The organism is Paenibacillus sp. 203, from assembly GCF_037027525.1.
Taxonomy (GTDB): domain Bacteria; phylum Bacillota; class Bacilli; order Paenibacillales; family Paenibacillaceae; genus Paenibacillus; species Paenibacillus polymyxa_B.
Window position 1 is genome coordinate 346,030 of sequence record NZ_JAXCHD010000001.1, and the last position, 57,671, is coordinate 403,700.

Genomic DNA, 57,671 nt, shown 5'->3' on the forward strand with positions numbered 1-57,671 from the left:
AGCAACACCAACGAGCTTTGGTATACAAATCTTTGTGGCATGCCGGTCCTTGGGTGCTTGCCATAGGGATCATTCTGGTAGGTGCCAATCTGCGCGCCTCGATTACCTCGGTAGGACCTCTTATCGGTTTGATTAAGGATTCTTTGCATATTTCGAATACACTGAGTGGCCTATTAACGACATTGCCGTTGCTGGCTTTTGCCCTGTTGTCGCCTTTTGTAGCCAAACTGTCGCGCCGCTTCGGGTCATCTCTTATTATTTTTGCAGCCTTGCTGCTGTTGACCGCAGGTATTGTGGTGCGCTCAACGCTGGGGGTGACCGCATTATTTGTCGGGACTGCCATGCTGGGACTGGCTATAGCCGTGTGTAATGTGTTGCTGCCCAGTCTGATCAAAGAGGAGTTTCCTCGCAACAGCGGACTGATGACCGGCGTATACTCAGTATCCATGAATGTGGTTGCTGCAACAGCATCCGGGCTGAGCATACCGCTGGCTCTGAACGGAGGTATGGGCTGGCGCGGTGCTTTGGGAATATGGGCAATTGTGGGTGTCGTAGGTATTTTACTCTGGGTGCCCCAACTCCTTAAGGCCCGCAAAACAGCCAATAAAGCGGCAGTGTCTGCCCGAACTGTGAATGTGTATACATCGTCTTTGGCTTGGAAGGTGACGCTGTTTATGGGGCTGCAATCTGCCCTGTTCTATGTTCCTGCCGCTTGGTTTCCCGAAATGATGAGCGGACAGGGGATGGATTCAGAGACTGCGGGATGGATGCTGTCCGTGCTGCAGTTTTCACAAATGCCATTTACTTTTATTGTGCCTATTTGGGCAGCGCGGGTGAAGGATCAGCGGATATTGGTTCTGATTATGGCTGCGCTGTATTTTATCGGTCTGGGTGGATTTCTGCTTGGGGCTACACAGTGGAGTGTGATTTGGGTCATTTGTATCGGTATAGCGGGTGGTTTTGCTTTCCCGTTAGTGATGATGTTCTTTAATTTGCGGACGCGGACACCGCAGCAGGCAGCAGAGCTGTCTGGTATGGCACAATCCTTTGGTTATTTGCTAGCAGCAACAGGACCGACGCTGTTCGGTTATCTGCATGATGCGACGCAAGGCTGGACAATCCCGCTGCTGCTGCTCTTGTGTCTGAGTGTGTTGCTTATGTTTATAGGGCTAGGTGCAGCTAAGAAACGATATATCGGAGGCGAGGTGGATGATCAGGCTACAATTTGATGCAGATGGCTACAGTGTGGTCTGTAATGCAGATCGTGTTATGTTGTTGGCTAAAGAATTTGCGCTGTTGCGCTTTCTGTATGATAACCGGAATCAGGTGTTCACCCGGGAACAACTGCTGGATCGCGTGTGGCCGCTGGAGTATCCGGTGGAGCGTACGGTGGATGATCATATCTATAGATTGCGCAAAAAACTTAAGTCATGGGATGGGCTCCGTATTCATACGGTTAGAGGGTATGGCTACAGCTTGACCTTGACTGACGTGCAGCCACAGAATCATCCGTCCTTGCTCGATCAGGAGGTGCAGGACGCCGTACATGGACTTTTCCGGAAATACCAGCTGTTGGGGCAGGGGAATTCCATCGTAGCGCTGGCTGCCCAGCAGGAGCAGATGGGTTTTCAAATGTCTGCCTTTTATCAAATGTATACCCGTTTTGTACAGGCGGATGTGTCCTGGTTCTTGGAGCGGGAGGATTTTGCCCCTGTAGACCGATTGTATTGGATGTTGCTGCTATTTACGGGCACAGCAGGGGTAACGGATGAGGGGATTACTCTATGTGAGTGTGCGCTTTCCAGCAGGCTGCTGTCCAGTGAACAGGAACGAGAATTACGCATTCTCAACATCTTGGAGGCTTATGTGGAAAATGGAGAACCTGAACGCGCACAGGAAGGTCTACCACTAACCTTGAGAGTCATGGAACGGGATAATCTCGATAAATTTGTGATGCCAGTTGCGCTGATGGAGATGTACATGCATCTGGTTTCCGATCATATGGAAAAGGCTGCGGAACTGTCTGATCGTCTGGAAGGCATGCTGTCGGAGGCTCCATATTTACGCGAACTGGGCCGTTATCGCATGATGCGCGGACTTATGCTTTTGCGTACTGGAGATGTGAACAACGCCGAGCGGCTTATGGATGAAGGGCTGGATACCCTTGATATGGCTAAACAGGAATTGCTAAAAATCAAAGCGGTCTGCCAAATCCGCGGTTTTTTGAAGCTCTGCGGTTCTTATCCCACGCTGGAAGAGAAATATGCGGCTCAATATGATCGGCTTGACCGGGACAACAGTTTAACACTGCATCGTCAGGCGCTAAGGCACTGGTTGGAGCAAACACTTTCTGTTGTCTGATGTTTTTAGCTGTCTGATTTTCCTCTGATATAGACCCGCTAGAATGTTCTTATTGCTAAAAGAAGCTGAAAATGAGAGCAGGGTGAGTAGATAATGAAGGAAAAGAAAGAACTGCAATCCACGCCTAGCATTTGGCGCAATGGCCGTTTTCGGCGGATGTTTGCGGCGCACACGGCTGCCTCCTTTGGCGATTGGTTTGATGCTATCGCCATTCAGGTGCTTGTTGCCTATCGCTGGGAAGCCGACCCTATGATGATTGCGCTGATTCCGGTAGTGATGGCCCTACCGGGTCTGCTGCTGGGTTCCATCGCGGGCACGTTAGCCGACCGGGTACACAAGGCTCGGCTGATGATCGTCTGCGATGCAGCTATCGCCTTATTGACGCTGGCGATCCTCGCCGTCCCGGGCCCGGCGTGGCTGCTGCCTTTGCTCGGTCTGCGCGCGGCGGCTGGCGTATTCCAAATGCCTTCACAGCAAGGCTTGACCCGCACGGTAGTCGCCAGCGACGACCTGTTTCGGGCGACCTCACTGAATGGGCTGGTCAATCAGGCCTCCAAAGTGGCGGGGCCATTACTGGGCGCTATGACCTTGACTGTGTTGTCCCCTCAGGCATGCATTATTCTCAATGCATTGCTGCGTCTCTGTTCCGGCCTGTTGCTGTGGCCGCTCCGCGGAATCGGTCCGGCGCTGGCCAGCGCAGACCAACAAGCTGTTGCAGCCGGGCAGCAAGGAAAGGCGGCTGCCCATACAGCGCCTAAGGCCGATGAAGCCAAAATGCGGGAGGAGCATGTCCGCGCATCTCGGTTTTTCAACCAATGGCGCGAGGGCTGGGCGTTCTTATGGCGCAGTCGAATGCTTTTGCATACGCTTATATTCGGACTTTTCGGCTTAATCGCCATTCTCATGATCGACTACCAGTTCCCTACATTGCTGCGAGTGCTCGCTCCGGGTAATGAATCACTGCTTGGCTGGCTGGTTTCAGCCATTGGTGCTGGCGCCGTCGGCTGCATGCTTGTGCTTAATCGCTTGAATCGCATAAGCGCAGGCTGGGGGCTCGGTGGTGGATATGTGCTGGTTGGCGGAGCTATTGCTGCTTTAGGCTGGGCACAACCCGGAACAGGATTGCCCGTACTGCTTATGATCGGGGCCGTGCTGGGCTTGGGCAACGGCCTGTACATTATCACCCAGAATTATATATTACAAGCCAAAACCCCTGCTGATATGGTGGGGCGCGTCTTTGGTATCCAAAGTACCGTGATTGGAGCAATCATGGTCGTTTCCCCGCTTGCAGGGGGAGTATTGATCCGAATAGCAGGGGCGGGAACGGCTTTTGTCTGGATCGGGATGACTGTTGGAATCTTGGGTTTGGCAGGCCTGCTGCTTCAATCCGTAATTTGGCGCGAGTCCCTCGCTGATTCTAGCCTGCCTACGGAGCAAAATGCAGACCTTGCGTAGTCGAACTTGCACAATAATTTGCTTTGATTTTCGTCATTTATATTTTTAGCATGGGAGAGATCATGATGACTCAACAAACTTCAGCCTCAGAGCCTGTGGCACGGTTACTTGAAGGATCACAGGTGTACTTGCGTCCCGTTAACGTAGAGGACACCGAGCTATACTATAATACATTGTTCCATCAGGATGTGCGGAGGCTGACAGGCACACAACGCAGCTTTACCAAGGATCAAATTGCCCGTTATATTGAAGCTAAAGGACAGGACACCTCAAGCCTGTTGCTGTTGATTGCGCTTCGCGAAGATGATCGTGTCATTGGGGATATAGCCCTGCAGGATATGGACAGCCTGAACCGCAGTGCCAACATCCGTATTGCGATCAATGAGCAGGGAAATCAGGGGAAAGGCTACGGCACCGAAGCGCTTGTACTCATTCTGGGTTACGGATTCGGTATCTGTAATCTGCATCGGATTGAGCTGAATGTGTTTGATTTTAATGAACGTGCCATTCGTTGCTATGAAAAAGTAGGCTTTCAGCGCGAAGGTGTGCAGCGGGATGCTTTATTCTACAATTATGAATACCATGATTCGATTCTGATGAGTATGCTGGACCACGAATACCGCGACCGCTATGTGAAAAAAGCAGAAAATTGATTCAACACGTTTACACGGGTTTGCAGAAGAGATAAAATTGCTCGTTTGCGCAAGTATGACCGACAACATTAAAAGAATATATGAATTTACCGGAGGAGCCTGTCACCAAGGCTCCTTCATGTTTTTTTTAGGGGAAGCTGTGCTTTATTTCAGGTTTCCCTTTTTATTTTATGCAATTTATACTATATCTTCTGCTGATTCTACTGTTCACAAAAGTCGTGGGTCATGTGTCTGTCAAGCTCGGTCAACCAGCGGTGTTGGGAAAGCTGATCGCAGGAATTGTCCCGGGTCCAGCCGTATTAGGATGGGTTCGGAATGACTCGCTGATTCATAATATGTCTGAAATCGGCGTGCTGCTAGCGGTAGTAATGAGTATATTCGGTATGGGTGGAGAAACTTCGTTGGGACTTCTTGTTGGCAAAAAGCTAGCTTTCTTCGTCGTAGCTATTCTGGGGAGGACTCGGGGCGCGGCTGACGGGCTTCGATAACCGTTCTGCCCTTGCGATCGGCTCCGGGATGATATCTCGCGGCGAGGTCGCACTTATTATCGCAGCTACCGGTCTACAGTCGGGTCTGTTGGCACAGCAATATTTTACATCGGTGATCATTGCCATCATTCTGACGACCTTGGCTTCGCCTCCGATTCTCAAGCTGTGTTTTAGCGATAAGAGGGAGACTTCCGCTCACGATACAGAAAAGAAGGTCAGCACGGACAAGTCATAGCGAGAGTATCAACAGGTCATAACAAAAAGACCCTTCGGGTTCAATTTCTCATAGCGTGCAGCATGAGAGAATGGGCGAAGGGTCTTTTTATGCTAAATGTGCTGCGAGAACACAGTAATTAGGACTCGGATACGACAGTGAAACGTTGGTTCAGATGTTGTGGTTTTTCGATTTCGTCCACTACGGCAACCGCATAATCTTCGTAGCTGACATAGCTTGCACCTTTGGAATTAACCAACAGCGTGTCTTTTCCCACTTGGTAAGAGCCTGTGCGTTTACCCAAAGCAAATTCCGCAGAAGGACTAATGAAAGTCCAGTTCAGGTTGCTGGTACCACGCAAAATTTCCAGGTTTTTTCCTTGGTTATTTGCTGTTGGATATACGAAATCAGGGAAGCTGGGAGCATCTTTTACCAAAAATGTTTGGGATTCGTCAGTGAACAAGCTGCCTGCACCACCTACAACAATTAGGCGAGTACCGGATACATTACGCAGGCCTTCAATTAGTACGTTACCTGCATCGACATGCAGATGCTCTTGTCCGAGTGGAGCGGCAAATGCATTAACGACTACGTCAAAGCCTTTCAGATCATCTGTTTTCAGACCAAAAACGTCTTTTTGTACTACAGTAGCACGATTTTCTGTAACTTTAGCCGAGTCACGGACGATGGCGGTTACTTCATGCCCTCTGTCTAATGCTTCTTTTACGATGTTACTTCCTGCTTTACCGGTTGCACCAATAACTGCAATTTTCATAATAGATAGCCTCCTATAAATATGATGTGGATGATTCATTCGTTTGATCGTAAGTGTACCCAGTGCATTTACGAACTTTAATATGTAACTATTATAGTTACAACACAAAATAAAAGTCAAGCTCTTCTATTGGGCAAACTAAAGTCCTCCGATTGGAAAGAGAGGAACTCGTTTAAATATATAAGGTGAAACTGAATGAGCAAACTTAAGCCATATTGGATATATGTAGACCACAGATAAGAAGGGAAGAGTGAATCGATATGAGTAAAAAAGTACAGCTTGAACCCGCAGCACAGAAATTTGCAGACGATAATGCCAAACCTCCGTTTCTATATGGTTTGGGTCCTGAAAAAGGACGTGAAACGGTCAATGAGGTTCAATCCGGTCCAGCAGACAAACCTGCCGCAGATGTAGAAGATCTAACTATTCCAGGTGGGCCTGGCGGTGAGGTAAAGGTCAGAATTGTTCGTCCACAACAAGTGACAAGCGATCTGCCGGTCATTGTATATATTCACGGAGCAGGCTGGGTATTCGGTAATACTCACACGCATGATCGTCTGATTCGTGAATTGGCAGTCGGCTCACAGGCAGCCGTTGTATTCCCGGAATACAGCTTGGCACCTGAAGCTAAATATCCGACGGCGATTGAGGAAATTTACGCGGTCGTTCAATGGGTGGCACAGCATGGGCGCGAGCATGGACTGAAGCCCGATACGCTGACGATAGCCGGAGACAGTGTCGGCGGCAACATGACCGCGGCCGTAACGCTGCTGGCCAAAGAACGCAGTGGTCCTGCCATCCGGCAGCAGTTGTTATTTTATCCGGTGACGGACGCTTCCTTTGACACGGAATCCTATCAGGAGTTCGCCACAGGATATTTCCTGAGCCGCGAAGGAATGCAATGGTTTTGGGATCAATATACGACAGATCCCAATGAACGAGCGCAGATTACGGCGTCCCCGTTACGTGCCACCATAGAACAGCTCAACGGGCTACCGCGTGCGCTGGTCATTACAGGCGAGGCCGATGTGCTACGTGATGAAGGTGAGGCCTATGCGAATAAGCTGCGTGAAGCAGGGGTAGAGGTAACCGCTGCACGCTTTCAGGGCATCATCCACGACTTTGTGATGCTGAACCCATTGTCGGAAACCGCGGCCAAGCGCGGTGCGATCACGCTCGCTACCTCATGGCTGCGCCAAGGGTTTGAGGGCTAGTACACTATAGAGCATTTTAAGGGTGCCGTCGTGTGATTTGATCCAGTTCCTTTGAACGATTAGGCTGTCTTCTTCCTGCTGACATCTATTGCAGGGAAGGCAGCCTTTATACATATCTACAATGAAACCGCTTCACGTTCGTCGAACAGAGTGATAATATAAAATTTGAACGAGTTTGACCGACATTCAGCCTAAGGGGGATATCCATGCCATTTCAGGGACAACGCATTTTACCTGCAGCTAAGCATATGAAGCAGCTGGAGGGTATTTTGGACAGTTCTTATGAGTATGCTGTTTTTCTGGATACGCATGTAGCGCAGCTGCGCAACCTGTACCAGATGGCTAGAAGTCGCAGCAAGCAAATGCTCCTACATGCCGACCTGGTGCAAGGTTTGAAGAATGACGAATATGCGGCTGAATATTTGTGTCAGGAAATTAAGCCATTTGGGATCATTTCGACCCGGTCCGGGGTGATCGCAACCGCTAAAAAGAAGGGGATTCTTGCTGTACAGCGGGTGTTCCTGCTCGATACGATTGCGCTGGAAAAAAGCTACGCGCTGGTGGAAAAAACACGACCTGATTATATTGAGGTACTGCCCGGTGTTGTTCCGCCGATGATTAAGGAGGTCAGCGAACGCACGGGCATTCCTATTTTGGCGGGCGGACTTATTCGCACCCCAGAGGATGTGGAAGCGGCGTTGGCTGCGGGAGCTACAGCAGTTACGACCTCCAATAAACAACTGTTCGAGCATTATAAGCAATAGCCTTTATTTGAATCAAGTGGGCAACAATACATAAATATGCAAGGAGGCTGGGAAGTGATGGAGCAATACATTCTTGCCTTGGATCAGGGCACAACCAGTTCGCGGGCCATCTTGTTTGATCGGCAGGGAAAAGTGGTATACAAGGCACAACGGGAGTTCCCACAGTATTTTCCCCAGCCGGGGTGGGTAGAGCAAAACGCAAATGAGATATGGAGCTCTATTTTGGCCGTCATCGCCTCCTGCTTATCGGAATCAGGGGTGAAAGCCAGCCAAATTGCCGGGATTGGTATTACCAATCAACGGGAAACCGTAGTGGTGTGGGATAAACATACGGGTCTGCCTGTATATCATGCGCTGGTATGGCAGTCACGGCAAACAGCCGGGATCTGCGAGGAATTGAAAAGCCGTGGATTTGATCATATTTTTCATAGCAAAACGGGACTACTCATTGATCCCTACTTTTCTGGCACCAAGGTCAAATGGATACTCGACAACGTCGAAGGGGCACGAGCTCAAGCAGAGCGCGGGGATTTGCTGTTGGGTACGATTGATACCTGGCTAATCTGGAGATTGTCCGGTGGTAAAGCACATGTAACGGACTACTCCAATGCGGCCCGTACACTCATGTACAACATTTATGAGCTACAATGGGATGAGGAGCTGCTGGATATTCTCGGCGTTCCCGCGTCTATGTTGCCAGAGGTGAAATCATCCTCTGAGATATATGCGCATACGGTGGATTATCACTTTTTTGGACAGGAAATCCCTATTGCCGGAGCGGCGGGTGATCAGCAAGCAGCTCTGTTCGGTCAGGGTTGCTTTGACAAGGGCATGATTAAAAATACTTACGGTACGGGATGCTTTATGTTGATGAATACCGGAGATGAACCCTGTGAATCGGAGCATGGACTGATTACAACCATTGCATGGGGGCTGAACGGTCAGGTGAAGTATGCGCTGGAGGGCAGCATTTTTGTAGCCGGATCTGCTATTCAGTGGCTGCGTGATGGGTTGCGTATGTTCCGCGAAGCCAAAGATAGTGAAGCGTATGCGGCGCGTGTGAACTCGACGGAAGGGGTATATTTTGTCCCGGCCTTTGTGGGTCTGGGCAGCCCGTATTGGGACAGTGACGTGCGCGGTGCGACATTTGGTTTGACGCGGGGAACGACCAAGGAGCACTTTATACGAGCGGTACTGGAATCGCTGGCCTACCAGACTAAAGATGTCCTAACTGCCATGGCGAGCGACTCGGGTGTACCTGTGCGTTCATTGCGTGTAGATGGGGGTGCAGTGATGAACGAGTTCCTGATGCAGTTCCAGAGCGATATTCTCGATCTACCTGTAGAACGACCTGCTGTGAACGAGACAACTGCACTCGGTGCGGCGTATTTAGCGGGACTGGCAGTTGGGTTTTGGAGCAGTCTGGATGAAGTCCGGGGATATGCTCAGAGTGATCAAACCTTTACTCCGTCCATGAGTGAAGACGTGCGGGCTAGGCTTTATGGTGGTTGGAAAAAGGCAGTTCATGCCGCAATGGCGTTCAAGTAGGGATGGTTTTACGATAGAAGGCAGCCATGTGGCAACAGGCAGATTTCCCTTTTCATAGCGTATCGTGTGTGCTACGATATAGATAAGTTAATACTCGTCAGGAGACTTGGAGAGACCATGAACCGCTCGGCATCCGCCGCAGCGATGTTCGTGGTCTTTTTTTGTACCTTATGATGATTCGGTTGGCAGTTTGCATCGTGAATATATACAAAGCTGGAGGGATACATGATGGTAGAACAGGGATTTGCTGCGCAGGAGAGAACCGCTGTTTTGGAACGTATGGGAGATGAGCATTTTGATATTTTAATTATTGGCGGCGGCATTACAGGGGCGGGGATTGCGCTGGATGCGGCGGATCGTGGTTTGAAGACAGCACTGGTGGAGATGCAGGATTTTGCAGCAGGTACGTCCAGCCGCTCGACCAAGCTAGTGCATGGGGGTCTTCGTTATTTGAAGCAGTTTGAAGTTAAGATGGTAGCCGAGGTTGGGAAGGAGCGGGCCATCGTATTCGAAAATGGCCCACATGTGACCATACCGGAGCGTATGCTGCTTCCTTTTCACAAGGGCGGCACGTTTAACGCATTTACCACCTCTGTCGGGCTACTAGTATATGATTTCCTTGCTGGCGTTAAGCGTAGTGAGCGCCGTCGTATGCTCGACATCCAGGCTACGCTAGAGCGCGAGCCTTTGCTGAAGCGTGATGGACTGAAGGGGAGCGGCAGCTATGTGGAGTACCGCACAGATGACGCTCGCCTGACGATTGAAGTCATGAAGGAAGCTGTTACACGAGGGGCGCTGGCGGTGAACTATGCCAAGGCTGACAAGCTGCTGTATGACGAAGGACGAATAAGCGGTGCAGGCGTAACGGACCGGTTAACGGGAAAGCCATACGAAATTCGAGCTTCGCTGGTTATTAATGCGGCCGGACCATGGGTAGATACGTTACGGGAAATGGATCGCTCCAAAGAGGGCAAGGTGCTACGCCTGACGAAAGGTGTTCACCTGGTGTTCGATGCTGAGCGCTTTCCACTCAAACAGGCAGTGTACTTCGATACGCCGGATGGACGCATGGTATTTGCCATCCCACGTGATGGAAAAACCTATGCAGGTACGACCGACACGGTGTATGAAGGGGATACGGCGCACCCTCGGATGACCGCCGAAGATCGGGCCTATGTGCTTCAAGCGATCAACGGAATGTTCCCAGATGTGAAATTGACTGTTACGGATGTAGAATCCAGTTGGGCTGGGGTACGGCCGCTCATTTATGAAGACGGTAAAAGTCCTTCGGAAATTTCACGCAAGGACGAAATTTGGGAATCCCGTTCAGGTCTGATCACGATTGCAGGCGGCAAGCTGACGGGCTACCGGAAAATGTCCGAACTCGTCGTGGATCGTGCGGTACGGGAGCTGGGACGCTTGCACGGGCAAAGCTTCCGGGCATGCCGCACCAGACATATCCCGATTTCGGGTGGCGGCGTAGGCGGCTCGGCGGGCTGGGACGTGTACGTAGGTAAGCAAACCGCAGCAGGTGTTGCGCTCGGTTTGTCGTCGGATATAGCTAGAGCATGGGCTACCCGCTATGGCTCCAACACAGAGCGGCTGTTTGCCATAGCGGTACGGAGCATGAAGGAGGCTACCGAGCAGGAAGCGGCGCTCCCTGTGGAAGTGCGTGTCCCGCTCCTGTATGCGATGGAACAGGAAATGACGGTGACACCGTCTGATTTTTTCATACGCCGAACCGGGGCGCTGTTCTTCCAAATTGACGAGGTGAAGCGCTGGAAACAGCCCGCCATTGCATTAATGTCCGAACATGCAGGCTGGAGCGCTGCGCAAGCACGACAATATACGGCTGAGCTGGATGCTTACCTGTATGAAGCTGTAACGCCTGTAGAGGCAGAGGCAGAGAAGAAATCTGGCGTCGTTAAGGCAATCTGAGTGCAGTGAAGGGTGCGTTTTCTTGAGCGTCTCCTTGCTTTAGAGAAGGATATTCGTCGGTACTTCAGATGGACGCTCCGCGAACGGACCGTTGTTCCAATAGCTGTTGCGCCCGCTTCGCGGCATAGACCGAAAGCAAAGAAGCAGCGATTCTCCAATAACAAGAGAATCGCTGCTTCTTTGTATACATATTGCTTACAGCATCAAGTGGAACAGGAACGGGGCGGCTGCCAAGGTAAAGAGAGCGGCGAGCACCATCGAGATGCTGGATATCGTCCCCGTCAGCGAACTGAACTCGAAGGCTTTGGAAGTGCCAGTACCATGAGCACCGGTACCGAGCAGCACCCCACGTGAGACTTCATTTTCAATACGGAACAGTTTTACAATCATCGGACCGATAATAAGACCGCTCAAACCGGTCAGAATAACGAATACAGCTGTGACCGTCGGATTGCCGCCAATCGTTTGCGATACATTCATCGCAATGGGTGTCGTAATGGAGCGAGGAATCAGGCTGCTCAGCAGCGAAGAATTCAGGTGCATCCACTTGGCAAGCGCCATGGAGGACAACACGGCTACAACAGACCCAGACAGCACGCTAAGCACGATTTGAGTCGCGTGTTTTTTTAACACAGGGAAATATCGGTACAAAGGGACAGCAAATGCAATCGTAGCTGGCTGTAGCAGCATGGACAGCAAGTGGGCGCCCGAATTATAAGAACGGTAGTTCACACCCGTCAGCGTCAAAATCAAAATGATAACAATAGGTGTAATGAGCAATGGAGACAAATACACTTTGGGCAGTGTGCGGTACATGCGTTTGGCCATCCAGTAAATAGCAAGTGTCAATACAATACATAGAAGACCGGTCATGATGATTTATGCTCCTTTCGTTTACCAAGCAGACTGGCGACCATACCTGTGCAGGCCATCACCAGAAAGGTGCCGAGCAACACGACCAGCATGATGCTCATACCATCGTGTTCCAGCATCGGCCAATAATTCATAACGCCGACAGCGGAGGGGATAAAGAATAATAGCAGCTCGGCCAGCAACCAGTTTGCGCCAACTTCAATCCAGCTTAGCCGGACCAAGCCGGTTTGCAGCAGAATAAAAAGGAGCAGCATACCAATGATACTACCGGGTACAGGCAGGTGGAGCCAGGAGACTACCGCGTTCAGGATGAGCGAAAAGGCCATCAGGACGGCGATCTGGAGGACACCGCGTATGAAGCTTTTCATATATAATGGCTCCTATCTTTGAGATCGGTTATTTTCAAACTGTAATGAAATTTTACATCACAAGCTTTCATGAGTAAAATGCATATAAAGAATGTGATCTATTCCGTTTGTCTATGAGAGAAGGTGTAGGTTTGGATATCCGACATTTACAATATTTTTTGGAAGTCGCGCGGTTGCGTAGCTTTACAAAGGCAGCCCAGAGCATGTTTATTACCCAGCCGACGATCAGTAAGACGATTAAAAGTCTGGAAGATGAACTGGGGGTCGCTTTGTTCGACCGAATTGGCAAAAGAATCGAATTGACGGATGCGGGCAAGGTAATTGAGCTTCAAGCACAAGCGATTGTAAAGTCCTTTCAGAGCCTGTCCTCGGAGCTGAGTGATTTGATGAACCTGAAAAAAGGACATATCCGTATTGGCCTGCCCCCTATGGTCGGATCGAGCTTTTTTCCGCGTGTCATTGGAGAATTTCATAAGGCATATCCTGATGTGACCATTCAATTATTTGAGGACGGGGCGAAGAAAGTGGAACAGGACGTAGAAGCCGGAGCATTGGATATCGGGGTGATTGTGCTGCCTGCGGTTGGAGATATGTTTGAGACATTTCTGTTTGTGGAGGAAAAGCTGAATTTGCTCGTTCATCCTACGCATGCATTGGCAGAGTGCAAGGAGGTACCGTTATCTGCGCTGGCGGAGGAGGCATTTGTACTGTTCCGTGAGGATTTTACGCTGCATGACCGTATTATTGCGGAATGTGTACGGGCTGGCTTTCAGCCGCGTGTAGTCTACGAGAGCTCACAATGGGATCTGATTAGCGAAATGGTTGCTGCAAATCTGGGGGTAGCTCTGTTGCCGGAGGCCATTTGCCGAGATCTGGATTCTGAGCGCTTGCGTGTTCTTCCATTGGTGAATCCCGTCATTCCTTGGCATTTGGGGATGATCTGGCGGAACGATCGCTATCTGTCCTTTGCCGCCAGAGAATGGATATCGTTCACACAGCAATTGTTGCGGACGGAATATGGCGGGAAGTAGTCAGTCCGCGAGAAGGTGAGTACGATGCAGATGTGTACCGAAGGAGGACAAATACTGTTTACATCATAAAAAAGCTGCCCTGAGGGGCAGCGATGTAGCTTGCTTCTATGAGTGTGTTTGGTTTATTGCACGCTTGGTGTGAAGGTACTTGTCCATAATACGGTCAAGTCTGGAGGATTTGTCCAATACACGTTCATCTTTTAATCCGTGTAAGTCAGCCATGCGATTCAGTTCACGGCGTTCTTTTTCCATGAGTTTTTCCAATTGTTCGAGGTTCACAAAGCCCACCCCCCATGTCGATTGTAAGGCATGTCTCCACTAGCGGCAGAAGTTTTTTTTGATAACGATGTTATTTCCATTTTACCACTTTTTATTAACAATAATCCAGCTTTCCTGACATTTAGCGACTAATATCTATGGTTTTGCCAGTTTCACCTGATTGCGTCCTGAACGCTTAGCTTCATATAATGCCTCATCTGACTTTTCCAGTAAGTGCCTCGATGCAATGACAGGTGAACTGCCTGCTCCGATGGATACGGTTAGAGAGATCGAGGTTCCGTCATTCAAAAGAAAACGTTCATTTTCCACAGCTTTCCGAATTTTTTCGGCAAAGCTTGCTGCTTTCTGACTATCACAATTTCCAATCAGAATGGCAAATTCCTCTCCGCCCTTACGGGAGGGGTACGCCCTCGTTGTAGATTCCCGGGTTAACAGCATTCCCAATTGGCTTAAGACGGTATCTCCGTTCAAATGACCATACGTATCATTAATATTCTTAAAGTGGTCAATATCCAGCATCACGAGTCCGAAGGGTTGTTTTGTAGTCTTGGAAGTATGAAAGACCTCTTCAAATAGCGCATCGAAAGCACGTGGACTGTAGAGTCCGGTTAAATGATCCCGATTTGCAGCTTCTTCCAGCAGATGAACAGCCCGTTCTGTTTTTTTAATATAGGACATCATAAAATAAGTGAACAGGCCGCCAAGCAACTTAACAGTTGTGATGATTATAATAGATTCATTATCAGGAGGGTTAACTACAAAGAAAGTAGATAACAGCGACACTACAGCAGCTCCAAGTACGGCCGACATCCACTTGCGGAGTGTTAGGCTTTTTTCTCGAATAAAGATAAGTGAAATGCCCAGTGTCATGAAACAATTGACGGTAGCAGTCAGAGAAACATCTGTCCAACCACCTGTGATGTAAATACGGTACAGGCTTATGATCAAGGTGGTCAGCAGACCGGATACCGATCCTCCCATATAAACAGATATGATAATCGCCAATTGGCGCAGATCGACCACAAAGTGCCCACGGACCCATAAACCGGTCATCATTAACAGAATGCCAAACAGACCCAGCATTAAACCGTTCATTACCCGATAAATGAATATATGTTTTTTTAGGTAACGTTCATATTTCCGGAAAAATAAATTTCCAAAGAATAAGAAGCTTGTTAATAACGCAAAATTGTTAATTAATTCTTTTAACATATCCCTATCCTTTATGCTGTAATGAGAGTTGTAGTATCGTGGGGAATAAAGCAAAAGGCCTCGTTTCTATATTTCGGTAAAAAGTAGGCATGAGTGAATACCAATTGAATACAAACGATTCTTATGTCCCTTACGTTTCGTCTATCTACGTGGTACAGTGAAAGGACTATGACCGGAACGGGTGATCGTATGAAGGAACCAATTCACATATCGGTGCGTCCACTTGTGGAATATGTGCATCGGAGCGGCAGCATTCATAGCGGCTTTCGATCGAATAGCAGTATGCTCGAAGGAACTCGCGTGCATCAGGTTATCCAGAAAGGTTACAAGGAGCATGACCGCAAAGAAGTACATTTACGTACAGAAATTCCGTATAAGGACGAATTGTTTATCATTGAAGGACGCTGTGACGGACTGATTGAGCTGGATGGCGTATGGACGGTCGATGAAATTAAATCGACCTCTTTGCCCCTCGAAGATATTCAGGGTGACGGCCAACCTGTACACTGGGCACAAGCATTTCTGTATGCCTATATGATTGCTCGTGAGGAACAACATCATTCGTTGCAGGTCCAGCTTACTTACGTACAGGCACACAGTGAAGACATTCGCCGATTCAGACGAGAACTATCCTTTACTGAGCTAGAAGCTTTCGCACAGGAGATGATTGCTGGTTATGCACCGTATGCATTCCTGCTGAGAGCACATGCGGAAAAGCGGGATGCCAGCATTGCTATGTTGAACTTTCCCTTTGACACGTATCGTTCGGGTCAGCGAACGCTCGCGGGTTCGGTGTACAAGACGATTACCGAAGGGGTTAACCTGTTTGCCAAAGCACCTACAGGTATTGGTAAAACGGTATCCACCTTGTTTCCTGCGATTAAGGCGATCGGCGAAGGATTGGTGAGACGAGTATATTATGTGACGGCTCGTACCACCACTCGGGCAGCAGCCGAAGAAGCTTATGCCAGAATGCAGGCCCAAGGGCTGCACATGCATGTGGTGACTTTGACTGCGAAGGATAAAATTTGCTTCAAGGATGAAAATGATTGTGATGCTGGATCATGCAGCATGTGCGAGGGTTATTACGACCGGATCAACGGTGCGGTTTCCGATATTTTGGCGAATGAGACGTTAATGACCCGGGCGGTGATTGAACATTATGCGCGCAAGCACAACGTATGTCCCTTTGAATTTTCGCTGGATGTGGCGTATGCCTCGGATGGTATAATCAGTGATTATAATTATGTTTTCGATCCGCGAATTTCTTTGAAAAGATTGCTGGAGGAGCACAAGCGAAAAGGTGTCGTACTGGTGGATGAGGCGCATAATCTGGTAGAACGCGGCCGAGACATGTTTTCGGCGGAAATTTTGAAATCTTCTTTTCTGGAACTGAAACGAGAATTTAAGTTGCTAAGCCCAGAAATTGCTGTGGCTGCGAGTGCAGTGAACGCACATATGATTACGCTACGCAAGCAATATGCAGATACAGGAAAAGCAGTAGAGACAGCAGCACCGCAAGAGGTGCTGGAGCTGTTGGTGCCTTTTGTGGAAGCAGCTGAACGTGAACTGGTAACGGGGGGCAGCACAAGCCATGCAAGCGGTGAGGGTACAGCTTATGCATTGCTTCTAGATACGTATTTTACCGCTCAGAATATGCTGCGAATTGCAGCTTTATATGATGAGCGGTACGTTACTTATGTGGAAGCAGGACGCAGTGAAGTGAGGGTCAAGCTGTTCTGCCTCGATCCTTCTCACTTGTTGGGACAAGCTACTAAGGGCTACCGCTCAGCCATTTATTTTTCCGCGACGTTGACACCGCTTGCTTATTACCGGGACATGCTCGGAGCAAACGAGGAAGATTATACATTACAGGTTCCTTCCCCCTTCCATCAGGAGCAGTGGGATGTACGTCTGCTGCCGCTCTCCATCCGTTATCGGGATCGTGAGCGTTCCAAAGGGGCGATTGCGGATATGCTGGCTGCATTGGTTGTGGAACGGAAAGGAAATATCCTTGTATTTTTCCCGTCCTATCCATATCTGCGTGAGGTGTATGAGGAATTCATGCTTCGGGACGTGTCCGCAAATACGTTGGTACAAAGTCCGGGGATGACCGAACCAGAGCGGGATCAATTTCTAGAGGCCTTCCAGCCTGGGCAAGAGCACACCTTGCTTGGCTTTGCCGTATTGGGTGGTGTGTTTGCTGAAGGTGTCGATTTACCTGGGGATCGCTTAAATGGGGTAGTGGTCGTCGGCGTCGGCTTGCCGCAAATTGGAGCAGAGCGGGATGTGCTGCGGGATTATTTTTTGGAACAGGGACGGAATGGTTTCAACTATGCGTATGTATATCCGGGAATGAACAAGGTTCTTCAGGCAGGTGGCAGACTTATTCGCACGGAGCACGACGAAGGATTGCTGGTCCTGGTAGATGATCGTTTTGCCAAGGAACCATATGCTTCTTTGCTGCCTGACGAATGGAAAAGCTACCGTCTGACGGAACAAGCGGGATTAAGGAAGGAATGGATAGACTATGAATTTTAATTTTCATAATGACTCCATACGCGGGGTGCTGCGTAGCTTTGGGCATGAAGATGCCGAAGTGGATAATATAGAGACTTTTGTGACATTTGCGCGCTTGGCTAATGGTATTTTCAGAGAAATGGATACGGATTTTAGCAAGTTGGGGGCTTCTCAGGGTCGGATTATTGTTCTTAGCCTGTTGCATTGCCATTCGCCGCATCGCATGACACCATCAGAGTTGGCGGAAAAAGCTGATGTGACGCGTGGAACCATGACGGGGCTGATCGACGGATTAGAGCGAGATGGCATGATTGAACGTGTGGCTCATGAGAGTGACGGACGGATGGTGACTGTCGGATTAAAAAAGGCAGGACGAGAGCTGTTGAGTAAGATAGTCCCTTATTATACGAAGTTGATTCGGTCGTGTATGTCTGAGTTTACGCCACAGGACCATAAGATGATGAAGGGTTTACTGGGAAAAATGAAGGGCGGTTTTGAACGGTCTTTGCCGAAATGCTGAGTTCCTAATATAGGGAATAAGGAATAGGAGAGAGAACATGTTCTTTTATACAGATGAGGTCTACGAAGCCCGTGATTTTGGCTCAATGGATGCCAGAGAAGGCGAGTGGAGAAATTGTGAGTTTACCCGATGTCGCTTTCGGGGGGTGGAGATGAATGAGTCCCTCGTGGAAGGCTGTACTTTTGTGGACTGTGATTTTACCGGAGCCATCCTGAATGCATCTCACTACAAGGAGTCGGCTTTTACCAATTGTTTGTTCACCAGCGCCAATCTGTTTGTAGTCCGGTTTGATAACTGCAAGCTGGTAGGTTCAGATTTTGCGGGGGCGAATATGGATGGTATCACAATTACGGGCGGAGACTGGTCTTATACGAATTTGCGTCATGCAGATTTAAGAAAACAAGATTTGCGAAAAATACGATTCAAGGAAGCCGACTTATCCGAATGCAATTTGGAAAAAGCAGATTTGCGGGAGGCGGATCTTACCCGGGTAAGACTGCACAAAGCCCATCTTCAAGGAACAGACCTGCGCGGTGCGAAGATGGTTGGCGTGAATTTTAAAGATTTGGACATCACCGGAGCCAAGTTGGATATCGAGCAGGCAGTAGCGATGGCCCGCTCCTATGGAGCCAAGGTGGAAGGCTAAAAAGCATGGGATACAGGACCCGTCTCGATCTGCGGTACCCCATGCGAAACTTAATCTTTAGGGGGTGCCGGCAGTAGTGGAATCGCTGCTTCCGGGTCCCGGTTTGGCAAATGATCCACTCCCACAGGCTCTAGAGGCTGCTGTGGAACTGTCCAGTTGCGTGCGGTATCCGCGGCAGTTCGCTGCTCCAGCAAGCGTTTGGCTACTTCGTAACATTGATCGACATGCCGATTGCCAATGGTTCGCATGGCAGTAAAGCCAATTGCCGCGGCTAGCCCTTGCCCCAGAAGGGGGACAAACTTGCTAACCTGCTTGGTAGCGATACGAATGCCCATTTTTTGCAAAATCTGCACGATAACTTCAAGGGTGATGAGTCGCCCGATCAGCTTGCTGCCAATTGAGGTGATAAAACCATACACCATGGATTTTGTTTCTGCGTCCAGACCTTCCAGCTGCTTCTCAGATAATCCGAATTTTCCATTAATGGCTGGCAGTAGCTGCATCAAAATGCCAACATCAGCAAGAACGTCAGCCCCTGGAACTGGAACTAATACCGCTCCACCCGAAGCCGCAGCCCTTTTCGTCACCATGGATTTACACTCTCTACGGATCTGCTCCAACTCTTCTATTGTTCGGGCTGTCATATGCATCTCTCCTTCATACGCTTCCGATTAGGACCCATGATTCTACCCTGTTATTACACACATTTCTACCTATCTTAAGCATGGAGTAAGCAAAAAATCCCTGATTCACGCACTATCCCACATTTACTCCTGTGAAGCGATCAGGCATAATGAAGGGTGGTTGCCGATAAGAAGAAGCCTGTTTTACGGGGATAAAGGAAGGAAGAGACAGATGAGTCAGACAAACGTTTATTTTAATCATGATGGTGGAGTGGATGATTTAGTATCCCTGTTTATGTTGCTTCAGATGGAGCAGGTTCATTTGACCGGAGTATCGGTGATTCCAGCAGATGGTTACCTGGAGCCTGCGACGGATGCCAGCCGTAAAATTATTGATCGTTTTGGACAAAATAAAGGGCCTGTGGAAGTCGCCAAGTCTAATTCACGCGGTAAAAATCCGTTTCCTGCCGCTTGGCGTTTACATTCCTTCTATGTGGATGCATTACCGGTACTGAATGAATCGGGGCGAATGGAAGCACCGCTTTCATCCCTGCCAGCTCATCAGCATCTGATCGAAAAGGTACGCGGAGCTGAAGGTAAGACGCTGTTGCTATTCACTGGACCGCTAACCGATCTGGCGCGGGCGCTGGATGAAGCACCGGATATTGAAGCAAAGATTGAAAAGCTGGTATGGATGGGCGGCACCTTTGAAAAAGGGAATGTGGAGGAGCCGGAGCATGACGGCACAGCAGAGTGGAATGTGTTCTGGGACCCAGAAGCGGCATATCGGGTGTGGCAAAGCGGCATCACGATTGATCTGGTAGCGCTGGAAAGCACAAGCAAAGTGCCATTAACTCCAGCAGTACGCAATCGTTGGGCTGCCGAGCGCCGATATGAAGGCGTGGATTTCTTGGGTAATTGCTATGCAGGATGTCCGCCGCTCGTCTATAGCGAAACGAACTCAACCTACTACTTGTGGGATGTACTGACCACTGCATCCGTAGGACGCCCGGACATTGTCAAGAAAAAGACGGTGCATTGCAGCGTTATCGCAGAAGGCCCGAGTCAGGGCAGAACGGTGGAACAGGCAGAGGGACGCCCTGTGAACCTGGTATACGATACAGATCCAGAAGCCTTTTTTACGTATATGGCGGATTTGGCCAAGCTGGCTGCTCCCAAACGTTACTAAGTCTGACTATGCACAAACGTGCGGCATAGGGTGATAATATTGCCTAGGGACACGTACTCATAACATAAAGCCCGTGACGTTATGCGTCACGGGCTTCTATTACATGATGTGTCCTATAATTATCACAAGCTAGTTTCTATTTCATGCTGACTCCTGATATGTTTTCAGAGTGAACTGGAGCGTTATTTCTGTCCCGCTACCAGGTTCACTGATCCCAGTCATTTTACCATTCATTCGTTTTAATAGATGTTTGGTAATCAGCCAACCCAATCCTGGATTGCCATATGAGGGAGAGTTCCCACGGTCATGCTCAAGCCACAATTTCAGTTTGTTAGGAGATATACCGATCCCAGTATCCTTCACCTTTAATTCCAGTTCAACCTCAGGTGCATCGGTCACGGATTGGGCGGTTGCAGATAAGATGACAGCTCCTGTGCTTGTAAACTTCACTGCATTATCTACCAAATTAATCAGCATACGGCGAATTTTAGCTTCATCCCCGATAAAAATAGGCGAGCTGGTGAGATTCCAGTCGAGCTTTAACTCTAGATTCCGCTGCGCGGCTACTTCTGCATACAGGCTCAACACATTTTCCATCATCGTTCTCAGATCAAATGGATCTTCAATATCATCAATCTGTCTGGATTCCATATGGCTGTAATCCAAAATATTACTCAATAACGTCATGAGCGAGCGACTGCTCGACTCCATGATGCTCATATATTGCTGTTGTTCCTCGGTTAACTCCGTCGTCAGCATGAGATCGGTGGCTCCCCATATTTCGGTCAGCGAAAACCGAATTTTATTACTCAGGGAAGATATCAAATCCAGCTTGCTCATGGAAGATATTTCAGCATCGATCTTGCCTTTCTCCAGTTCAACTACATAACCCAGAAATACGGCCATAGCCTGTAGTGCCTTCAGTTCTGATTCTGTCAAATGTACAGATGGCGCGTTCAAGATACAAATGGTTCCGTAAGCCTGACCATTTTTCATGCGAATAGGGATTCCTGTAAATGAGTGGTTTCCCATGGTTTTAGTCGCATCTAAATCACGTGTTTGTGGATGAGTAGACGTTTCCGAAATGGTGAGGTAATCCGCAGAATGGTTCAGCACCAGACTGCAATAGCTAAGCTCAAAAGGAAGCTCCTCTCCATTACGAACCAGCACCTCTTCCCGGTTAAATGAATCTACAATTACATTTGTAACCCCATCATTAGCGGCAATAAAAATGGTATTAACATGTAAAATATCACTCAACACATCAATGACATGCGCGGTAGCCTCTTGAATACTATTATAAAAACCTGTAGGTGAAGTAGTCATATGTCTCCAATCTTGATGCAAAGTGGTGGTTAACAAAACTCTAATAGTTTGTGTATCCCATTCCTAGTCCTCTGAAAGTATTGCTGGAGCGTATTATTAATTATACATGATTATTTCGTTATAAACCTGAGTCTTCTACTTCGATTTACCTATTCGCTTGCACAAACCTTCATTTTTTAGGTCTAATCCTGGCCTTTCTTGGATAATTTTTGCATATATTATTACACATTCACGAAAAAATGTGATTATTTTCATTCTGTTTTCATACATTCATATGTAATCTCATGATATGAAAATTGTGTAATAAAATAGGAGGATAGAACCAGTAATATCATGTAAATATTCTATATAATAGGTTCAGAGGTGGGATTATGAATAGACAGGAAGCCCTACAACACTTCCATAAGACCTATGCGGAAGATGTACTGAATGAGAAATTACATCAGGCAGCGTCTTTATATGAGCATAGAAAAGAGGAACTCATTTTTTCTTTTATTCAATCCTTTCAATCAATCTGCCTGCAAGCCCATTCTGCAGAAGTGGCCAAGACAAGGATCGGATACATTACTTATTCTATGAGGCGCACGTATCTGATGGATCGTAACTATAACTATGTCGTCGAAGCCTATGATAAAAATTGGTTCTTTGATCCTCAACCTTGTTATGGAATCTATGATGCAGGCTGGGCATTCAGCTTTTTAGCAGAATTGGAGGATGAATTGAATCAGCTTCGAAAACCCTATATGAATAAGATTTTTCAGCCTGATGTGGAGCGATTTGTACTCCAGGCTGCAAGGGAATTTCATCAATATATTCTGAAATTAGCGAAAGATGCTATTCAGCAGGCTGTACACTTACCTGAATTCAAGGCGTTGAAATGTGAGAATGATTTGGAAGTAAGAATAGGGGAGTATAAAGGAATCAGTGAGGTGGTGTATTCAACAGCTTATGGAGTACTACATGATTCAACAGGATAATCGTATTACGGAGTATATGTATCCAGTAGAGACAAATCGCAGGCAGTTGTTAGAATGGGCAGAAAGCCCATCATGTGCCGATGAAGAATCTATTTTACAATTTTATGTATCAGGTGATGCGGACTATATTGATTTTATAGAGCATCCGGTATCCATCGTTTCGGAACAACTAAAGGAAATCTTGGATATATATCAAGCCGGATTAAGCTGGAAGTTGGTTGTTTTTGCCGATATGCAGCGAATGCAGCAAACAAGGTATTGGCTGGCAAATCCGCCTAGCCTGATGTGTTTATCACCACGTAGTGAATATCATAGGGACGGTACACTGAAGAAAATCCTTCTAGATGAATATAAAGTAGAGAATCATAAAATATTCAAGGTTCAGGATGCCAATCATCATATCATTGTAGATCTTGATGTGGCTGAATGTATTTTGAAGTTCAATCTGGCAGGCTTGAAATTACAAAAGGTCGATACAGAGGGGCCATCTATACAAAGGAGAGTCCAAGAATGAGTGAGAGCTATGTAGTGGATGGGGCACAGATACATTGTAGCTATGGAAGTCATACGGGAAGATTTAGTGTTTCAGCTAACAGGGGGATTAGTATTGGCGACAAACTGCAAGGGAATATTCAGGATTTTCACCCGCAGACGCATATCCCTTCTTTCGGAAAGTGCCGTAGTCTGTATAATCCTGCAGTCTCTTCTGCTAACAAAGGAAATTCCGGAAAAATCATTCCGCAGCCCTGCAAACCGAGCGTTTCTATGCCTTGGTTGAATGGAAAAAAGGATGTATACGTAGATCAATCTCCGGCTCTGATGAGCTGCTCCACGAACTTATGCATGTGGTGCGGCAAAATTTCATTCACGACAGATGGGCAGGAATAGCTAACAGATTGTAGGAATTGCATCATATGAAAAGCAAACGGGGGGAGTAAGATGGGACTGGCAGGAACTATGCTGACTTATGGAAATATTAGAGTGAATGCACCGTATGAAATTATCCGGCTACTTGATTTTGAATTGACACAGAAGATAAATGAGCACGGCAAGGTGTACATTACTGCTCTCATACCGGATGAGGACCATGCGAAGTATGACGGTTTAGCGCATGATGAGGATGTGCTAGAGGTATATGAGGTGGATGAAGACCGAGGGACAGTTAGCATTTTTAAAGGAATCGTCACCAATATTAGCATTGGATTCAAAAATGGTGTATATCACATGTACCTTGAGGCTGCGTCTTTTACATATTTATTGGATCAACAACGGAAAAACCGTTCGTTTCAAAACAGCAACTTGACGTATTATCAATTATTTCGGGAACTTATAGATGCTTATCCACATGGGGATTTTATTGACCTGACGGACAGCAATCAAAAGTTAGATGGCTTTACTATTCAGTATAGGGAGAGTGACTGGGAGTTTCTAAAAAGAATGGCCTCTCATCTACAAACTGGACTGATTGCCGAGATCACATCCGTATTCCCGAGACTATGGTTAGGTACCTCGAAAGAACAGGTGAAAGGTGAACTACGCAGCATTAACTTTTCCCTCCAAAAAACAAAGTCAGGTCCCCAGTATACATATGCTGAAGTGGAGGATACGAAGCGTTTTGAACTTGGAGATGTCGTCGTGTTTCAACGAAAGCATTGGGTTATTGATCAGATTCATGCAGAGATGAAGCAAGGCATTATGACATATGGCTACGTTCTCGTTCCGGGAGCAGGCATTCCGAGGGAGGTTATACATAACCCGTTAATCAAAGGTACCTCTATTGAAGGGAAAGTTATTGATTTAAATAGTGAAAACGAATCCGTTAAACTTCACTTGTCCGTGGATTCTATGCAGTCCAAAGTTGAGGGTTGCTGGTTTTCATACCCCACCATGTATACCGGAGATGGAATTGGTTGGCATTGCATGCCTGAGCTAGGGATCATGTCCATTTGTATTTTCCATCTAACAAAGAAAAGGAAGCTCGTGTAGTCCAATCTCTGCGTAAGAGAGACTACAAAGGAGATGAAATCAGCAAGCCGTCAAGAAAGCTATTTCATACCAAAACTCAAAAAGTGGCGAGATTCGACGACAAAGAAGTGGCACTTTCCACTCAAAAAGAAAAGATACTTGTGCGCTTGAATCCAGCTTCCGGTATTCACGTCTATAGTCATCACGATCTTACATTTCACGCCGATACAGACCTGGTGCTGCATGGCAAAAAGGTACAAATGACCGCTACTCGCGAAATATCTCTGACGTGCAAAAGCAGCTATATCCGAACCGATGGAACGCTTCATATCAAGGCTAGTAAGCTCATGAAAAATCAGGTGCCTGATGCAGAGCTGAAAGCCTATAAATCCCTAGTTCAAGAATTGAAAGGGAAGGGATATCCGCAATGGGTACAGGACTTGCTGCTTCAATATAAAACGGACTACTACAAGGCCGTGGCAGCCGGGGACAAAAAGGGGGCCAAGGAAGCAGCAGCCAAGGCCAAGCAATTGCGTCAGCAGGTGGCAGAAATAGATCGTATGCCTGCCTGGGCCAGAGCGCAAATGCATGAATACACGTCCCAGTGGTGGGAAGCGCATGGAGCCAACGACAAAGCCAAGCAAAAACAGATGCATCTTCTCGCGAACCAGCTGCGTGACAATGTGCTAATCAACGAGCTGATTCGTGGGCATTCAGCCAAATCCTATCTGGATGCGAATCGGCTGGAGGAGCTGTCCGGGCAATATTCAGATGCAGCCCATAAGCTGACCGTTGCTGATCAAAAGGCTATTGCTAAGGAAGCGGCTGCTCTGCGTAGTAAGTATGGTGTGAACAGCCTGCTTGCCAGAGATAATTTGAACAAGCTTGCCCAGAAGTATCCAGACAGCTTCTCGTACAAGCTACCAACTACAGGCGATTGGGATCAGGAGCTTAACGCCGCACTGCATGATTTTGCGAAAAAATACGGCTTGGAAAATAAGGGTTATGGTCGTGATGTGCTGGCCGTATACCTGCATCAAGTAGCCAATGGTATTCTTTCATGGCCTAAAGTTAATAAGGCTGCAGCACCAACATTTCCAGCAACGACAACAACAACGAAAACGGAGCCGGGCAAGAAGCCGCCGACTACTTCTGAAAAGCCGTCGAAGGAGGAACCAAAGCCATTAGATCCTGAGAATTATAAAGATGGATTGGTAGCGGTGAAAAAGATTGAAAGCTATATAAGTAGTAAGGGTATAAAAGGTAATCAGGCTCGAGCTCTGTACAGAATAAACGATTACACGAATAACAGCATTGTTCAAAAGAAACTGTCATCGAACCGTAAGGCACCCCTTGTGTTTTTCTTTGAAGGAGACGGTTCTTATAGTCACAAACAACTCGATCATCCAGAAGGTCGGTATGGAGCGATGGCTATTGTGGTGATAGACGGCGAGATTAAGTACACAAGTAAAAATGCTAGTACGCTTCCAGATTACGAGAGCAAGGATAAAACTGTTAAAGATGGAGTTTATGAATTTCTAGGGGGAAGACATCGGCATACTTATCCTGCTTTGCGTATTCGAAATGGTGGAATAGTTCCTGCTACCAAGGGAAGTCAAAAAAAGGATTGTACTGCAGATGGAATAAATATACACAAAGGCAACAATAACGATACTGTAGGTAGAGCGACTTCGACAGGTTGTATTACAGTCCATAAAGATGAGTATGTAAGATTTCTTATTTCAGTAGGTGTGATAGAGGACTCATTGGGAAATCATCCTAATGATATAAAAGGACTAGCTATTCTTGATCGGAAGGATAGATCAAAGTGAAGATTATTAGAAACATATTAATAATTATTTTTTTAATCGTGTTAGTAGCGTGTAATGCTTTTGCCAAAGACCCTACTGCCTTTTCTTCGAAAACGGTGGATGTGGCCTCAGAAGTGGTGAAATCATCTGATAAAACGGAGCTTGCTAAAGAGAATAGAAAGAAAGAATGGGCTTTAACGATAGAAGAAGGCAAAGAAGATCCAGCAGCATTTTTAGTTCAGTTGGAAGGTGCAAAAGTTGAACGGTTCTTAAATGCCGAGAAACTGATTAGTCTCCTACAGTCGAAGGAGGATAAAGAGAAATATCGAGATTCCTATATAAGTGTAGGGAGAATCACAGATGATGGGAATCAAATCGCATTCGTATTAGATTTATTTAAAGAAGCAAGATTAATAATACAAATTTATGATTTAGATTCCGGTAACAAAGCAAATGAATTTGAGTTGCCTTATAACCACCCAGTAATTTCTTCTGATTTAACTAAGTATTTATATGAGAAAAAAGATAAAGCGTATATATATGACACGTTAACTGATCAATCAACAGCTATTCGATTAGATGGAAGTTCTATAGATGTAGATGACATTAATCAAGGACGATTTTCTCCAGACAGTACCCAGTTCTGTTTTACTGACACCCAGCAGAATATTGTTATATTTGATGTATCAAAATATAGAATCATTAAGAAAATCCATATAGATTCTGGTATGGCGATAGTTAACCAATGGGTTCAGAAAGATAAAATAATCTATTCCCTTGATTCTATGTCAGTAACTAAAACGTACCTGTTAAATGTAAGTAATGGAGAGGAGCGCCTTTTAGGCAAAGGGATGGAACGACCTTTAATGTCTCGTGATGGGTCGAAGTTATGGTTTGAAAAGTTAGACTCACCGTCCAATTATAAACTGAATATAAATACAGGCTTCGAAAGTAAAGCTGCACCCATCACTACAATTGATGGAAGTATGGCAACACCTGTGCAGTGGTTTTATACCGCTAATGACTTTTCTAAATATGAAAGTGAAATAAAAGTGCATCAAATCAAGGCTTCATCCACTCTATCAAGTGAAGGTAGCCAGTCTTATGATGCCAAAAATCTGGTGGATGAGAATAAAGCTACTGCATGGTGTGAAGGCGTGAAGGGCAACGGGGAAGGAGAAACAATAGTATTAGATCTTGGCTCTTTACACAAGGTAAATGGCATCCAAATTATTAATGGATATGCTAAGTCTGAAAAAAGTTATCGGGAAAACAATCGAGTTCAGAAACTAAAGTTGCAATTCTCAGACGGCTCCTCTCTGGTATTGAATGAATTTAACGCACGCAAAAATTTTAAAAAGCCCATATATACCTCATTTATTAAACTTATTATTTTATCGGTTGAACGTGGAACGAAATATCAGGATACATGTATATCTGATCTAAGACTTTTCTAGCATTCTTAAAAAAGGAGATAGGCTATGAAGTGGAAAGAACCAACGTTTGGTGCAACACCTATGTTGAAAACTTTAACAATTGCTAATGCACACAGGAAAGCAAAGGCTTTTGATCTTGCAGCAGAACAAAAGAAACAAAAACTAAATTATCCCGACTGGGCCCAGACCTGGATGCGTAAATACAAAGAAGATTGGTATATTGCTCAAGTCAATGGTGACGAGGTTGGTATGCGTAAAGCGCAAAAGCTGGCAGAAGGACTTCGTAGCAAGCTCCGCGAAATGGCGACGATGCCTAAGTGGGCACAGGAGCAGATGCAAAAAGAAACCGTTCGTTGGATGACTGCGGAGGCAAGTGGAGATATCAGGGAAAAGCTGGCTGCCGAGAAGGCGGGACGAGCTATACGCGAGAAGCTAGGTCTGATTGATACGAGTACTAAAGCACCACCAGAAGTACCCGTTACCACCGAATCGAAAGATGAAGCTACAAAAACGAACGTAAAGACTCCGGCTGGAAAATGGATACCTGCTGAATTCCAGTATAACGGTAGTTCTGAAGCTGAAAAAACATTCAAAAGGCGCTCATTAAATTTCACCAAAATGAAATGGAATCAGGAAAAGTTGCATGGTTTGTGGGAAGCTACAAAGAAGATACAAGAAACATATGATATTCAGATTGATCCCCGTTTTTTGTTAGCAATTATTATTCAAGAAGGAACTGGCAGTTTTAACACTAGTAGTACAAATAGGGCGGCCGATGGTGAGCATGGTGCTGAAACTAATTATGCTAAAGATTTGATGAAAGCCAATAGCTTAATATTTGGAAAAATATTGGGCTATATATATTATGGTCAGGGATTTAGGCAAGCAGTAGTAAAAAACAATAAATTGAGTGGTATTACAGGCAAAGGAGACGTTTTTCAATACTGTAATTGGTTCACGCCGATTCTTAGAATGAAATCTAAGCGAGTTGAATGTGGTATATACGCTAGCGATAACCGTTGGGGTGAGAATGTGCGGAAAATATACAATACCTTTAGTGGGAATGAAGCTTCTAACTATGAACAATACCTGTTGAGTCTTGATAAAAGTGTAACTCAGAAAATTGCTGCATCCGAGGGTATTAAGCTTCCTAATTTTAAATTTAAACCTACCCAAAATGGTAACGATAGCAGAAAAAATGATACGAGTGAGTGGAGTATCGTCGGTGAAAGATAAATCACAATTCGAAATGAGGAAAAGAAGTGTACAAACCAAGTTACGGTTATTTCATTATAATGCTTATAATGATTTTTGGAGTAACTGCGTGCGGTTCCACAGATATCAATAATTATAAAAGTGAGAAAACAGTTAGCGTCAAAGACCAGAGCACAGGGAACTATCGAGGTGAAAAAGTCGAAAAAGCCCAGAATATTGCATCTGCCGATCCGGAGTCCCTTCAGGACGACGACTTTGAAGTCTCATATCGATCACATAAGATTGATAAGAATACGGATATTAAAGAACTTATCCATAAGTGGGGTTACAGTGAAGGATTTGAAGCTAACAACAGGGGATATGTTAGTGGGAATGGGACCTATAGAAGATGGAGTCTGTCCTATCCTAACTATGAAGATCCAGAAATTGATTTTGTAGTCTTATCTAAAATTGAACTTGAAGGGGAGGAGCTAGTTGATGGTGAAAGTTATCTAGTAGCCGTGAGCTTGGAAAATCCCAAGTTTAAAACCAAAAGAGGATTGAAGATTGGTGATACCCTTGGTAAAGTGCTACAACTTTACGGTCAACCAAGTATCATAACAAATAGAAGTCTGGTTTACTCCAAAAATGGCCTACATTTGAATATTTATTGGGATACTAAAACAGAGAAAGTAGATAATATTTTTATCGAATATAACATGGAGAAATCCGTGGAGCAGCAACGTAGTGCTGATTATGTAGAAGAAGATGCTCAGCCCGATCCTGATCTGGAACCATATACTATCCAAAAAGAACAATCGTTTACCACCACTCTTAATGGAAGGGGGGAAGTAAAGTTTATATCCACATTGAAAGATGAGGGTACGAATGATCTGATACAAGCAAAGTTTTTTTTGGAAGTTAACAGCCAAAAGTATGGGGATAATAAGATTTTATACGAATTCCCCGAATTTTATGGTAACAACGGTAGGATGATTGACAGGATTAAAGCAGTAAGCTTTAAGGATTTAAATCATGACGGGCGTACGGACATTGTCATAATTGCAGATTATATCACAGGGGTAAATGCGCACGGAATAGAAACGCGCCCTATCGCGGGGATTTTCTTTCAGAAAAAGGACAATACGTACACTACCCTATCTGAATTGGATAAGAATATCAATCAAACAGGCCACAATCGAACACTTCAAAATATCATTCAATACGTAAGCAAACAACGTATAAACGTGCAATGAACAATGTGAGAGAGGAGTTTTTTGAAATCAACTTTATAAAACAAAATAGAATATTATCTTTAATATTGTTATTTAGCCTGCTATTGAATGGATGTTCGGAAAAATCTACGAATGAGAAGCAGCAGGCAGTTGATCCCATCAAACCTAGCACTCAAGTGGTAGAGCAAAAAGCTGTGACTGAACCAGAGCCTGCTGCTCAAGAACTAGATCAAAATAGCAATATTGTTGCTCCAATAAATAAAATAAGTAGTGCTCGCGCTACAGATTCTGACACATTAGATCAGTTTATAAAGAAAATTCAACCCAAGGATGAGCACCTTCAGAAAATATTGAAAGCAGATTTGGACCTTGATGGAAAGATGGAATACGTACTCGCATTTGGATTAGAAAAAGAGGAAAATGACAACATATTTGTAGTCCGTGAGGATGCTGGCTATCATATCATTGGTAAATTAGAGGACCCAGTTATGGTTGCGCATCTTAATACAGACATAAAAATTATGGAATTAGATCAAACAGAACAAAAATTTATCGTAGTATATTCAACTAGCGAAGTGAATGAGGCAGAAGGCTTCTCTATATTTGCTTTGGACCATAACCAAATTAATAACCTTAATTACAGTTATCCAGAAGCAACAGGGCAAGGGAGCAGGAAGCTAGAGGACATTAATAAAGATGGTGTTTTTGAGGATGTGAGTTACTACCGTTTTCAGGATACTCAACAACATACGATAATGACTTATCAAAAATTCGACAATACCGGACCAGAAAAAACAAAAGTACTATATGAGAATGAAACTAAAAAATTTGCATACCCCATGGTTCCTAAAGATATTATTCAAAATTATTTGGAAGATCATTATCTTATGAATCGCTTCTTGATACACTTGCCCGAAATGGAGGAATTCACTGCTTTGTCAGCAAGTCTAAAAAATAATTTTGAAGATATTATAGATTTTTCCGCTATGGACTATACGGGATTAGATCTAAATATAAAAGAGATTGCTAATAAGGCTAATCAGCGGGCGTTTTTGGTAAAGAGTAACTCAGAAGAAGAGGAATCAAACCAAGGACTTGTATTTACGTTAGAAAAGCAGTCAGACAAGTGGAAGATTATGAGTATAGAGATGAACGATAAATTGTAGAGAGTGTGATATCCAGCGTGAGTCTCTTGAGGCATGGGCGAATTTGTTACGTGCTGTTATTACTAATTTCCTATTTAGTAATGAACGGATGTACGAAGGGAAATGATTCTTCAAAAGCAGCAACAAATCATACGTGTTCTCTCCAAAATGAAGCCAAAACGATTTCCTATTCTAAAAAGTTGGATACGTTGCTAGAGACACTTCATATAATTAACGATGAGAATATGAATTCTGATGTCAGACAAAACAAGCTACAGGACTTCACACAGGATCTTAATTTGTTGCTAAATGAACCAGAAAGTGTAGAGATGAAGGACGGAGAATTTGCAGAAAAGTTTGATAACAAACTTACTGTGATAACACAATCGTTCCAGTTAAAAAGTGGACGGCTAAACGTTAGAGTTGTAAATTACAGAGCACCTACGACGCTGACAGGCACAATCGGAGATAAATACACATTTATTCAGTGGTGGAGTACGAAGCAGCTTGTACACGCTCAGATGCTTGAGGATGGCGGGGCAGAATTAACTACAGATTTTGTGGTTCGAGATTCAGAGCACGGTATACAGTTGTGGTTAGGGGGGCATGTCTCCATTTATCATCCATACCCCGTATTTGTTGATTTGTGGAAGTTGTCTGGACAAAAATGGACGCAGAAAAGCATAGATGTAGGTAAGATGAAGCTCCCGAATTCGTGGGAATTAACCAAGGATGTGGATGAGCTTATTTTAGAAAATCGACAACATGATAGCATGAGTATCGAAGTATTAGACCACGGCGATGGTTTCTTAATAAGCAGTGATGATTCTGAACAGAACATTATCATTGAGTTCTCAAAAAGTGGAGAAGTTCGTATTGATTCTGAATATAGTATGGCCTCAAATACTCATAGTGAACGGCAAAGTTATGAACTCATTCAAGAGGAATATTCAAAAAATGGGATCGTGATTAAATACCCTCAAATTATAAAACTCAAGGATATTGCAAAGCAGAAATCTTTAAACCAAATTCTTAAGACTGATGCTTTAGAAGGATTACAAAACTATGCGGATTCCAATGCTGGAGTCCATGTCGAAATTGATTATGAGATCAAACGACAAAGTGAACGATTCTTGAGTGTTCAATATACGGGTATTCATTATGTGAAGGACGCAGCCTATCCTACTCATATGTTTTATACGACGAACCTGGATATGAAGCAGGTTTTAAGAATAAGGTTGAGAGATTTGGTAAAGGTCGAGAAACCTTTTATTGAGCTTATAAAAAGCAGGAAGATTACAGCTGTTCAGCCAGAGCAACAAGGATTAATTGGTGATTTCACAAAAGATGATTTGATTCAATTGTTAACAAATGCGGATGTAACCAAAGGTTCGCTTGCGGAAGTAGAAATGGAATCGTTTAGTTATTTCACAAATGATTCATTGGGGATGAGTGTACCTATGGCACATGTAGTAGGGGACCATGCGGAGTATGAAATTCGTTTTGCACAAATTCCAGAGAATATTAGGCAAAATGAGGAACTATGGAGTGAGTTAAGTTCCGTTGAGGATCAGTCTGTTTCCACAGTTGGCGGTGAAAAGTTGAATACTGACCAATATGAAATTGAAGAGTCGCAGTCTTTTCAAACTACTTTCGAAGGCTTTGGGAAAGTACGGTTTGTATCGACATATGGGTATACGGAAGGTTTTCGTAAATTCTTTTTCTTCCTATTGGATGACCAAGGACATATTCTGTATCCATTCCCGGATTTCTACGGGAACCGTGAGTGGGTTGCACGTTACGGAGGAGTAGAAGCAGTGGCCTTCAAGGATGTCAATAAGGATGGATTGAAGGATGTTATCATCATTGCCGATGTTGACAACGGGATTCATGGACCTGGTAGAGTTGACCAATTCCCTATAGCAGACATATATTTTCAAAAGAAAAATAAAACCTTTACCACGCTCTCTGCATTAGATGAGGCTCTTAACGATCAGGGGCATAATCAAACCATTAAAGCTGTCATTCAATACGTAAGCAAACAACGGATAAACGTAAACTAACCGACATAGAGGAGCGGTAACATGGGATATCCAATCATCAAGTATAATGGAACAGTTTTATCTCTTAAAAATCCAAAAGTTAAAGTTGTACAGAAAATGAATGAGCATGTGAAGGTCTTTTTGACAGGTGTGTTAACGGGTGCTCAAATGGAAGAATATACAGATCATATGGAAGCAGGGGCGAAGTTAGTTGTTTCTTATATGAATGACGATCATAACCAGAGTGTGCTATTTCGAGGGCCAGTCACGCAGTTCAGAATCAAGATGGTATCCAATGTAGCTCATTTGGTTGTCGAAGCTCTATCTTATACATGCCAGATGGATGAAATACCTCATAGACAATCCTTTCAAAATGTGAAGATGAAGGTGCAGGCATTGCTTGAACATGTACTCAAATCATATCCCAAAGCGAATTGTACGAGCCGCTTAAAAGATCAGCTTCTACAGGAATTTACGATGCAATTCGACGAAACGGACTGGTCATTTCTAAAACGTATAGCGTCTCGGCTTGGTTGGGGACTAATACCTGATCCGATTGGTGAAAAACCTCAGTTTTATTTTGGATTACCGGATGGTGTCAATCAAGGTGAGCTCAAACAGTATAACTACTCGATGACCAGAAAAACCAAGCCAGGGGCCAGCAAGGAAGACAACCTTTTGTATTACAAAATACAAACGACAGGGGCCAAAGATGTTCTGCTGCATATTGGCGCAGAGGTCAAATTCAAAGGGAAAACCTTATACGTCCTGCAGTCTGTTGCGTTTATACGCCATAGTGTCTTGTGGCATGAATATGTGCTGACCACATCGGATGGAATGAAACAGGATTTGATTGTAAATGAGAGTATTCGTGGCATCTCGTTAAAATCGAAGGTTATTGGAATCGAGCAGGACCATGTGAATGTTTTCTTTTATGAAATGGACAAGGTCAAGCCTAACGTCAAGGAAACCTGCGCTTTTCCAACGGCTACATTTTATACATCGGAAGGGAATACGGGATGGTACTGCATGCCGGAGCTGTTTGACTTTGTAGATATCTACTTTCCAACCGCTAAAGAAAAAGACGCCATTGTAACTCACTCGATCCGCAAAAGATCCAAAGGGGGCGACTTTATTAAGGACCCATCGACGAAGATCTTTATGACCAAGTACCGCAAAGCCATTATATTTGAGAAAAATGAAATTTTAATCACGGGGAATGACGATGAAGTGGTGATTCGACTGCTGGATGACCATGGAATTGAACTGCGGAGTAAAAAGGACATACGTGTTAAGGCTGATGGAAACTTAGTATTCAATGCGGGTAACACAATACAAGTCACCGCGAAAGATACCATCGGGTTAAAATGTAAAACGAGTTTGGTAGAAATGGATGGTAACATTAAAATGACTGGAGAAAAGATAAAGACGCAATAACTAATCCATCGTGAGAGGGTAAAGAATATGGCTAAAGTAACTACAGGAGCAATCGTGAATGAGAAACCGCCTACCCAAGAGGATATGATTCAAGAATGGAAACGTAAAATAAGCAAAGGCGAATATCCCTTTATTCATGTAACTAAGCATAGCACCCAAAGTGAAGAGCACTAAATATGTTTAGCAACGAGTGGAAAAGGCTCCTAAGGAGCCTTTTCTGCATTATGGTTCAATATTCTAATTCTTTTTGGGATTCCGACTATCAATGAACCAACCGGGTCCACTCACATCTATGATTTCCTTTTTCTTATAGTCATAGGTGATGGAGACTGTTTGACCCTCATGTCCCTTTATATAACCATAAAGAAAAACCGTAGAGTGAACATAAGGGCCATTGATTACATAATCTTTCAATATGAAGTCTGCGCTATAGTATTGTTTAATATATTCTTTCCCAAGAGGAAGAGCGACAGTTTGGACAAGTTCTTTTTTTTCTGCACTTGATGTGTACTGCATGTAATAGAAGACTCCTACCAGAATGACAAGTAATATAAAGGCAAAAAGCCATAATTGTTTCTTCTTCAAGTTGAATTATTCTCCTTAGAATGGGGAGTGAATATGCTACACGCTTTCTTAGGAATAAGGAGCATTCTTATCTATAACCTTACTATCAATAAACCAATCGGGTCCCGTAACATTGACGATTTCTTTTGAGTCCAAGTCATAGGATATCCTAGCTTAAGTCTGTATCGTTTCCTTTTATATAGCCGTAAAGATGTACTCTTGCAAAGACACTGTTTTCTTCAATATTGTAATTTTTTAATACGAAATCCGTATTATAGTGAGTTTTAATATATTTGATACTGACAGTAGTAGCAGACTCCACTATCTCTTCCTCTTGAGCGGTAGAAAAACCACAACCGCCTAGAATAGTTAATATTATGATGAGAACTGTGCAACATTTAAGGATTGTGTTCATTTACGCAACATTCCCCTAACATGCTATTTATAATTTAATGTGAACTACAACCAGAATGCAGTGAACAATGACTTGGTTCTTATTTTTGTTGCAAATATCTCTCAGTAACAGGAAGTATTATAATGATACTATTTCCTCATATTTAGGAAAAAATCATCTGTAATGGGACTAATTATTTGAATACAGACTTGATTTTAGAATGGCGGAACAATCTTATTAGGATTCCTACTGTCGATGAACCAATCCGGTCCAGTCACGTAGAGCACCTCTTTTTTCTTATAGTCGTAATTTATTGAGATTATCTGGCCTTCATGTCCTTTTATGTAGCCACGGAGATATACGGTAGAGTTAACGTAACTACCAATAAAGTCGTTATTTTGGTATATAAATTCAGCATTATAGTATTTCCTAATATAGTCTTGCCCGATAGGTATGCCGGATTGGACGTACTCTTCTTTTTGTACATCCTCCGTATATTGCATGTAATAAAAGATTCCTACAAGGATTGAAACTACTATAAAGATGCTTCCCCAATCCTTTTTCTTCTTCAAGTTGAATTCTTCTCCTTAGTATCTCCTGACTATAAACTCATAACATTATTGCTTTTTATAATAATAGTAGGATAGCTCATTTATTTAATAAAAGGATTAGCTCGGTACAACGTTTAAAAATTGTGTTCATATACGCAAATCTCTTCTAACATACAGTTACAAAGTCCTAATCGTTATTAAGTATGAACCGCGACCAGAAATGCAGTAACCAACGACTTTATACTTATTTTTACTTTCAACTATACCCCAAGTAAATAGGAAGTATTATAATGATTTTACTTCCTTAGATTGGAAAAATGTATTTCCTTATAGAGATTGATCACGGGCGCTTTTTTTTGTGTAATTATTTTAATTTTCAAAATTAGGGATTATTCTTTTTGGGATTCCGACTATCGATGAACCAACCGGGTCCACTCACATCTATGATTTCCTTTTTTTTATAGTCATAGGTGATGGAGACTGTTTGACCCTCATGTCCCTTTATATATCCATAAAGAAAAACCGTAGAGTGAACATAAGGGCCATTGAATTCATAATCTTTCAATATGAAGTCTGCGCTATAGTATTGTTTAATATATTCTTTCCCAAGAGGTAGAGCGACAGTTTGGACAAGTTCTTTTTTTTCTGCATTTGATGTGTACTGTATGTAATAGAAAACTCCTACAAGGATGGAAACCAGGATAAGGGTATAAACCCCGATTTTCTTTTTCATATTATGTTTCTCCTTTTTTGGTAGTAATAGCTTTTTATAACTTTATAATATATAGGTCAATTAAACAAGGTGGGGAAAAGGTGCAATATATCACAGATGAGACTTATTGGCACATAGCAGAAAGAGTATATTTGCGAAGTAATGATGTAAAGGCTTATGAGAGTGAAAGCATACCTGGTTGGAAAGCTGTTAAGTTGGACGAGAAACTATTACATGACACGAATGGTTCTGGATTTGATGCGACCGTTTTTCAGAATGAGAATAGCAATCAGGTGATTATAGGGTATAGGGGAACTGAACCAGGAGGAAGACCAATATGGAGTAGAGCGATGGACATAGGAACGGATATTAGCGATGTCGTGGGCGGACGAGCAAAAAATTTAAATCAACTTCACGATTATTATGTAAATAATCAAGAAGAGATAAAAAATTCCCCCCCACAGGTACAAAGTTCATTTCATCAGTATGAGGCCCAGTATCAGGATAATCAATTTACAAAAGCTCAAACACTGTACGACGAAGTGAAGAAGAAGTATCCCGCTGCCGAAATATCTACGACAGGTCATTCTTTAGGCGGTGCAGAAGCAGAATATGTTGCAGTGAAGAATGGTTTATCATCTGTGAGTTTTGCTGCTCCGAGCATTGTACATTTATTGCCTGAAGATCTTCAAAAGAGGGTAAAAGCAGGAGAATTCAAGAAGACTAATGTGGCTTTTGCCCATCCCGGAGATAGCGTTGGTGGGGGAGCCACTAAGGCTAACCAACATGTGGGGGAAACGTATCATATTGGGAGTGATTATAAGACTGCCAATGTAGCCAAGTTTACTATTCCTGTTTCAATTCCCTTGGAAAGAAAAACCGAATTGGAAAGACTTTTTCTTGGCCCCAAGTGGACTCCTATTGTTTATGTTCCGATTACATTGCCTATGATACAGCAAGATGCATTCACCAAATTCTATAATTCTGTATTAGGTGGAGAGCACACTCATAGCATGGAAAAATTTACATTTGATGAAAATGGCAATATCAGCAATCCACTGTACACCATGGACGGTCAATTGGTGGAAGGCAATCCACGGGTGCAGGCATACGAGCAGATGCTGGCCGCGCGAGCAGAGCTCAAGGAAGTCATGGGCGATCTGGTTGAACGCTATGGTGGACAAATGGGGGCCTTCGGGCAGTTTGCTGCTAATGCACTGGGAGTGAATATCCTGGGAGTAGGACAACAGAATGGTCGCTTCAATGGCGGTGCATATTTTGTGGGCAACAAGAATGCAGGCACAATTCAATTAACACCTGAGGAGCTAAAGCATGCGGTTAACCAGATGCGTTCCAGCCTGCATGGATTTTCTAGCGATACCCGAGCATCCATCCAGTTATTTCAGGCTCATATCGGGACAAGTGAAAGTCAGTCTTTGACCCCGCTTGCGCATAGTGCTACGGCGACACTGGATCGGATTAATCGCTGGTATCAGGAATCGATTACAGAGATAGCAGAGTATATAGATCGCAAGGGCCAGGAATTTACGATGGTGGATCAATAAAAAGAGCAGCTGGAAGAACACAACGGGAGGCAAAAGAGATGAGTAGAATATCTTTGAGCCTGGGGGATCTGCGTAGGGCTGTACAGCAGTGCGAGCAGCTAAAGCAAAGACTTCAGCATCAGGAGCAGCAGATGAGAAATATATATGGTCGTCTGCAAGACTGGAGGGGCGAATCGGCTGCTGAATTAACACGTAAAATGGAGACGTTTCTCCAAGGAACCACGGTACGAATACAAGAATTGGACGATCATAAAGAGCAGTTGAAACGTTATATTCGGAAAATGGAAGAAGCTGATCGGCGTGAGGAGAGACGCAAACGGGCTGCACAATGGTGATACAGGTGAACTGCAATAGTTAGGAGAACATCATGAAAGATCAAAATGCATTTGTCATTTTACTTATATTGAATATCGTTTATGGCTTAACGCTATTTGCCTATCCGGCCATGCTGATGGTGGTCGCATTTTCTTTCGATGCACCAACAGCTGGAGATTATCTCATCAGTTATATTTTTGCCTATGTCATAATGAGCTACCCGATAGGAGTATTTATCTCATGGAGCTGTTGGTATTTTTATCATCGTTATGCTTTTAAAAAGGCGTATATCATAGCTAACTTTATGCTGCTGTGGCCAGCTACTCTTGTAGTGTCCTCGTGGATTCAATCGGCTTTTTCTTGAAGGGGTTCCCATCTGGCCAGTCAGCTACATAACATAAAAAAAACGTACAATCGCTAGGGGGCTCCCGCGGGGTACGGTTAAATGCGTTTAAATAAAAACTACATATATAGTAGTAGAAAAAAATATTCTCCCAGAGTGATGACGATAACGACTTTGTATTCTACTTTAATTTTCCTACGGGGAATATAGCAGTGTTCGGAAACTTAAGGGTTAGACGAAAAAGTGTAAAAATGTTGAAAAGCTACAAAGTTCGACATATTGTTCGCTTTTTCGCATCATATGTTATTAGATTAGGGATTTTCGTTTGCTATTTATCGTATATTTATGTATAATCTATCGTGTTGAAAGATTGATTGTACGTAATATGCTGATGAGGGTGGGTTCATGACGCTGCTCGACAGTAACGAAAGCAAGAAGCGGATGTGCCAGATTTACAATGAAGTTTCAAAGGAACTGTTCGGCTTCGGGACCACGCTGCTGCGGGCCACCGTTGAGAACAACATTGTTACCTTTGTGGCGAAGCACCGGCGTTCTCCACGCTCGGCGGCATTGGAAGTGGAAGCCCCCGGCTTGAAGCTGGAAGTGGATTTCCGAATGTCCATGCTGTACAAGAAGAGACTTCGCGAGAAGCTGATTGAGGATATGGAGCTCGATATAGAAGCTTTACTGCGTGATTATGATTCAGCAACGCAGTGGGCAATTACGAACATCATACTGAAAGAATCCTAATAAAATTGGATATTCGGCTTTTCGCTTCGGATCTATCTGAGGGGAGAACCTGTTATAACGCGCAGCGGGATCAACTTATTCTTTGTTTACGAAGAAAAGTATTCTTGTTTTACAAGAGTACTTTTCTTTTTTGTGTCATAAGGTGTGCATAATAAAAAAATAGGGGGAGTTTCATATGAAAAAATGGTTTAAAGGGTTTATGGCTGTGACCTTGGCATCCGTGGTACTGGCAGGTTGCGGCAGCAATGCTACTGGCGGTCAGACAGATGGAAAAGATGGTTCAGCTGATGGGAAAAAGAAACTAGTTATTTCCACATGGGGCTTTTCCGAGGATTTTTTTAACAAAGAAGTGTACGAGCCTTTTGAAAAAGAACATAACGTTGACATTGTAGTCGAAATTGGAAATAACGCGGAACGGTTGAACAAAATCAGTCAAGGCAGCACAGATGTCGATCTGATTTATCTGTCTGATTATTATGCTCAACAGGGAATCCAACAGGGATTGTTTGAGAAGCTGGATCGCAGCAAGGTGCCGAACCTGAACCAAATTTATGATATTGCCAAAGCGCCGCTGGGTGAGGAGTATGGTCCTGCTTATACGGTCGGGCGTCTCGGTATTGCCTATAATCCGGAGCTGGTGAAAAAGAATGTGACCTCTTGGGCTGACCTGTGGGGAACTGAGTTCAAAGGAAACGTGACTTTGCCGAATATTACGGCGACTGCCGGACCGATGATGGTAGATGCAGCCTCCAAGGTAGCGGGTAGTAAGGAGTTTAATGAAGACCAAGCCTTCGGAAAACTGAAAGAGCTGAGTCCGAATATCGTTAAGTTTTATAGCAAAACGTCCGAGTTTGTAAACATGTTTAGTCAACAAGAAATTGCGGGCGGTCCGATCATGGAAATGTACTTCAAAGATTTGCAGGCGGCTGTGCCAGGAGCGAAATTTGTAGCTCCTAGTGAAGGTGCTTACGCAGTCATGAACACGATTAATGTAGTGAAAGGCTCCGACCAGAAGGAGCTGGCTGAGGAATTTATCAACTGGCAGCTGAGCAAGGAAGTTCAAGAAAAATCCGCCAAGGCGAAAGTTGATTCTCCGGTGAACACGCAGGTGGTACTGTCCGGTGCGGATACAGAAGGAATTACGTACGGTACAGATGTAGTGAATAAGTTGACCAAGCTGGATATGAAGTTCGTTAATGATCATATCAAGGCATGGACAGATCGCTGGAACCGGGAAGTAGCACAGTAATGAAAAAGGTTATATTAGATGTAGATACGGGCATTGATGATGCGTTGGGGATTTTACTGGCCGCCAAAAGTGGTCAGTTGGATATCCAAGCGATTACTACAGTATGCGGTAATGTCTCACTTAAACAAGCAACATTGAACACATGCAAAATCCTCGACCTTTTGGATAGACCGGATATTCCGGTTTATCGGGGGGCGGAGGCTCCCTTAATACGTAAAGGTCTGCACGAGCACCGTGTCCATGGAGAAGACGGCATTGGAGGTGCATTGAGTGGAGTAGTCCCAGCGATGTCTGCATCCGAAGGTTTTGCGCCGGATATCATCATTGATACCGTGATGGCTCACCGGGGGGAAGTGACGCTCATTTGCACCGGTCCGCTCACCAATTTGGCACTGGCGCTGCTGAAGTGTCCCGAACTGACGGATCACGTCGATGAGGTCATTTTTATGGGCGGTGTTATTCACGGGTGCGGCAATATTACACCTGTAGCGGAGTACAACATGTATGCTGACCCTGAAGCCGCACGGATCGTATTTCATGCAGGATTTGGCCGGTTGATACAGGTGGGACTGGATGTAACACGGAAGGCTCTGCTGACTGCCGATCATATTGCTCGTCTGTCCCATCCTACAATTCGTAATTATGTAGCTGAAAGTACGGCCGTTTATACCAAGCGTTATGAAGAACGCAACGGGGTAAAAGCGTGTGCGCTTCATGACCCGCTTGCCGTGGGTGTCGCATTGAATTCGAGGTTAGTAGATACCTCGTCGTTGTATGTCGACGTGGAAACCTCCAGTCGCATATGTGACGGACAAACGGTGGGCGATGTGCAGAACCGCCTCAATCATAGCCCCAATATGAATGTGTGCGAACAGGTGGACAGCAAAGCTTTTCTGGAGCTGTTCATCCAGGTGCTGAATAAGGAATAACATTTCGATAACCGCAAGGAGCTACCCATGAAGAAAACATACTTGTATTGGCTGCTGCTGCCAGGTCTGCTCTTTCTGGCGGTGTTCATGGTCATTCCGATTGTGTTGACGATCGGTTCGACCTTCGTACAGAACAGCTCATTCACCCTAGAAGGCTATCTCCATTTCTTCAAGGACCCTTATTTTCTGAAAATATTGCTGACTACGCTGGAAGTCAGTGTCGTAACGACACTCGTGTGCGTATTACTCGGCTTCCCGACGGCTTATTATATTTCGCAAAAGGCCCCGCGTCGTAAAGGTATTTTGCTTGCGCTGGCTATCTTTCCCTTATTGACGAGTCCAGTGGTGCGGTCATTCAGCTGGATGGTCATTCTGGGTCGCAAGGGGCTGTTAAATAACGTGCTCATCGGTTTAGGACTTGTAGATGAACCGCTGAATATTTTGTACACCCCGGCAGCGATGATTATTGGTCTGGTTCATTTGTTTTTACCACTGATGATTATTTCACTGATTGGTGTGCTCGAAAATATCGACGGTGATCTTGTTCATGCTGCTCAGAGCCTCGGGGCTTCCAGATTCAGCGCATTTCGTAAAATCGTATTTCCGCTGTCTGTGCCGGGCCTGATCATTGGAAGCATTCTCGTTTTCGTAGGCAGCCTGACTGCATATACGACACCAGCACTACTTGGAGGAAAACAGCGGGTTATCGCTACATTTTTGTATCAGAACGCGATGACGCTAAACGACTGGTTTTTAGCTTCTGTTATTGCAACAATTATGATTGTTATTACATTTATCGTGGTCGGTCTCTTAAATAAGGCGGCCCATAAACTCAATCCGAAGGGGTAGGTGGATATGCGGGAGAAACATTACGGACTAGGCTTCTTTAGCCTGCTGGTCTTCATCTTTCTGCTCGGTCCGCTGTTGATCATATCGGTCACTTCTTTCGAGCCGGGCACGGTATTAAAATTTCCTCCGCAGGGCTTTTCTTTGCGCTGGTATGAAAATATTTTTGAAGTGGATTTGTTTATGTCCACGTTCAAAACGTCCATTGTCGTCTCTCTGCTAGGCAACATCTTGGCACTGCTGATCGGTATGCCTGCCGCCTATGCACTTAGTCGCTTTTCGTTTCGCGGGAAGGATGCGCTGAATGCTTTGTTCCTTTCCCCGTTGCTTATACCGGGTATCGTTCTTGGTTTTACACTGCTGCGCTATTTGATCATTGTTTACCATTTACCAGTATATGCTGGACTATTGATCGGACATACGGTGATTATGTTGCCGTTCATTATTAGAGTCATTGCATCCAGTTTGTCTAACTTTGATTTTGCGATTGAGGAAGCAGCGCTTAGTTTGGGGGCTGGACGGCTGGAAACCTTTTTCAAGGTGGTTCTGCCCAACATCCGCTCAGGTATTATTGCGGCTATCCTGATTGCCTTTCTGGAATCATTCAACAATGTCGACATCTCCGTCTTCATGACAGGACCGGGCTTCAGCACCCTGCCCATTCAAATGCTGACTTACGTCGAAAATTATTTTGACCCGACGATTGCAGCGATTTCGGTTATGCTGATGATTTTGACCGGTATTCTGATGTTCTTGATTGAACGACTGATGGGATTGTCTTACTTCACTAAAAGGTAATGGAGGCTTCAACCTTATGGCACTGCTTACTCTGGATCGCGTATCGGTCGCTTATGACAACCAACTGATCTTGCAGAATTTCGATTTGCAGCTCGAACGGGGGCAATTGCTCTCGTTGCTCGGACCGAGTGGTTGTGGCAAAACGACCACACTTCGTCTCATTGCAGGATTTCTCGAAGCTAAACAAGGAACATTTTTGTTTGGCGATAAGGATTATACTCGGGTTCCGGTGAATAAACGGAACTTCGGCTTTGTATTCCAAAGTTATGCACTCTTCCCGCATTTGTCCGTTTTTGATAATGTTGCCTTTGGTCTGCGGTTACGTAAGGTAAAGGAAGATGATGTGAAACGTCGCGTTATGACCATGCTGGATACGGTTAGCCTGGGGGGATTCGAAAAACGTTTCCCCGGTGAATTGTCAGGTGGACAGCGTCAACGTGTTGCGATTGCGCGAGCGCTTGTGATTGAACCCGATCTGCTGTTGTTTGATGAACCTCTGAGTAACTTGGATGCTAACCTGCGTGTAAATATGCGTGTGGAAATCCGCCGTATTCAACAGGAACTGGGCATCACTACTGTGTATGTATCGCATGATCAGGAGGAATGTTTTTCGATTTCTGACCAGGTTGCGATTATGAATAAGGGGAACATCGAACAATTAGATGCTCCATCGACCATTTTTAAATATCCGACGACCGAATTTGTCGCCCGTTTTATTGGGTTTAATAATTTTCTAAGCTTTGACGAGCGTACTGATGAAGGGGATCGTATTCGACTGAATACAGGCGATCTTTCGTTCGGCGTAGCGCGTAATCAGGGTACTGCCCAACCGGGTGCTCGTCAGGGCGCTATTCGCCCGGATGATTTGGTCATTCGAACAGAAGGCAACGAGACAGGGGAAAATGAGCTTCCCGGTATTATTAAAGTAAGTACTTACCTGGGGCGTAGCTATCAGTATGTGGTAGAAACGGCGAAAGGCAACTTTACGGCTAATCAGGAAATGGATACGCCTTACCTGAGTGGTCAGCGGGTTACCCTACATTTTCCGGCAGATAAAATGGTGCTGGTCCAATAATCAGCGGGTTCGATGAAGGAGATACATCATGCGTGCAGACAAAATGATTTTACAAGTTAAGGTGTATAACAGTTACTACAAGACGTTCGAAGAAGGTAATGTAGCTATACTTGGCGGTAAGTTTATGTATATCGGTCAGCGTGGTCTGGAGTCTTTCGAGGCTGCTGAAATTGTCGAAGGGCACGGGAAATATATGATTCCCGGCCTGATCGACATCCATTTGCATATCGAAAGTACCATGGTGACACCGGCAACCTTTTCCTATGGGCTGATTCGCAATGGGGTAACGACGATTGTACCGGAACCGCACGAAATGGCGAATGTTTTCGGATTGGAAGGCATCCAGGAAATGATGGAAGCCAGCAAAGATTGCGTGGCTGATATGTTCTACGGCATTCCAAGCTCTGTCCCGGCAACGCCGCTCGAAACCTCAGGGGGCGAGATTGGTATTCCCGAGATTGATGCGCTACTGCAAACCGGCGAAATGATCTGCCTGGGTGAAATTATGAACTATGTGGATGTCATTCGTGATCCGGAGAGCAAGACGAATCGCATCTTACGCCATGTTCGTGAGCACTACCCGGAGCTGATCATTGAAGGCCATACGCCGCAGCTGCTTGATCTGGACCTGCATCAGTTGATCTATGCGGGAATAGGCTCGGACCATACTCACCAAAGTATTGAAGGTATGAAGGCGCGGATGGCTGCCGGAATGTTTATTGAAATCCAAGAAAAGTCCATGACCCCTGAAGTGATGGACTATCTTATTCAGGAAGATGTGGCACAGCATTTTTGCTTCGTAACGGATGATGTCATGCCAGACTCTTTCGTAGAGCGAGGGCATCTGAACCATATTGTAAGTAAAGCAATCGGAATGGGCATGAAGCCTGAGGATGCTATTTATGCAGCTACGTTTACTCCTGCTGCACGGATGCGAATGCATGACCGCGGAACAATTGCACCAGGAAAAATAGCTGACTTTGTACTGCTGTCCGATCTTGGTCAATTTGATGTGGAGCAAGTCTATAAGGACGGACTCAAGGTATTCGATAAGTTCGAGGAATACCATCAAGCACCGATAAAAAGCCGCTTCCCCGCCCATTTTTATCAAAGTGTGAAGCTCAATCCGCTCACGGAGCAGGATTTTACGGTAAAGATGGATGTAGCTGATGGCACACATCAATGTCGTATTATGATGGTCAAGGATGGCTCAACTTTTACGAGCGAACGGATTGCACCTGCACATGTGGAGCAGGGTGAACTGGTATGGGAACATGGTGAACATGGACTCATCGCTACGTTTGAACGGTATGGAAAGAATGGCAACCGTGCTTACGGTTTGATCGGGGGAGATACGATTAAACGTGGGGCAGTGGCAACCACCTATTCGCACGATAACCATAACTTGCTGGTCGTAGGGCATAACAAGCAAGATATGATACTGGCTGCGAATACGGTTCTATCCAGCCAAGGCGGCTTTTGCGTAGTTGAAAATGGCAAGGTGCTGTCCCATTTGCCGTTAACCGTAGGCGGGATTTTAACAGAAGGACCGCTGGAAATGGTTGCAGCCCATGTGAAGGAGCTTCGTTCAGCCTTGCTGTCGCTGGGCTACCGTCATTACAATCCAATCATGTCACTGAGTACGCATTCTTTGCCGGTCAGCCCGGCCTTGAAGATTACCGATCACGGCCTGATTGATGTAAATGCAGGCAAGGTTGTATCCTTAATCGTGGAACCTTCAGAGATGCAAGAATAATAAAAGAGCCGACCCTCTTATGGTCAAGACCCCATTTTATAGACACTAAAAAAAGACCCTAGGCTATAAGCTGCTTCCGATACTCTTTCGGAGGCAGCTTATTTAACTTTCGTTGTGGTCGACACTGGTTGTAAAATTGGATATATTTTTTTATTCTCCTTTGTGCCTCGTCCATATTTCGGATATCATATGGGTAGAGCCCTTCCGTTTTGAGATGCGAGAAGAAGCTCTCCATCGAGGCATTATCATAACAATTGCCTCGGCGAGACATGCTGATTCGGGCGCCAACCTTTGGCAGCATGTCGTGGTACGCATGGGACGTGTACTGGAATCCCTGGTCGCTGTGAACGATGAGGCCAGTCACGTCTTTTTGCTGTTTCCAGGCTTGTCGAAACGTCTGTAAAACCAGTTCGTTATCATTTCTATGGCTCATCTGGTACGCGATAATTTCGTTATTGAACAAGTCTTTAATCGCAGACAGATATAGCCAGCAATCACCCACACGATATTGCGTGATATCTGTGACCCATTTTTGGTTAGGTTTGGCCGCCTTGAAATCCTGTTTTAGCAGATTTTTCGCCACACGACCTTCCGTAGAAGAAGCATAATTGCAGCGATGCTTCCGGCGAATTTGTGAGCGGATCCCCAAGATCTGCATGAGCCGGAGTACCTTTTTATGGTTCATCCAGACTCCATGATCGTGCTGCAAACATAGTTGAATTTGGCGATAGCCGTAGACTCCGTTATACTGCTCATACACTTTCTTCACAAGAGCTTTCGCGTCCTGATCCCGATCAGTTCCTCTCCGTTTTAAGAAGGCGTAATATCCACTTCTAGAGACCTTAAACAGCTTACAGAGTTCGCTAACTGGATACTCTTTAGCGGCCTTCTCAATCGTTACATACTTGTGCGCCTCATCTCCTGCATCCAGATTTCCAAACACTTTTTTAGCATATCATTTTCCCGTTTTAACTTTTGGACGTACCTGTCCTGGTCCATATATTCCTTCCGTCGTCCTCGTTGGTCCATAAGTCCGAATTCACCGAGTTCCTTGTACTTCCGCATCCATTCTTTCAACCGATGTCGATCTGCAATCCCGAACTTCTCCATGAGTTTACGATATGTCCAACCTTCTTCGATATGAAGCCGTATGGCCTCTACTTTGGTTTCAAACGTATATTCTTTAAACTTCTGTCCTTTTTTCGCTGGCATAAAAAATGCACCCCCTAGAAATTCATCGGATAAACCAGGGGTTTATTCCAATGTCTATTCTAAGGGGTGCACTTCACTTACGGGCCGGCTCTTTTTTTGTCGTGGCTAGGTATGAGGTAGTAGGTTATGGACTTTGCCTACAATACAGATACTTTAGCAGACAAAATTAACATCTTCTTTACTCCTATTGATGTAACCTATGTATAAAAGATAAATAAGTCTTGGTCTGGATATCCTATTGCCTATAGAGTTGTTTGATTTACAATCAATTCACGTAATCTTCATGATTAAAACCGAATAAAGTCTTGAAAAACATCGACATAGTGTTATAATTAAAACAGGATTTAGATTAAGTCTAAATTAATTAATAAATATTTATTGGATTCACGCATGGGATTTTGAAGAAAATCAGACACTACTGTTAACGAGTATCCAAGCTTTACACCAACTATATTTTGAATGAAAACGAGAGGGGATTTTAACATGAGTACATTAAATCATACGAACGCACCTACACAAGAGGCTATTCAAGAATTGCACAAGGCATTGAATCGTCAGGTAGCTACCTGGTCTGTATTGTATACGAAACTGCATTATTTCCACTGGTATGTGAAAGGACCTAAATTCTTCACACTGCATGCTAAATTTGAAGAGCTTTACAATGAAGCAACAGCTAATCTAGATACGATTGCTGAACGTTTGTTGGCTATTGGTGGCCGTCCGGCTGCGACCTTGAAGGAGCATTTGCAACTTTCAGCTATTCAGGAGTCTGCGGGTGAGCAGACAGCTGACGATATGGTGAAGTCCGTTGTTGCTGATTTTAAAACCATCACTGTTGAACTGGCTAATGGGATGGAAGCAGCGGAAGCAGCACAGGATAAAGCGACAGAGGATCTTCTTAACGGCTTGAGAGAAGCAATGGATAAACATATCTGGATGCTGAGTGCGTATTTGGGATAATTAATTGGTGTATATTTCCATGTATATGGAGATCAGGTGAACAAGATACACATCCCGTTGGTTCCAGTCTGCCACAGGAGTATAATGACGAGAAGGCGTGGAAGACCACGGGCTCTCGAGTCATGGAGCTGCCGGGATGGGGTGTATGATATGGAAGTAAAACAACAGCTTTTGCATGAAGCGGAGCAGTTTATATATACATGTTATGAGGAGCTGGGCCGAAGCCGCGATGAAGCGGAAGCCCGGCTTCTTAATATTCGTTACGACATAGAGGCTACGGGAACGTATGATCATACTTACGAAGAGCTGGAACACGGAGCGCTCATGGCTTGGCGCAATAGCAATCGTTGCATCGGGCGCTTATTTTGGGACAAGCTTTTAGTCAGGGATGCGCGGGGCGCATCAGATGCGACGGAGGTGGTCAGCGAGCTACTGGAACATATACGCATAGGAACGAATGGCGGTAAAATTAAGCCAACGCTTACTGTATTTCGCGCCTCCAAGCCAGGGCAGCCGAATATCCGCATCTGGAACCATCAACTCATTCGTTACGCTGGATATGAAACCGATCAAGGGATCATCGGGGACCCGATCTCGGTGGATTTTACCAATGCTTGTAAAGACATGGGCTGGCAAGGGGCGATGACTCCTTTTGATATATTGCCACTGGTTGTGGAAGCAGGCGGACGGTCTCCAGAGCTATTTGATATTCCTGAACATTTGGTGATGGAGGTAGCCATTGAGCATCCAGAACTTTCGGGTTTCGCTTCCTTGGGATTACGTTGGTATGCCGTGCCTATGATTGCGGACATGACGCTGGAGATTGGCGGTATCATCTATACAGCGGCTCCCTTTAACGGCTGGTATATGGGAACAGAAATCGGCGCCCGTAATTTTGCGGATACCTTCCGCTATAATAGGTTGCCACAGGTGGCTAAGCTGATGGGACTGGATACGACGAGTGAAACAACGCTTTGGCGTGATCGGGCGCTGGTGGAATTGAATATTGCTGTGCTGCATTCTTTTAAAAAAGCGGGAGTCAGCATTGTCGACCACCATACCGCAGCGGCACAATTCAAGCTGTTTGAGGAACGAGAAGCCAAGGCTGGGCGCGCGCTGACAGGCAATTGGACATGGCTGATCCCCCCGCTATCCCCGGCGACAACGCATATTTTTCATAGCTCCTATGATAATCGGCTTGTGAAGCCGAATTTCGGAGTTCAAGAGAAGCCGTATACGTCGAGACAGGCTACTAGTACAGCAACAGACACAGTGCTTCAGCAGAAGCGCCAAGGCTGCCCTTTTCATTCCGGATAACGATGGGAATGACCTAATGGCTGGATTAGGACTCCAGCTTATCCCATGCAACGATAAATAGGGTAGCCAGTGGCCCTATTAATAGGGAGAGCAGAAACCAATTTAGCCCGCTCCGATTTTTGGACTGTGCCAAGCCGGCATTAATCAGGGCAAGCGTTCCCCAACCTATATAATAATCTTCTGACATGGTATTCTCCTTTGTAAAAAGGTATAATATCGTACTGTATATGGTATGAACACATCCATGATTTCATAAGTTTAAAGTAAATATAACTTTATATATCCTGGTTTGAGGAGCGAAGCTAAGTTGGAAAGAAATCAGGCAGAGCGCATTGTCGCTGAGCTGTTGGAACGGGCTGCTATAGGTGTGACAGTCAAGCTGGAGAAACGTTTTTCTGGTGGAAGGCTGATTGGGGGCAAATATGCTATGAATGCTCACGCCATTACCATGTATACGGACGTTATCGAAACACAGTGTGTACAGATGTTCGGCAGCGTTGATCGAGTTGAGGAGTATTTTACGGTTGTGCTTGCACATGAGATCGGGCACGCCGCCGATACGGAATTAGTGGACCTCTCCGATGCGTTGGAGCAAGAGAACGGGATAGGGACCCGGCAACGACTTGCGCTGCAAATTGAAGAAAACGCATGGAATTATGCGCTTAGATTGGTGCCTGAAATAGAAGCAACGTTTATTTCTGCCGTAATAGACGAGTCCTTGCTGGCCTATCGGGTCCCGGTTATAGAGCAGTCCGACATTGCGTAACGATGATGATCCAAGAGCCGTCAGGCTCTTTTTTTGTTAATTAGAACATACGAGATCGGGTCGGATGATTTAAAGAAGTAGCTTTTTAAGCTGCGACACGCGTCCTTGGGATAGTTCGAGCATTTCGGCTAATTCTTTTTGAGATACATTAGGATGCTCCTGCATGAGCTGTTTTAGTTTATTCAGGAGATCATTCTGATTTCTGTAACTCCTTCTTTTCTTGGGCTGGACAGGACGGGATTCATTCAAATGACTGGAAGGATTATCGCTCTTCAGATTTTCAATACAACTTTTACATATCAGATGATCCCTAAAATAGCTCAAATGATCTACGGCACCACAAAAATAGCAAGAAACCCCCGTATACTTGCGAATCATCAGTCCCTCTGGGGTAATAAAAAAATCGAGGGCATCTCCAATATTAATATTCATAGAATTGCGCAGCTCCTTGGGCAGCACAATGCGGCCCAAATGGTCTAATGGCCGTGTCATTCCTGTATTCTTCATCATTTTTCCCCTTTCCTGAAATGCGCTTATAGTTGTAGGAATTGTATGTATATATGCTGGAAGTACAAAGCGCTTATATTACAGTTTGTTTTGGTATAGCTATGCTGAAAAAAAAAGCTCCGGCATGACGAACAATTACGTCTGCCGGAGCATTGTACAGCCAATGAATCTAAGATGTCATGTCGAATTACTGTGGGTTGGTTGTCCAAATACCGGCTACTTTTAATTGAACCCGTGGAGGCAGTTTCAATGCGGCTAATGTCAGATCGGCCAAATCCTGCGGTTGAAGCATGCGATCCTCATCACCAATAGACAATCCTGCGTTTGCCGCCAGTTCTGTATTGACAGTACTTGGAGTCAGCGCGGTGACACGAATATTGGATTTACGAACTTCCTGCATCAGTGCTTCCGTGAAGCCCATCAAAGCAAATTTGGATGCGCAATATGCCGAGCCTGTTGCAAAACCTCGTTCTCCTGCCGTCGAGGAAATATTAATAATGTTTCCGCTCTTTTGTGCCAGCATGCTTGGAAGAGCAGCATGTGTAACATAATAGGTTCCCATCAGGTTTACGCGAATAATACGTTCCCACTCTTCGGGGTCCATATCTGCGACTGTGCCAAAGGTAGCAATGCCTGCATTATTGATCAAAATATCGACAGCGCCCAACTCGTGTTCCAGTGAAGCTACAGCGGCAGCGGCCTGTGCGCGATCAGATATATCTGCAACAGCACTCACCACTTTCACACCGTATGTACTCCCCAGCGAATCCTGCAGCTTTTGCAGGTCAGTCAATGTTCGTGAGATTAATCCCAGGTTAACGCCTTCCTTGGCTAAAGTTTCGGCAATTGCTTTACCGATTCCTTTGCTGGCTCCTGTAATAATGGCTGTTTTATTCTTAAGTTCCATCCAGTCTCCTCCTTTTCACTCCATAACGTGATTGTGCATGTGAGCACATGGTTACATTATACAAGGTTAAACTCATTGAACCAAACTTCGCCTCTGCTGAGGTATTCATCTAGAGGTCTCCTATTTGGAAATATTAATATCCCCTGAGGTGGTTTCTACCTTTATCACGTTCACACTACCGGGAACAGATTCGGGAGTATCTATACTCCCAGAGTCAGAGTGGACATTATAAACACCTTTAAAATCGGGAGCTTGTTTAATCTTCACGTCACCAGAATCAGCATTCACTTCCAAGTTGGCTACGGCACGTTGCGTAATATTTGTCTCCCCTGAGGTTAGGGAAATAAGGCCATTACCGCTATAATCGCGGATGGTAACATCGCCTGAAGTAAGCTTCAACTCCATATCTGCTGCAAGCTGACTGGCTGTAAAATTGCCGGATGTTAAATTTGCGATCAGGTGGGTACTTTGGAGGTTTGTAATCTCGGCAGTGCCTGAAGTAGCGGTGATGGAAGTATTCTGCACGGAGGCATCTTGAAGTTTTACATTCCCTGAATGTGCATCTACCTGTAGGTCAGTTAGTGTTTCGCCGGAGGGCATCTCTACGGTAATCGTTTGATCTAAATCAGGGGTGATCGAAAGAAATGACAAGGAAGCGGCCGGCTCCGATTGAATCGTAAGCTTACCGTTCTCAATTCGGGCATTATGAATTTGGTCGGCTACCTTTGTCTGAACTTCTCCACTAATGCGTATCGTACCTTGGTCGCCAGAGCCGGGAGTAAACAAAATAGAGACATCATCAGAACTGTCCACTTTCAGCTTCTGTAGCTGACCACGTGTGAACGTCCATTTTTTGTTAATCGCAGTTGTTTCCTTCATGACTTGTTGACTCCATGGGGCACCGTAAGCCACCATTCCGGCTACACCGATCACAATGCACAGACCTGCAGCAATAAACCACTTTTTATTCATGTTGTTAGTAAGCTCCCCTCAGGGTAGTCTGATTCCATTTCCAGTATCGTACTGTGCCTTTGACCATAAGGAGTAAGAGATAACGTACTCCAGGCAGCAGCAATAGACCTATACCCGTCAACGTGATAGAGAAAAAGAATTTGGCCGGGTAAAAGGTGCTGTTCAGCGCATAATCAGTAACGGCGAGAAGGGGGGCTGCAATGAAGCTGACCGCTACCACGGTCAATGAAACCCATACTACCCATAGGGTAGCCATAATCGGGATGGAGATCAGCAAGTTGAGAAACAGCAGTCCTAAGAAAGTAAAAAGATTGCGTGCGAAGCTTCCCTGGCGAAGCGGAGGAGAAGCGTTCCAGGCTGCATTGGGATCATCCAAAGCTTCTCGGGCAATATCCTCTGGGTTACCCAGCTCATTGGCAATCTCACTTTCGCTTTTTCCATTGACCAACCCGTAGTCAAAATGCTGGCTCAAATCACTAAGCAGCTCATTGCGTACCTCTGCAGGGAGAGGAGAAAGACGCTGCTCCACCTCTGTAAGAAACTGTTTTCTATTCATCGGAATTTCCTTCCTCCAGTAGGCTTGCGACATGATGGACAAAATCATTCCATTCCCGCGTAAGTATTTTTGTATAATGGCTTCCAGTATCAGTCAGCCGATAATATTTACGGGGAGGCCCCTCGGTCGATTCCTGTAAATACGTTGTGCAGTATCCTTCTGATACCAGACGGCGAAGCAGTGGATATAGGGCTCCCTCAGCTACTTCAATATGACGGGAGACGGCTTGAGCCAACTCGTAGCCATAACGGTCTCTGCGTCCAATTAGAACTAGAACGCACAGTTCCAGTACCCCTTTTTTGAATTGGATGTTCACATTCACGAGCGGTGCTCCCTTCCTGGATGTTATCAATGATTCATAGGTGTCGTTCGGAATAAGGGGAAGAAACGTGTGTTTGTGTATAATTTGTCACGGGTACTAATTATAGAACAGTAGTCAGGTATAATTTAACATCATGTACTGATTAATGCAAGGTACTAAATTTTTAATAATAAAATATTTTTGCCGAAATGGGTATATTTTCTTTCTTGAAGGCTTTATCGAATAGCGAATGTTGTAGAAAAAAGTAGTTTCACTTGGAAATTCCTCGAAATCTGGCTGGAAGCCCAAATAAGATGCCGCTTTAATTTCATTCATTAAAATGATAGATTGTAAAGTATTCAATAGGGTTAAAGATTACTTTTTATGAAGAGGTGGTAAAGGGTGGATTGGAAACACTGGTATATGGAACTGGAACACGATGATGAGTCTTGGGATGTATCTGAGGAGATTGTTCTGCGTGGTGTAGTACATGTTGATTTTTGCGGGCAGCCCTCGGAAGTAGAAGTCGAATTTATCGTGGGAGCCGACTCCGAAGAACAGGCACAGACTATAGAAGAACCTACACAGTTGCAAAAAAAGACATGGGAGCAGTATATGGAATATTCGTCAACTATTCATCCTCAAGTGTTGGAGTCCATACACCATCATTATGCTGGCATAGTGGAAGAGTACCGGAATGCTTACAGTACATGGGGAGAGGACCCAGATGAATATGCGCCTTATGTGGAGCGGCCGGAACAATTGTTGGATCGAATACAGCTTATGTCTATACTGATTTCCGACTCATCGGCAAAGGATGAACTGTATTTGAATTTTAGTTGCTCCTGGGATCGAGAACATGGCTTAGGCGTACATATGAAGCAGATGAAAATGGAGCATATTCAAGGCGTATATACATTATATGATCTAGAATAAATCCCCTTCCTGGCTTTTAGCAAAAAGGTCGGAAAGGGGAATAGGATAAGGCGAAAATGATGGCGCGATTGGATACGATAAAAAAATTAGTTAGATACAGCCAATGCAGCCCGGGCTGCTTGAGCCGCTTGTACCATTTGTCGCAAGGCGGCGACAGATTCCTCTTTGGTGCGGGTTTTCAGACCACAATCCGGATTAACCCAGAACAAATCTGATGGCAGTACGCGCAAGGCACGCTGGATCATGCTTAGCATTTCAGATACATCGGGGATGCGCGGGCTGTGGATATCGTACACGCCCAGACCGATGCCTTTGTTGTATACCTGATCTTCAAAGCTGACAATCAGTTCTCCGTGGCTTCGCGAGGTTTCAATAGATATAACGTCGGCATCCATATCGGAGATGGACTGAATCATATGCTGAAATTCGGAATAGCACATATGCGTATGGATTTGGGTCGCTGGCTCTACGGTGGCCGTGGTCACAAGGAAGGCTTGAACCGCCCAATCCAGATAGGCTTGCTGCTGTTCTTTTTTCAGCGGAAGCCCTTCACGAATTGCAGGCTCATCGACCTGAATCATGCCGATGCCCGCTTGTTCCAGTGCCTCTACCTCTGCCCGTAATGCCAGAGCCAACTGTAAAGCAACTTGACTACGTGGAATGTCATTACGTTCGAAAGACCAGTTCAAAATGGTAACAGGACCCGTAAGCATTCCCTTAACAGGCTTGGAAGTTAACGATTGGGCGAATGCCGTTTCTTCCACGGTCATGGGCTGATCGAAGGAAACGTCTCCGTATATAATCGGCGGTTTGACACAGCGGGAGCCGTAGGACTGCACCCATCCGTTTTGCGTAAAAGCAAAGCCGTTCAGCTTTTCGCCAAAAAATTCAACCATGTCGGTCCGCTCAAATTCCCCATGTACAAGCACGTCAATGCCAATGTCCTCTTGGATATCAATCCATTCCTTAATTTGCTGTTGGATGAACGTTCGATATTGCTCGGCAGACCATTCTCCTTTGCGATAGTGCAGGCGGGCCTTGCGGATCTCGGCGGTCTGCGGGAAGCTACCAATGGTCGTCGTAGGCAGTGGAGGCAACTTCAGCTTATTTTGCTGAATCTCACGACGCTCGGCGAAAGGAACGCTGCGTGACAGAGGCTCTTTGGCCAACAGGTCGGCCAGATCGGCAGTTGTCTGTACGCGTGCCGCTGAACTGTTGAAACGGGCTACCGCATCTGCACTTTGTCCAAGCTTGGTGAGTGCGGATGGATCGTGTTTGCCAAGTGCAGCTGTCAGGATGGCGATTTCCTCTAGCTTTTCATCAGCAAAGGCCAGCGCTTGCACCAGCTCCTTGTCCAGCTTGTGCTCTGCCTCCAGGCTGACTGGCACATGCAGCAGACTGCATGATGGCTGTACGATAAGCTGCTCGGCAGTGGTCTGTTCTGCTAACTGACCCAGCAGTGCAGCTACAGCGTTCAGGTCGCTGCGCCATATATTGCGTCCGTCAATGACACCAGCGCCCAGCGTTTTTCCTTTAGGAAAGCCATGCTGCAATATATGCTGAAGATTTTCGCCACCATCATACACAAAATCAAGACCCAGCCCCTGTACCGGAAGTGCGGACAGACGCTCATAATGATCTAGGCTGCCAAAGTAGGTTTGCAGCATTATATTTAAGGAGGGCGCAGCTTGGGTCAAAGCTTCATAGACTTCTTGAATAATGTCCAGATCCTCTACTGGGAATGAGGTGGTCAGGACAGGTTCATCGATTTGTACCCACTGAACACCTTCTGCTGCTAGCTCAGACAGGACACGGGTGTATAAAGGCAGGAAGGTTCTTATAATAGAGGCAAGCTCCTTACGATCATAGCCTTTGGAAAGGGTAACGAATGAATAAGGGCCGATGAGAACCGGTTTACCCTCAATGCCTAGTTCCTGTTTTGCTTCACGATAAGCCTGTAAGGGTTTATTTTCAGTGAATACCGGGACTGCATTTGCCAATTCGGGAACGATGTAGTGATAATTGGTATTCATCCATTTGGTCATTTCACTGGCGGTTGCTCCCTTCTGACCGCGAGCGATCCCGAAGTACACGGACAGAGGAATCGGACCTGCGGGACGATAGTTGAACCGTTCAGGTACTAGACCGAAC

General features: G+C 45.1%; 56 protein-coding genes and 2 pseudogenes (2 of these 58 only partly in view). 39 read left to right on the forward strand and 19 right to left on the reverse strand.

Annotated features, from left to right (window positions below; translation table 11 throughout):
• From WA407_RS01575 to WA407_RS01595, 5 genes and pseudogenes are all read left to right on the forward strand, one after another.
• Window positions 1-1,229 carry the 3' portion of a CynX/NimT family MFS transporter gene (locus WA407_RS01575; RefSeq protein ID WP_336076640.1) on the forward strand. Its footprint begins 10 nt before the window's first position, so only the last 1,229 of its 1,239 coding nucleotides appear in the window; its start codon lies beyond the left edge, outside the window; it ends in the stop codon at window positions 1,227-1,229.
• Window positions 1,210-2,361, forward strand: coding sequence for a winged helix-turn-helix domain-containing protein (locus WA407_RS01580; RefSeq protein WP_336076641.1), 1,152 nt, complete (start codon window positions 1,210-1,212; stop codon window positions 2,359-2,361). Before WA407_RS01575 ends, WA407_RS01580 begins: the two co-directional genes overlap by 20 nt.
• Before the next feature lie 93 nt (window positions 2,362-2,454).
• A complete protein-coding gene (locus WA407_RS01585) occupies window positions 2,455-3,816 on the forward strand; it encodes an MFS transporter (protein WP_336076642.1) in 1,362 nt (453 codons plus the stop codon).
• A 62-nt stretch (window positions 3,817-3,878) separates the two neighbouring features.
• The gene (locus WA407_RS01590; protein ID WP_442952016.1) at window positions 3,879-4,469 is read left to right on the forward strand and encodes a GNAT family N-acetyltransferase; all 591 of its coding nucleotides are present in this window, start codon (window positions 3,879-3,881) and stop codon (window positions 4,467-4,469) included.
• Window positions 4,470-4,639: 170 nt separating this feature from the next.
• Window positions 4,640-5,192: pseudogene (locus WA407_RS01595) on the forward strand (cation:proton antiporter domain-containing protein).
• A 118-nt stretch (window positions 5,193-5,310) separates the two neighbouring features.
• Here the strand turns inward: WA407_RS01595 and WA407_RS01600 are convergent.
• Window positions 5,311-5,946, reverse strand: a complete 636-nt coding sequence (locus WA407_RS01600; RefSeq protein WP_336076644.1) for an NAD(P)-dependent oxidoreductase — start codon at window positions 5,944-5,946, stop codon at window positions 5,311-5,313.
• 260 nt (window positions 5,947-6,206) lie between these two features.
• Between WA407_RS01600 and WA407_RS01605 the strand changes: the two genes are divergently transcribed.
• The 4 genes from WA407_RS01605 to WA407_RS01620 all read left to right on the forward strand — a co-directional run bounded on the left by WA407_RS01605 (window position 6,207) and on the right by WA407_RS01620 (window position 11,410).
• A complete protein-coding gene (locus tag WA407_RS01605; protein WP_336076645.1) occupies window positions 6,207-7,160 on the forward strand; it encodes an alpha/beta hydrolase in 954 nt (317 codons plus the stop codon).
• A 206-nt stretch (window positions 7,161-7,366) separates the two neighbouring features.
• Window positions 7,367-7,924, forward strand: coding sequence for a glycerol-3-phosphate responsive antiterminator (locus WA407_RS01610; protein ID WP_023990856.1), 558 nt, complete (start codon window positions 7,367-7,369; stop codon window positions 7,922-7,924).
• A gap of 57 nt (window positions 7,925-7,981) precedes the next feature.
• Window positions 7,982-9,472 carry a glycerol kinase GlpK gene (glpK, locus tag WA407_RS01615; protein WP_336076646.1) on the forward strand — a complete coding sequence of 497 codons (1,491 nt, stop codon included), beginning with the start codon at window positions 7,982-7,984 and terminating at the stop codon, window positions 9,470-9,472.
• A gap of 228 nt (window positions 9,473-9,700) precedes the next feature.
• Window positions 9,701-11,410, forward strand: coding sequence for a glycerol-3-phosphate dehydrogenase/oxidase (locus WA407_RS01620; RefSeq protein ID WP_336076762.1), 1,710 nt, complete (start codon window positions 9,701-9,703; stop codon window positions 11,408-11,410).
• A 195-nt stretch (window positions 11,411-11,605) separates the two neighbouring features.
• On the opposite strand, the gene WA407_RS01625 is transcribed toward WA407_RS01620, so the two are convergent.
• Both WA407_RS01625 and WA407_RS01630 read right to left on the reverse strand, forming a co-directional pair.
• Window positions 11,606-12,283, reverse strand: a complete 678-nt coding sequence (locus tag WA407_RS01625; protein WP_013312486.1) for a CidB/LrgB family autolysis modulator — start codon at window positions 12,281-12,283, stop codon at window positions 11,606-11,608.
• Window positions 12,280-12,651 carry a CidA/LrgA family protein gene (locus WA407_RS01630; protein ID WP_235306620.1) on the reverse strand — a complete coding sequence of 124 codons (372 nt, stop codon included), beginning with the start codon at window positions 12,649-12,651 and terminating at the stop codon, window positions 12,280-12,282. The genes WA407_RS01625 and WA407_RS01630 overlap by 4 nt, the downstream gene beginning before the upstream one ends.
• 131 nt (window positions 12,652-12,782) lie before the next feature.
• Between WA407_RS01630 and cidR the strand changes: the two genes are divergently transcribed.
• Window positions 12,783-13,682: a cidABC operon transcriptional activator CidR gene (cidR, locus tag WA407_RS01635; RefSeq protein WP_336076763.1), complete on the forward strand. Its 900-nt coding sequence runs from the start codon at window positions 12,783-12,785 to the stop codon at window positions 13,680-13,682.
• Between the two features lie 105 nt (window positions 13,683-13,787).
• Here the strand turns inward: cidR and WA407_RS01640 are convergent, their stop codons facing one another.
• Window positions 13,788-13,961 carry an aspartyl-phosphate phosphatase Spo0E family protein gene (locus WA407_RS01640; RefSeq protein ID WP_013312483.1) on the reverse strand — a complete coding sequence of 58 codons (174 nt, stop codon included), beginning with the start codon at window positions 13,959-13,961 and terminating at the stop codon, window positions 13,788-13,790.
• Window positions 13,962-14,096: 135 nt separating this feature from the next.
• Window positions 14,097-15,173 carry a GGDEF domain-containing protein gene (locus WA407_RS01645; protein ID WP_254328160.1) on the reverse strand — a complete coding sequence of 359 codons (1,077 nt, stop codon included), beginning with the start codon at window positions 15,171-15,173 and terminating at the stop codon, window positions 14,097-14,099.
• Between the two features lie 168 nt (window positions 15,174-15,341).
• On the opposite strand from WA407_RS01645, the gene WA407_RS01650 reads away from it, so the two are divergent.
• From WA407_RS01650 to WA407_RS01660, 3 genes are read left to right on the forward strand one after another with little or no spacing between them, the layout of a single operon-like run.
• The gene (locus WA407_RS01650; RefSeq protein ID WP_336076647.1) at window positions 15,342-17,714 is read left to right on the forward strand and encodes a helicase C-terminal domain-containing protein; all 2,373 of its coding nucleotides are present in this window, start codon (window positions 15,342-15,344) and stop codon (window positions 17,712-17,714) included.
• Window positions 17,704-18,213, forward strand: a complete 510-nt coding sequence (locus tag WA407_RS01655; RefSeq protein ID WP_336076649.1) for a MarR family winged helix-turn-helix transcriptional regulator — start codon at window positions 17,704-17,706, stop codon at window positions 18,211-18,213. Before WA407_RS01650 ends, WA407_RS01655 begins: the two co-directional genes overlap by 11 nt.
• A 37-nt stretch (window positions 18,214-18,250) precedes the next feature.
• Complete coding sequence (locus WA407_RS01660) at window positions 18,251-18,859, forward strand: pentapeptide repeat-containing protein (protein ID WP_336076650.1); 609 nt, start codon at window positions 18,251-18,253, stop codon at window positions 18,857-18,859.
• A 50-nt stretch (window positions 18,860-18,909) separates the two neighbouring features.
• On the opposite strand, the gene WA407_RS01665 is transcribed toward WA407_RS01660, so the two are convergent.
• A complete protein-coding gene (locus tag WA407_RS01665; RefSeq protein ID WP_336076651.1) occupies window positions 18,910-19,503 on the reverse strand; it encodes a hypothetical protein in 594 nt (197 codons plus the stop codon).
• Window positions 19,504-19,714: 211 nt separating this feature from the next.
• On the opposite strand from WA407_RS01665, the gene WA407_RS01670 reads away from it, so the two are divergent.
• Window positions 19,715-20,671, forward strand: a complete 957-nt coding sequence (locus WA407_RS01670; RefSeq protein ID WP_061830535.1) for a nucleoside hydrolase — start codon at window positions 19,715-19,717, stop codon at window positions 20,669-20,671.
• Between the two features lie 141 nt (window positions 20,672-20,812).
• Here the strand turns inward: WA407_RS01670 and WA407_RS01675 are convergent, their stop codons facing one another.
• On the reverse strand, window positions 20,813-22,033 hold the full coding sequence (locus tag WA407_RS01675; RefSeq protein ID WP_336076653.1) for a GAF domain-containing sensor histidine kinase: 1,221 nt from the start codon (window positions 22,031-22,033) through the stop codon (window positions 20,813-20,815).
• Between the two features lie 335 nt (window positions 22,034-22,368).
• Here WA407_RS01675 and WA407_RS01680 point away from each other — a divergent pair, with 335 nt between their 5' ends.
• From WA407_RS01680 to WA407_RS01730, 11 genes and pseudogenes are all read left to right on the forward strand, one after another.
• On the forward strand, window positions 22,369-22,974 hold the full coding sequence (locus WA407_RS01680; protein ID WP_235306617.1) for a hypothetical protein: 606 nt from the start codon (window positions 22,369-22,371) through the stop codon (window positions 22,972-22,974).
• Window positions 22,958-23,488, forward strand: coding sequence for a hypothetical protein (locus WA407_RS01685; protein ID WP_235306616.1), 531 nt, complete (start codon window positions 22,958-22,960; stop codon window positions 23,486-23,488). Before WA407_RS01680 ends, WA407_RS01685 begins: the two co-directional genes overlap by 17 nt.
• Window positions 23,485-23,862: a DUF4280 domain-containing protein gene (locus WA407_RS01690; protein ID WP_235306615.1), complete on the forward strand. Its 378-nt coding sequence runs from the start codon at window positions 23,485-23,487 to the stop codon at window positions 23,860-23,862. Before WA407_RS01685 ends, WA407_RS01690 begins: the two co-directional genes overlap by 4 nt.
• A gap of 51 nt (window positions 23,863-23,913) precedes the next feature.
• Window positions 23,914-26,771 (forward strand): annotated as a pseudogene (locus WA407_RS01695) (contractile injection system protein, VgrG/Pvc8 family).
• Window positions 26,768-28,207, forward strand: coding sequence for an NADase-type glycan-binding domain-containing protein (locus tag WA407_RS01700; RefSeq protein ID WP_235306612.1), 1,440 nt, complete (start codon window positions 26,768-26,770; stop codon window positions 28,205-28,207). The pseudogene WA407_RS01695 and the gene WA407_RS01700 overlap by 4 nt, the downstream one beginning before the upstream one ends.
• A 24-nt stretch (window positions 28,208-28,231) precedes the next feature.
• On the forward strand, window positions 28,232-29,422 hold the full coding sequence (locus tag WA407_RS01705; protein ID WP_235306611.1) for a hypothetical protein: 1,191 nt from the start codon (window positions 28,232-28,234) through the stop codon (window positions 29,420-29,422).
• 59 nt (window positions 29,423-29,481) lie between these two features.
• A complete protein-coding gene (locus WA407_RS01710) occupies window positions 29,482-30,636 on the forward strand; it encodes a hypothetical protein (RefSeq protein ID WP_336076654.1) in 1,155 nt (384 codons plus the stop codon).
• Window positions 30,633-31,781 (forward strand): hypothetical protein, encoded by a 1,149-nt coding sequence (locus tag WA407_RS01715; RefSeq protein WP_235306608.1) that lies wholly within the window; start codon window positions 30,633-30,635, stop codon window positions 31,779-31,781. Before WA407_RS01710 ends, WA407_RS01715 begins: the two co-directional genes overlap by 4 nt.
• Before the next feature lie 80 nt (window positions 31,782-31,861).
• A complete protein-coding gene (locus WA407_RS01720) occupies window positions 31,862-33,823 on the forward strand; it encodes a DUF4163 domain-containing protein (RefSeq protein WP_442952021.1) in 1,962 nt (653 codons plus the stop codon).
• Between the two features lie 21 nt (window positions 33,824-33,844).
• The gene (locus tag WA407_RS01725) at window positions 33,845-35,239 is read left to right on the forward strand and encodes a phage late control D family protein (RefSeq protein ID WP_235306606.1); all 1,395 of its coding nucleotides are present in this window, start codon (window positions 33,845-33,847) and stop codon (window positions 35,237-35,239) included.
• 27 nt (window positions 35,240-35,266) lie between these two features.
• Window positions 35,267-35,413, forward strand: a complete 147-nt coding sequence (locus WA407_RS01730; protein ID WP_235306605.1) for a hypothetical protein — start codon at window positions 35,267-35,269, stop codon at window positions 35,411-35,413.
• 63 nt (window positions 35,414-35,476) lie between these two features.
• Here WA407_RS01730 and WA407_RS01735 read toward each other — a convergent pair whose 3' ends face one another.
• The 3 genes from WA407_RS01735 to WA407_RS01745 form a co-directional block, all read right to left on the reverse strand.
• Window positions 35,477-35,824, reverse strand: coding sequence for a hypothetical protein (locus tag WA407_RS01735; RefSeq protein ID WP_442952017.1), 348 nt, complete (start codon window positions 35,822-35,824; stop codon window positions 35,477-35,479).
• A 588-nt stretch (window positions 35,825-36,412) separates the two neighbouring features.
• The gene (locus tag WA407_RS01740) at window positions 36,413-36,769 is read right to left on the reverse strand and encodes a hypothetical protein (protein WP_235306604.1); all 357 of its coding nucleotides are present in this window, start codon (window positions 36,767-36,769) and stop codon (window positions 36,413-36,415) included.
• A 361-nt stretch (window positions 36,770-37,130) separates the two neighbouring features.
• Window positions 37,131-37,481 (reverse strand): hypothetical protein, encoded by a 351-nt coding sequence (locus WA407_RS01745; RefSeq protein WP_061830507.1) that lies wholly within the window; start codon window positions 37,479-37,481, stop codon window positions 37,131-37,133.
• A gap of 80 nt (window positions 37,482-37,561) precedes the next feature.
• Here WA407_RS01745 and WA407_RS01750 point away from each other — a divergent pair, with 80 nt between their 5' ends.
• The 10 genes from WA407_RS01750 to WA407_RS01795 all read left to right on the forward strand — a co-directional run bounded on the left by WA407_RS01750 (window position 37,562) and on the right by WA407_RS01795 (window position 47,086).
• Complete coding sequence (locus WA407_RS01750) at window positions 37,562-39,025, forward strand: lipase family protein (protein WP_336076655.1); 1,464 nt, start codon at window positions 37,562-37,564, stop codon at window positions 39,023-39,025.
• Window positions 39,026-39,063: 38 nt separating this feature from the next.
• Window positions 39,064-39,360, forward strand: coding sequence for a WXG100 family type VII secretion target (locus WA407_RS01755; RefSeq protein WP_014278615.1), 297 nt, complete (start codon window positions 39,064-39,066; stop codon window positions 39,358-39,360).
• A 32-nt stretch (window positions 39,361-39,392) separates the two neighbouring features.
• Window positions 39,393-39,704, forward strand: a complete 312-nt coding sequence (locus WA407_RS01760; RefSeq protein WP_322171960.1) for a hypothetical protein — start codon at window positions 39,393-39,395, stop codon at window positions 39,702-39,704.
• A 384-nt stretch (window positions 39,705-40,088) separates the two neighbouring features.
• On the forward strand, window positions 40,089-40,433 hold the full coding sequence (locus WA407_RS01765) for a hypothetical protein (protein WP_013373571.1): 345 nt from the start codon (window positions 40,089-40,091) through the stop codon (window positions 40,431-40,433).
• A 175-nt stretch (window positions 40,434-40,608) separates the two neighbouring features.
• Window positions 40,609-41,682 carry an ABC transporter substrate-binding protein gene (locus WA407_RS01770; protein WP_061830502.1) on the forward strand — a complete coding sequence of 358 codons (1,074 nt, stop codon included), beginning with the start codon at window positions 40,609-40,611 and terminating at the stop codon, window positions 41,680-41,682.
• Complete coding sequence (locus WA407_RS01775; RefSeq protein WP_235306600.1) at window positions 41,682-42,611, forward strand: nucleoside hydrolase; 930 nt, start codon at window positions 41,682-41,684, stop codon at window positions 42,609-42,611. The genes WA407_RS01770 and WA407_RS01775 overlap by 1 nt, the downstream gene beginning before the upstream one ends.
• Window positions 42,612-42,638: 27 nt before the next feature.
• Window positions 42,639-43,460 (forward strand): ABC transporter permease, encoded by an 822-nt coding sequence (locus tag WA407_RS01780; protein ID WP_013312457.1) that lies wholly within the window; start codon window positions 42,639-42,641, stop codon window positions 43,458-43,460.
• Between the two features lie 6 nt (window positions 43,461-43,466).
• On the forward strand, window positions 43,467-44,255 hold the full coding sequence (locus WA407_RS01785) for an ABC transporter permease (protein ID WP_013312456.1): 789 nt from the start codon (window positions 43,467-43,469) through the stop codon (window positions 44,253-44,255).
• 16 nt (window positions 44,256-44,271) lie between these two features.
• Entirely contained in the window at window positions 44,272-45,330 is a 1,059-nt protein-coding gene (locus WA407_RS01790) for an ABC transporter ATP-binding protein (protein ID WP_235306599.1), read from the forward strand.
• Window positions 45,331-45,358: 28 nt separating this feature from the next.
• Window positions 45,359-47,086 (forward strand): adenine deaminase C-terminal domain-containing protein, encoded by a 1,728-nt coding sequence (locus tag WA407_RS01795; RefSeq protein WP_235306598.1) that lies wholly within the window; start codon window positions 45,359-45,361, stop codon window positions 47,084-47,086.
• 58 nt (window positions 47,087-47,144) lie between these two features.
• Here WA407_RS01795 and WA407_RS01800 read toward each other — a convergent pair whose 3' ends face one another.
• Window positions 47,145-48,029 (reverse strand): IS3 family transposase, encoded by an 885-nt coding sequence (locus tag WA407_RS01800; RefSeq protein ID WP_336076657.1) that lies wholly within the window; start codon window positions 48,027-48,029, stop codon window positions 47,145-47,147.
• A complete protein-coding gene (locus WA407_RS01805; protein WP_061830665.1) occupies window positions 47,984-48,298 on the reverse strand; it encodes a helix-turn-helix domain-containing protein in 315 nt (104 codons plus the stop codon). Before WA407_RS01805 ends, WA407_RS01800 begins: the two co-directional genes overlap by 46 nt.
• A 483-nt stretch (window positions 48,299-48,781) precedes the next feature.
• Between WA407_RS01805 and WA407_RS01810 the strand changes: the two genes are divergently transcribed.
• Window positions 48,782-49,258, forward strand: a complete 477-nt coding sequence (locus WA407_RS01810; RefSeq protein WP_023990827.1) for a Dps family protein — start codon at window positions 48,782-48,784, stop codon at window positions 49,256-49,258.
• Window positions 49,259-49,408: 150 nt separating this feature from the next.
• Complete coding sequence (locus tag WA407_RS01815; protein WP_336076658.1) at window positions 49,409-50,575, forward strand: nitric oxide synthase oxygenase; 1,167 nt, start codon at window positions 49,409-49,411, stop codon at window positions 50,573-50,575.
• 25 nt (window positions 50,576-50,600) lie between these two features.
• Here the strand turns inward: WA407_RS01815 and WA407_RS01820 are convergent, their stop codons facing one another.
• Window positions 50,601-50,762 carry a hypothetical protein gene (locus WA407_RS01820; protein WP_013312451.1) on the reverse strand — a complete coding sequence of 54 codons (162 nt, stop codon included), beginning with the start codon at window positions 50,760-50,762 and terminating at the stop codon, window positions 50,601-50,603.
• Between the two features lie 120 nt (window positions 50,763-50,882).
• Here WA407_RS01820 and WA407_RS01825 point away from each other — a divergent pair, with 120 nt between their 5' ends.
• The gene (locus tag WA407_RS01825; RefSeq protein WP_235306595.1) at window positions 50,883-51,341 is read left to right on the forward strand and encodes a hypothetical protein; all 459 of its coding nucleotides are present in this window, start codon (window positions 50,883-50,885) and stop codon (window positions 51,339-51,341) included.
• A gap of 69 nt (window positions 51,342-51,410) precedes the next feature.
• Here WA407_RS01825 and WA407_RS01830 read toward each other — a convergent pair whose 3' ends face one another.
• The 5 genes from WA407_RS01830 to WA407_RS01850 form a co-directional block, all read right to left on the reverse strand.
• Window positions 51,411-51,848 carry an AbrB/MazE/SpoVT family DNA-binding domain-containing protein gene (locus WA407_RS01830; protein WP_061830486.1) on the reverse strand — a complete coding sequence of 146 codons (438 nt, stop codon included), beginning with the start codon at window positions 51,846-51,848 and terminating at the stop codon, window positions 51,411-51,413.
• 187 nt (window positions 51,849-52,035) lie between these two features.
• Entirely contained in the window at window positions 52,036-52,755 is a 720-nt protein-coding gene (locus tag WA407_RS01835) for a 3-ketoacyl-ACP reductase (RefSeq protein WP_061830484.1), read from the reverse strand.
• 120 nt (window positions 52,756-52,875) lie between these two features.
• Window positions 52,876-53,727: a DUF4097 family beta strand repeat-containing protein gene (locus WA407_RS01840; RefSeq protein WP_061830482.1), complete on the reverse strand. Its 852-nt coding sequence runs from the start codon at window positions 53,725-53,727 to the stop codon at window positions 52,876-52,878.
• Between the two features lie 4 nt (window positions 53,728-53,731).
• A complete protein-coding gene (locus tag WA407_RS01845) occupies window positions 53,732-54,283 on the reverse strand; it encodes a DUF1700 domain-containing protein (RefSeq protein WP_069290616.1) in 552 nt (183 codons plus the stop codon).
• On the reverse strand, window positions 54,276-54,605 hold the full coding sequence (locus WA407_RS01850) for a PadR family transcriptional regulator (RefSeq protein ID WP_061830478.1): 330 nt from the start codon (window positions 54,603-54,605) through the stop codon (window positions 54,276-54,278). Before WA407_RS01850 ends, WA407_RS01845 begins: the two co-directional genes overlap by 8 nt.
• A 381-nt stretch (window positions 54,606-54,986) precedes the next feature.
• Between WA407_RS01850 and WA407_RS01855 the strand changes: the two genes are divergently transcribed.
• Entirely contained in the window at window positions 54,987-55,520 is a 534-nt protein-coding gene (locus WA407_RS01855; protein ID WP_336076659.1) for a DUF6985 domain-containing protein, read from the forward strand.
• Between the two features lie 86 nt (window positions 55,521-55,606).
• Here the strand turns inward: WA407_RS01855 and metE are convergent, their stop codons facing one another.
• Window positions 55,607-57,671: the 3' portion of a 5-methyltetrahydropteroyltriglutamate--homocysteine S-methyltransferase gene (gene metE, locus WA407_RS01860; RefSeq protein ID WP_336076660.1), read on the reverse strand. It continues 254 nt past the right edge of the window; the window shows 2,065 of its 2,319 coding nt (coding positions 255-2,319); its start codon lies beyond the right edge, outside the window; it ends in the stop codon at window positions 55,607-55,609.

Excerpts from the sequence above, each read along its gene's own strand:
- WA407_RS01815 (WP_336076658.1), top strand. The coding sequence starts at position 49,409 with ATGGAAGTAAAACAACAGCTTTTGCATGAAGCGGAGCAGTTTATATAT.
- WA407_RS01580 (WP_336076641.1), top strand. The coding sequence starts at position 1,210 with ATGATCAGGCTACAATTTGATGCAGATGGCTACAGTGTGGTCTGTAAT.
- WA407_RS01795 (WP_235306598.1), top strand. The coding sequence starts at position 45,359 with ATGCGTGCAGACAAAATGATTTTACAAGTTAAGGTGTATAACAGTTAC.
- WA407_RS01780 (WP_013312457.1), top strand. The coding sequence starts at position 42,639 with ATGAAGAAAACATACTTGTATTGGCTGCTGCTGCCAGGTCTGCTCTTT.
- WA407_RS01755 (WP_014278615.1), top strand. The coding sequence starts at position 39,064 with ATGAGTAGAATATCTTTGAGCCTGGGGGATCTGCGTAGGGCTGTACAG.
- WA407_RS01810 (WP_023990827.1), top strand. The coding sequence starts at position 48,782 with ATGAGTACATTAAATCATACGAACGCACCTACACAAGAGGCTATTCAA.
- WA407_RS01720 (WP_442952021.1), top strand. The coding sequence starts at position 31,862 with ATGAACGGATGTACGAAGGGAAATGATTCTTCAAAAGCAGCAACAAAT.
- WA407_RS01600 (WP_336076644.1), bottom strand. The coding sequence starts at position 5,946 with ATGAAAATTGCAGTTATTGGTGCAACCGGTAAAGCAGGAAGTAACATC.
- WA407_RS01665 (WP_336076651.1), bottom strand. The coding sequence starts at position 19,503 with ATGACAGCCCGAACAATAGAAGAGTTGGAGCAGATCCGTAGAGAGTGT.
- WA407_RS01645 (WP_254328160.1), bottom strand. The coding sequence starts at position 15,173 with ATGTTAAAAGAATTAATTAACAATTTTGCGTTATTAACAAGCTTCTTA.
- WA407_RS01830 (WP_061830486.1), bottom strand. The coding sequence starts at position 51,848 with ATGAAGAATACAGGAATGACACGGCCATTAGACCATTTGGGCCGCATT.
- WA407_RS01590 (WP_442952016.1), top strand. The coding sequence starts at position 3,879 with ATGATGACTCAACAAACTTCAGCCTCAGAGCCTGTGGCACGGTTACTT.
- WA407_RS01625 (WP_013312486.1), bottom strand. The coding sequence starts at position 12,283 with ATGACCGGTCTTCTATGTATTGTATTGACACTTGCTATTTACTGGATG.
- WA407_RS01705 (WP_235306611.1), top strand. The coding sequence starts at position 28,232 with ATGAAGTGGAAAGAACCAACGTTTGGTGCAACACCTATGTTGAAAACT.
- WA407_RS01785 (WP_013312456.1), top strand. The coding sequence starts at position 43,467 with ATGCGGGAGAAACATTACGGACTAGGCTTCTTTAGCCTGCTGGTCTTC.
- WA407_RS01630 (WP_235306620.1), bottom strand. The coding sequence starts at position 12,651 with ATGAAAAGCTTCATACGCGGTGTCCTCCAGATCGCCGTCCTGATGGCC.
- WA407_RS01845 (WP_069290616.1), bottom strand. The coding sequence starts at position 54,283 with ATGAATAGAAAACAGTTTCTTACAGAGGTGGAGCAGCGTCTTTCTCCT.
- WA407_RS01790 (WP_235306599.1), top strand. The coding sequence starts at position 44,272 with ATGGCACTGCTTACTCTGGATCGCGTATCGGTCGCTTATGACAACCAA.
- WA407_RS01655 (WP_336076649.1), top strand. The coding sequence starts at position 17,704 with ATGAATTTTAATTTTCATAATGACTCCATACGCGGGGTGCTGCGTAGC.
- WA407_RS01685 (WP_235306616.1), top strand. The coding sequence starts at position 22,958 with ATGATTCAACAGGATAATCGTATTACGGAGTATATGTATCCAGTAGAG.
- WA407_RS01690 (WP_235306615.1), top strand. The coding sequence starts at position 23,485 with ATGAGTGAGAGCTATGTAGTGGATGGGGCACAGATACATTGTAGCTAT.
- WA407_RS01650 (WP_336076647.1), top strand. The coding sequence starts at position 15,342 with ATGACCGGAACGGGTGATCGTATGAAGGAACCAATTCACATATCGGTG.
- WA407_RS01660 (WP_336076650.1), top strand. The coding sequence starts at position 18,251 with ATGTTCTTTTATACAGATGAGGTCTACGAAGCCCGTGATTTTGGCTCA.
- WA407_RS01835 (WP_061830484.1), bottom strand. The coding sequence starts at position 52,755 with ATGGAACTTAAGAATAAAACAGCCATTATTACAGGAGCCAGCAAAGGA.
- WA407_RS01820 (WP_013312451.1), bottom strand. The coding sequence starts at position 50,762 with ATGTCAGAAGATTATTATATAGGTTGGGGAACGCTTGCCCTGATTAAT.
- WA407_RS01715 (WP_235306608.1), top strand. The coding sequence starts at position 30,633 with ATGAACAATGTGAGAGAGGAGTTTTTTGAAATCAACTTTATAAAACAA.
- WA407_RS01725 (WP_235306606.1), top strand. The coding sequence starts at position 33,845 with ATGGGATATCCAATCATCAAGTATAATGGAACAGTTTTATCTCTTAAA.
- WA407_RS01745 (WP_061830507.1), bottom strand. The coding sequence starts at position 37,481 with ATGAAAAAGAAAATCGGGGTTTATACCCTTATCCTGGTTTCCATCCTT.
- WA407_RS01765 (WP_013373571.1), top strand. The coding sequence starts at position 40,089 with ATGACGCTGCTCGACAGTAACGAAAGCAAGAAGCGGATGTGCCAGATT.
- WA407_RS01605 (WP_336076645.1), top strand. The coding sequence starts at position 6,207 with ATGAGTAAAAAAGTACAGCTTGAACCCGCAGCACAGAAATTTGCAGAC.
- WA407_RS01670 (WP_061830535.1), top strand. The coding sequence starts at position 19,715 with ATGAGTCAGACAAACGTTTATTTTAATCATGATGGTGGAGTGGATGAT.
- glpK (WP_336076646.1), top strand. The coding sequence starts at position 7,982 with ATGGAGCAATACATTCTTGCCTTGGATCAGGGCACAACCAGTTCGCGG.
- WA407_RS01840 (WP_061830482.1), bottom strand. The coding sequence starts at position 53,727 with ATGAATAAAAAGTGGTTTATTGCTGCAGGTCTGTGCATTGTGATCGGT.
- WA407_RS01730 (WP_235306605.1), top strand. The coding sequence starts at position 35,267 with ATGGCTAAAGTAACTACAGGAGCAATCGTGAATGAGAAACCGCCTACC.
- WA407_RS01775 (WP_235306600.1), top strand. The coding sequence starts at position 41,682 with ATGAAAAAGGTTATATTAGATGTAGATACGGGCATTGATGATGCGTTG.
- WA407_RS01710 (WP_336076654.1), top strand. The coding sequence starts at position 29,482 with ATGCTTATAATGATTTTTGGAGTAACTGCGTGCGGTTCCACAGATATC.
- WA407_RS01610 (WP_023990856.1), top strand. The coding sequence starts at position 7,367 with ATGCCATTTCAGGGACAACGCATTTTACCTGCAGCTAAGCATATGAAG.
- WA407_RS01805 (WP_061830665.1), bottom strand. The coding sequence starts at position 48,298 with ATGCCAGCGAAAAAAGGACAGAAGTTTAAAGAATATACGTTTGAAACC.
- WA407_RS01620 (WP_336076762.1), top strand. The coding sequence starts at position 9,701 with ATGGTAGAACAGGGATTTGCTGCGCAGGAGAGAACCGCTGTTTTGGAA.
- WA407_RS01770 (WP_061830502.1), top strand. The coding sequence starts at position 40,609 with ATGAAAAAATGGTTTAAAGGGTTTATGGCTGTGACCTTGGCATCCGTG.
- WA407_RS01680 (WP_235306617.1), top strand. The coding sequence starts at position 22,369 with ATGAATAGACAGGAAGCCCTACAACACTTCCATAAGACCTATGCGGAA.
- WA407_RS01760 (WP_322171960.1), top strand. The coding sequence starts at position 39,393 with ATGAAAGATCAAAATGCATTTGTCATTTTACTTATATTGAATATCGTT.
- WA407_RS01585 (WP_336076642.1), top strand. The coding sequence starts at position 2,455 with ATGAAGGAAAAGAAAGAACTGCAATCCACGCCTAGCATTTGGCGCAAT.